Origin of the sequence: Planococcus lenghuensis (genome assembly GCF_001999905.1) — a bacterium.
GTDB lineage: Bacteria > Bacillota > Bacilli > Bacillales_A > Planococcaceae > Indiicoccus > Indiicoccus lenghuensis.
On record NZ_CP019640.1, the window covers coordinates 1,150,949 to 1,207,857 of the forward strand.

At 48.0% G+C, this 56,909-nt stretch carries 63 protein-coding genes, 1 pseudogene and 2 riboswitches (2 of these 66 running past the window's edge); of the genes and pseudogenes, 46 read left to right on the plus strand and 18 right to left on the minus strand.

All coding sequences use genetic code 11. From position 1 onward, the window contains the following. From B0X71_RS05900 to B0X71_RS06015, 26 genes are all read left to right on the plus strand, one after another. Positions 1-904, plus strand: partial view of a 3-hydroxyacyl-CoA dehydrogenase/enoyl-CoA hydratase family protein gene (locus B0X71_RS05900; RefSeq protein ID WP_077588560.1) — the 3' end only. The gene continues 1,481 nt to the left of window position 1, outside the view; 904 of the gene's 2,385 nt are visible here — the last part of the coding sequence; the start codon falls outside the window, past its left edge; its stop codon occupies positions 902-904. Between the two features lie 25 nt (positions 905-929). Further along, positions 930-2,105, plus strand: coding sequence for an acetyl-CoA C-acetyltransferase (locus tag B0X71_RS05905; protein WP_077588561.1), 1,176 nt, complete (start codon positions 930-932; stop codon positions 2,103-2,105). 29 nt (positions 2,106-2,134) lie between these two features. Beyond that, complete coding sequence (locus B0X71_RS05910) at positions 2,135-3,922, plus strand: acyl-CoA dehydrogenase FadE (protein WP_077588562.1); 1,788 nt, start codon at positions 2,135-2,137, stop codon at positions 3,920-3,922. A 75-nt stretch (positions 3,923-3,997) separates the two neighbouring features. Beyond that, positions 3,998-4,351 (plus strand): arsenate reductase family protein, encoded by a 354-nt coding sequence (locus B0X71_RS05915; protein ID WP_077588563.1) that lies wholly within the window; start codon positions 3,998-4,000, stop codon positions 4,349-4,351. A gap of 66 nt (positions 4,352-4,417) precedes the next feature. Beyond that, a complete protein-coding gene (gcvH, locus tag B0X71_RS05920) occupies positions 4,418-4,798 on the plus strand; it encodes a glycine cleavage system protein GcvH (protein ID WP_077588564.1) in 381 nt (126 codons plus the stop codon). A 152-nt stretch (positions 4,799-4,950) separates the two neighbouring features. Further along, on the plus strand, positions 4,951-5,277 hold the full coding sequence (locus tag B0X71_RS05925; RefSeq protein ID WP_077588565.1) for a ribonuclease M5: 327 nt from the start codon (positions 4,951-4,953) through the stop codon (positions 5,275-5,277). 16 nt (positions 5,278-5,293) lie between these two features. After that, on the plus strand, positions 5,294-5,605 hold the full coding sequence (locus B0X71_RS05930) for a thioredoxin family protein (protein WP_077588566.1): 312 nt from the start codon (positions 5,294-5,296) through the stop codon (positions 5,603-5,605). A gap of 55 nt (positions 5,606-5,660) precedes the next feature. After that, positions 5,661-5,765: riboswitch (SAM riboswitch) on the plus strand. A gap of 90 nt (positions 5,766-5,855) precedes the next feature. Beyond that, complete coding sequence (locus B0X71_RS05935; RefSeq protein ID WP_077588567.1) at positions 5,856-6,881, plus strand: methionine ABC transporter ATP-binding protein; 1,026 nt, start codon at positions 5,856-5,858, stop codon at positions 6,879-6,881. Further along, positions 6,874-7,542: a methionine ABC transporter permease gene (locus tag B0X71_RS05940; RefSeq protein WP_156889800.1), complete on the plus strand. Its 669-nt coding sequence runs from the start codon at positions 6,874-6,876 to the stop codon at positions 7,540-7,542. Before B0X71_RS05935 ends, B0X71_RS05940 begins: the two co-directional genes overlap by 8 nt. A 62-nt stretch (positions 7,543-7,604) precedes the next feature. Next, positions 7,605-8,414 carry a MetQ/NlpA family ABC transporter substrate-binding protein gene (locus tag B0X71_RS05945; RefSeq protein WP_077588568.1) on the plus strand — a complete coding sequence of 270 codons (810 nt, stop codon included), beginning with the start codon at positions 7,605-7,607 and terminating at the stop codon, positions 8,412-8,414. A 169-nt stretch (positions 8,415-8,583) separates the two neighbouring features. Next, positions 8,584-9,189 carry a hypothetical protein gene (locus B0X71_RS05950; protein ID WP_077588569.1) on the plus strand — a complete coding sequence of 202 codons (606 nt, stop codon included), beginning with the start codon at positions 8,584-8,586 and terminating at the stop codon, positions 9,187-9,189. A 246-nt stretch (positions 9,190-9,435) separates the two neighbouring features. Then, positions 9,436-9,564 carry a YuzK family famiily protein gene (locus tag B0X71_RS21545; RefSeq protein ID WP_269750102.1) on the plus strand — a complete coding sequence of 43 codons (129 nt, stop codon included), beginning with the start codon at positions 9,436-9,438 and terminating at the stop codon, positions 9,562-9,564. Positions 9,565-9,824: 260 nt separating this feature from the next. Beyond that, entirely contained in the window at positions 9,825-10,607 is a 783-nt protein-coding gene (gene sufC, locus B0X71_RS05955; protein ID WP_332309475.1) for a Fe-S cluster assembly ATPase SufC, read from the plus strand. Between the two features lie 20 nt (positions 10,608-10,627). Then, positions 10,628-11,932 carry a Fe-S cluster assembly protein SufD gene (sufD, locus tag B0X71_RS05960; RefSeq protein WP_077590912.1) on the plus strand — a complete coding sequence of 435 codons (1,305 nt, stop codon included), beginning with the start codon at positions 10,628-10,630 and terminating at the stop codon, positions 11,930-11,932. Next, complete coding sequence (locus B0X71_RS05965; protein WP_077588571.1) at positions 11,932-13,161, plus strand: cysteine desulfurase; 1,230 nt, start codon at positions 11,932-11,934, stop codon at positions 13,159-13,161. The genes sufD and B0X71_RS05965 overlap by 1 nt, the downstream gene beginning before the upstream one ends. Further along, positions 13,151-13,582 carry a Fe-S cluster assembly sulfur transfer protein SufU gene (gene sufU, locus B0X71_RS05970; protein WP_077588572.1) on the plus strand — a complete coding sequence of 144 codons (432 nt, stop codon included), beginning with the start codon at positions 13,151-13,153 and terminating at the stop codon, positions 13,580-13,582. Before B0X71_RS05965 ends, sufU begins: the two co-directional genes overlap by 11 nt. Before the next feature lie 21 nt (positions 13,583-13,603). Next, positions 13,604-15,001, plus strand: coding sequence for a Fe-S cluster assembly protein SufB (gene sufB, locus B0X71_RS05975; protein WP_077588573.1), 1,398 nt, complete (start codon positions 13,604-13,606; stop codon positions 14,999-15,001). Positions 15,002-15,151: 150 nt separating this feature from the next. Continuing rightward, positions 15,152-16,015 (plus strand): DUF72 domain-containing protein, encoded by an 864-nt coding sequence (locus tag B0X71_RS05980; RefSeq protein WP_077588574.1) that lies wholly within the window; start codon positions 15,152-15,154, stop codon positions 16,013-16,015. After that, positions 16,015-16,818 (plus strand): sulfite exporter TauE/SafE family protein, encoded by an 804-nt coding sequence (locus B0X71_RS05985; protein WP_077588575.1) that lies wholly within the window; start codon positions 16,015-16,017, stop codon positions 16,816-16,818. The genes B0X71_RS05980 and B0X71_RS05985 overlap by 1 nt, the downstream gene beginning before the upstream one ends. Further along, positions 16,815-18,158 carry a bifunctional metallophosphatase/5'-nucleotidase gene (locus tag B0X71_RS05990; protein WP_408634118.1) on the plus strand — a complete coding sequence of 448 codons (1,344 nt, stop codon included), beginning with the start codon at positions 16,815-16,817 and terminating at the stop codon, positions 18,156-18,158. The genes B0X71_RS05985 and B0X71_RS05990 overlap by 4 nt, the downstream gene beginning before the upstream one ends. A 54-nt stretch (positions 18,159-18,212) precedes the next feature. Further along, positions 18,213-18,401: riboswitch (Lysine riboswitch) on the plus strand. Positions 18,402-18,507: 106 nt separating this feature from the next. Beyond that, positions 18,508-20,088, plus strand: coding sequence for a Na+/H+ antiporter NhaC family protein (locus tag B0X71_RS05995; RefSeq protein WP_077588576.1), 1,581 nt, complete (start codon positions 18,508-18,510; stop codon positions 20,086-20,088). Between the two features lie 205 nt (positions 20,089-20,293). Then, positions 20,294-21,811, plus strand: a complete 1,518-nt coding sequence (locus B0X71_RS06000; RefSeq protein ID WP_077588577.1) for a sodium-dependent transporter — start codon at positions 20,294-20,296, stop codon at positions 21,809-21,811. 15 nt (positions 21,812-21,826) lie between these two features. Further along, positions 21,827-21,931, plus strand: coding sequence for a methionine/alanine import family NSS transporter small subunit (locus B0X71_RS20835; RefSeq protein ID WP_156889801.1), 105 nt, complete (start codon positions 21,827-21,829; stop codon positions 21,929-21,931). 136 nt (positions 21,932-22,067) lie between these two features. Then, positions 22,068-22,385 (plus strand): YutD family protein, encoded by a 318-nt coding sequence (locus tag B0X71_RS06005; protein ID WP_077588578.1) that lies wholly within the window; start codon positions 22,068-22,070, stop codon positions 22,383-22,385. Positions 22,386-22,483: 98 nt separating this feature from the next. Further along, entirely contained in the window at positions 22,484-22,933 is a 450-nt protein-coding gene (locus B0X71_RS06010) for a DUF86 domain-containing protein (RefSeq protein ID WP_077588579.1), read from the plus strand. Further along, positions 22,930-23,694, plus strand: coding sequence for a TIGR01457 family HAD-type hydrolase (locus B0X71_RS06015; protein ID WP_077588580.1), 765 nt, complete (start codon positions 22,930-22,932; stop codon positions 23,692-23,694). The genes B0X71_RS06010 and B0X71_RS06015 overlap by 4 nt, the downstream gene beginning before the upstream one ends. 94 nt (positions 23,695-23,788) lie before the next feature. On the opposite strand, the gene B0X71_RS06020 is transcribed toward B0X71_RS06015, so the two are convergent. Next, positions 23,789-24,025, minus strand: a complete 237-nt coding sequence (locus tag B0X71_RS06020) for a YuzB family protein (protein WP_077588581.1) — start codon at positions 24,023-24,025, stop codon at positions 23,789-23,791. A gap of 160 nt (positions 24,026-24,185) precedes the next feature. Between B0X71_RS06020 and B0X71_RS06025 the strand changes: the two genes are divergently transcribed. The 5 genes from B0X71_RS06025 (at position 24,186) to B0X71_RS06045 (ending at position 28,893) form a co-directional block, all read left to right on the plus strand. Further along, positions 24,186-25,253 (plus strand): NAD(P)/FAD-dependent oxidoreductase, encoded by a 1,068-nt coding sequence (locus B0X71_RS06025; protein WP_077588582.1) that lies wholly within the window; start codon positions 24,186-24,188, stop codon positions 25,251-25,253. A 733-nt stretch (positions 25,254-25,986) separates the two neighbouring features. Then, positions 25,987-26,109: a hypothetical protein gene (locus tag B0X71_RS21550; protein ID WP_269750083.1), complete on the plus strand. Its 123-nt coding sequence runs from the start codon at positions 25,987-25,989 to the stop codon at positions 26,107-26,109. An 83-nt stretch (positions 26,110-26,192) separates the two neighbouring features. Next, positions 26,193-26,705 carry a DUF6431 domain-containing protein gene (locus tag B0X71_RS06035; protein WP_077588584.1) on the plus strand — a complete coding sequence of 171 codons (513 nt, stop codon included), beginning with the start codon at positions 26,193-26,195 and terminating at the stop codon, positions 26,703-26,705. A gap of 39 nt (positions 26,706-26,744) precedes the next feature. Continuing rightward, complete coding sequence (locus tag B0X71_RS06040) at positions 26,745-28,100, plus strand: DDE-type integrase/transposase/recombinase (protein WP_156889802.1); 1,356 nt, start codon at positions 26,745-26,747, stop codon at positions 28,098-28,100. Next, entirely contained in the window at positions 28,093-28,893 is an 801-nt protein-coding gene (locus B0X71_RS06045; RefSeq protein ID WP_077588586.1) for an ExeA family protein, read from the plus strand. The genes B0X71_RS06040 and B0X71_RS06045 overlap by 8 nt, the downstream gene beginning before the upstream one ends. A 363-nt stretch (positions 28,894-29,256) precedes the next feature. On the opposite strand, the pseudogene B0X71_RS06050 reads toward B0X71_RS06045, so the two are convergent. Continuing rightward, positions 29,257-30,550, minus strand: a pseudogene (locus B0X71_RS06050) (transposase). A gap of 188 nt (positions 30,551-30,738) precedes the next feature. Continuing rightward, positions 30,739-31,449 (minus strand): excalibur calcium-binding domain-containing protein, encoded by a 711-nt coding sequence (locus B0X71_RS06055; protein WP_232336799.1) that lies wholly within the window; start codon positions 31,447-31,449, stop codon positions 30,739-30,741. Positions 31,450-32,137: 688 nt separating this feature from the next. On the opposite strand from B0X71_RS06055, the gene B0X71_RS20845 reads away from it, so the two are divergent. Both B0X71_RS20845 and B0X71_RS06065 read left to right on the plus strand, forming a co-directional pair. After that, positions 32,138-32,275 (plus strand): hypothetical protein, encoded by a 138-nt coding sequence (locus B0X71_RS20845; RefSeq protein ID WP_156889803.1) that lies wholly within the window; start codon positions 32,138-32,140, stop codon positions 32,273-32,275. A gap of 263 nt (positions 32,276-32,538) precedes the next feature. Then, entirely contained in the window at positions 32,539-33,087 is a 549-nt protein-coding gene (locus tag B0X71_RS06065) for a hypothetical protein (RefSeq protein ID WP_077590915.1), read from the plus strand. Positions 33,088-33,178: 91 nt separating this feature from the next. Here B0X71_RS06065 and B0X71_RS06070 read toward each other — a convergent pair whose 3' ends face one another. After that, positions 33,179-33,511, minus strand: coding sequence for a YuzD family protein (locus B0X71_RS06070; protein WP_077588588.1), 333 nt, complete (start codon positions 33,509-33,511; stop codon positions 33,179-33,181). An 83-nt stretch (positions 33,512-33,594) separates the two neighbouring features. On the opposite strand from B0X71_RS06070, the gene B0X71_RS06075 reads away from it, so the two are divergent. The 6 genes from B0X71_RS06075 (at position 33,595) to B0X71_RS06095 (ending at position 37,244) form a co-directional block, all read left to right on the plus strand. Continuing rightward, positions 33,595-33,831, plus strand: coding sequence for a NifU family protein (locus B0X71_RS06075; protein ID WP_077588589.1), 237 nt, complete (start codon positions 33,595-33,597; stop codon positions 33,829-33,831). A gap of 184 nt (positions 33,832-34,015) precedes the next feature. Then, positions 34,016-34,378 (plus strand): HesB/IscA family protein, encoded by a 363-nt coding sequence (locus tag B0X71_RS06080; protein WP_077588590.1) that lies wholly within the window; start codon positions 34,016-34,018, stop codon positions 34,376-34,378. Between the two features lie 187 nt (positions 34,379-34,565). Further along, positions 34,566-35,780 (plus strand): NAD(P)/FAD-dependent oxidoreductase, encoded by a 1,215-nt coding sequence (locus tag B0X71_RS06085; protein WP_077590916.1) that lies wholly within the window; start codon positions 34,566-34,568, stop codon positions 35,778-35,780. Between the two features lie 57 nt (positions 35,781-35,837). Then, positions 35,838-36,338: an NUDIX domain-containing protein gene (locus B0X71_RS06090; RefSeq protein WP_077588591.1), complete on the plus strand. Its 501-nt coding sequence runs from the start codon at positions 35,838-35,840 to the stop codon at positions 36,336-36,338. A gap of 137 nt (positions 36,339-36,475) precedes the next feature. Continuing rightward, entirely contained in the window at positions 36,476-36,604 is a 129-nt protein-coding gene (locus tag B0X71_RS21210) for a YuiA family protein (RefSeq protein WP_198038696.1), read from the plus strand. 310 nt (positions 36,605-36,914) lie between these two features. Continuing rightward, on the plus strand, positions 36,915-37,244 hold the full coding sequence (locus B0X71_RS06095; RefSeq protein ID WP_077588592.1) for a YuiB family protein: 330 nt from the start codon (positions 36,915-36,917) through the stop codon (positions 37,242-37,244). 51 nt (positions 37,245-37,295) lie between these two features. On the opposite strand, the gene B0X71_RS06100 is transcribed toward B0X71_RS06095, so the two are convergent. Then, the gene (locus tag B0X71_RS06100) at positions 37,296-37,769 is read right to left on the minus strand and encodes a divergent PAP2 family protein (protein ID WP_077588593.1); all 474 of its coding nucleotides are present in this window, start codon (positions 37,767-37,769) and stop codon (positions 37,296-37,298) included. Between the two features lie 157 nt (positions 37,770-37,926). Here B0X71_RS06100 and B0X71_RS06105 point away from each other — a divergent pair, with 157 nt between their 5' ends. Continuing rightward, positions 37,927-39,420 (plus strand): leucyl aminopeptidase, encoded by a 1,494-nt coding sequence (locus B0X71_RS06105; RefSeq protein WP_077588594.1) that lies wholly within the window; start codon positions 37,927-37,929, stop codon positions 39,418-39,420. Between the two features lie 63 nt (positions 39,421-39,483). Here B0X71_RS06105 and mnhG read toward each other — a convergent pair whose 3' ends face one another. The 8 genes from mnhG to B0X71_RS06145 all read right to left on the minus strand — a co-directional run bounded on the left by mnhG (position 39,484) and on the right by B0X71_RS06145 (position 46,697). Beyond that, on the minus strand, positions 39,484-39,849 hold the full coding sequence (mnhG, locus tag B0X71_RS06110) for a monovalent cation/H(+) antiporter subunit G (protein ID WP_077588595.1): 366 nt from the start codon (positions 39,847-39,849) through the stop codon (positions 39,484-39,486). Continuing rightward, positions 39,827-40,108, minus strand: coding sequence for a Na(+)/H(+) antiporter subunit F1 (locus B0X71_RS06115; protein WP_077588596.1), 282 nt, complete (start codon positions 40,106-40,108; stop codon positions 39,827-39,829). The genes mnhG and B0X71_RS06115 overlap by 23 nt, the downstream gene beginning before the upstream one ends. Beyond that, positions 40,105-40,584 (minus strand): Na+/H+ antiporter subunit E, encoded by a 480-nt coding sequence (locus B0X71_RS06120; RefSeq protein WP_077588597.1) that lies wholly within the window; start codon positions 40,582-40,584, stop codon positions 40,105-40,107. The genes B0X71_RS06115 and B0X71_RS06120 overlap by 4 nt, the downstream gene beginning before the upstream one ends. A 6-nt stretch (positions 40,585-40,590) precedes the next feature. Beyond that, entirely contained in the window at positions 40,591-42,072 is a 1,482-nt protein-coding gene (locus B0X71_RS06125; protein ID WP_077588598.1) for a Na+/H+ antiporter subunit D, read from the minus strand. Next, positions 42,065-42,412: a Na(+)/H(+) antiporter subunit C gene (locus B0X71_RS06130; protein ID WP_077588599.1), complete on the minus strand. Its 348-nt coding sequence runs from the start codon at positions 42,410-42,412 to the stop codon at positions 42,065-42,067. The genes B0X71_RS06125 and B0X71_RS06130 overlap by 8 nt, the downstream gene beginning before the upstream one ends. Then, on the minus strand, positions 42,412-42,834 hold the full coding sequence (locus B0X71_RS06135; RefSeq protein ID WP_077588600.1) for a Na(+)/H(+) antiporter subunit B: 423 nt from the start codon (positions 42,832-42,834) through the stop codon (positions 42,412-42,414). Before B0X71_RS06135 ends, B0X71_RS06130 begins: the two co-directional genes overlap by 1 nt. Further along, positions 42,824-45,238: a Na+/H+ antiporter subunit A gene (locus B0X71_RS06140; protein ID WP_077588601.1), complete on the minus strand. Its 2,415-nt coding sequence runs from the start codon at positions 45,236-45,238 to the stop codon at positions 42,824-42,826. The genes B0X71_RS06135 and B0X71_RS06140 overlap by 11 nt, the downstream gene beginning before the upstream one ends. 226 nt (positions 45,239-45,464) lie before the next feature. Then, complete coding sequence (locus tag B0X71_RS06145) at positions 45,465-46,697, minus strand: MFS transporter (protein WP_077588602.1); 1,233 nt, start codon at positions 46,695-46,697, stop codon at positions 45,465-45,467. A 152-nt stretch (positions 46,698-46,849) separates the two neighbouring features. Between B0X71_RS06145 and B0X71_RS06150 the strand changes: the two genes are divergently transcribed. Together B0X71_RS06150 and B0X71_RS06155 are read left to right on the plus strand one after the other, a co-directional pair. Next, positions 46,850-47,449, plus strand: coding sequence for a peptidylprolyl isomerase (locus B0X71_RS06150; protein ID WP_408634119.1), 600 nt, complete (start codon positions 46,850-46,852; stop codon positions 47,447-47,449). A gap of 18 nt (positions 47,450-47,467) precedes the next feature. Further along, positions 47,468-47,677, plus strand: coding sequence for a hypothetical protein (locus B0X71_RS06155; protein WP_077588604.1), 210 nt, complete (start codon positions 47,468-47,470; stop codon positions 47,675-47,677). 14 nt (positions 47,678-47,691) lie between these two features. On the opposite strand, the gene B0X71_RS06160 is transcribed toward B0X71_RS06155, so the two are convergent. Beyond that, entirely contained in the window at positions 47,692-48,864 is a 1,173-nt protein-coding gene (locus B0X71_RS06160; RefSeq protein ID WP_077588605.1) for a MalY/PatB family protein, read from the minus strand. A 73-nt stretch (positions 48,865-48,937) separates the two neighbouring features. Between B0X71_RS06160 and B0X71_RS06165 the strand changes: the two genes are divergently transcribed. Next, entirely contained in the window at positions 48,938-49,198 is a 261-nt protein-coding gene (locus B0X71_RS06165) for a DUF1871 family protein (protein ID WP_077588606.1), read from the plus strand. Between the two features lie 40 nt (positions 49,199-49,238). Here the strand turns inward: B0X71_RS06165 and B0X71_RS06170 are convergent, their stop codons facing one another. Both B0X71_RS06170 and B0X71_RS06175 read right to left on the minus strand, forming a co-directional pair. After that, positions 49,239-49,883 carry a hypothetical protein gene (locus B0X71_RS06170; RefSeq protein WP_077588607.1) on the minus strand — a complete coding sequence of 215 codons (645 nt, stop codon included), beginning with the start codon at positions 49,881-49,883 and terminating at the stop codon, positions 49,239-49,241. Position 49,884: 1 nt separating this feature from the next. Beyond that, positions 49,885-50,712: an ABC transporter ATP-binding protein gene (locus B0X71_RS06175; protein WP_077588608.1), complete on the minus strand. Its 828-nt coding sequence runs from the start codon at positions 50,710-50,712 to the stop codon at positions 49,885-49,887. A 192-nt stretch (positions 50,713-50,904) separates the two neighbouring features. Here B0X71_RS06175 and B0X71_RS06180 point away from each other — a divergent pair, with 192 nt between their 5' ends. Together B0X71_RS06180 and B0X71_RS06185 are read left to right on the plus strand one after the other, a co-directional pair. Beyond that, the gene (locus B0X71_RS06180; RefSeq protein ID WP_232336800.1) at positions 50,905-51,912 is read left to right on the plus strand and encodes an ABC transporter substrate-binding protein; all 1,008 of its coding nucleotides are present in this window, start codon (positions 50,905-50,907) and stop codon (positions 51,910-51,912) included. Beyond that, positions 51,912-53,870, plus strand: a complete 1,959-nt coding sequence (locus B0X71_RS06185; protein ID WP_232336801.1) for an iron ABC transporter permease — start codon at positions 51,912-51,914, stop codon at positions 53,868-53,870. Before B0X71_RS06180 ends, B0X71_RS06185 begins: the two co-directional genes overlap by 1 nt. 186 nt (positions 53,871-54,056) lie before the next feature. Here the strand turns inward: B0X71_RS06185 and B0X71_RS06190 are convergent, their stop codons facing one another. Continuing rightward, positions 54,057-54,293, minus strand: a complete 237-nt coding sequence (locus B0X71_RS06190) for a helix-turn-helix domain-containing protein (protein WP_077588610.1) — start codon at positions 54,291-54,293, stop codon at positions 54,057-54,059. 100 nt (positions 54,294-54,393) lie between these two features. Further along, a complete protein-coding gene (locus B0X71_RS06195) occupies positions 54,394-55,734 on the minus strand; it encodes a sodium-dependent transporter (RefSeq protein ID WP_077588611.1) in 1,341 nt (446 codons plus the stop codon). 188 nt (positions 55,735-55,922) lie between these two features. On the opposite strand from B0X71_RS06195, the gene B0X71_RS06200 reads away from it, so the two are divergent. After that, positions 55,923-56,909: the beginning of an RNA polymerase sigma factor gene (locus B0X71_RS06200; RefSeq protein ID WP_077588612.1), read on the plus strand. 1,623 nt of this gene lie beyond the right edge of the window; only the first 987 of its 2,610 coding nucleotides appear in the window; the start codon lies at positions 55,923-55,925; the stop codon falls past the right edge of the window.

The window sequence follows — 56,909 nt, forward strand, 5'->3', positions numbered from 1 at the left end:
GTTCCATTCCCAGTCGAATGCCATTGGACCGGATATTGTTCAGATGATCAATTTCGCTGTGGAAGAAGTCGAAAAGAATTATAAAGGGCTTGTCATTGGTAACCAAGGAAAGAACTTCTGCGTCGGCGCCAATCTCGGCATGATTCTGATGGAAGCGCAAGACGATAATATTTTTGAGCTGGACTATACGGTCCGCGCATTTCAGAATGCCATGCTCAAGATTAAATACAGCGAGAAGCCGGTTGTCGCAGCACCATTCGGCATGACCCTTGGAGGCGGTGCGGAAGTCTGTCTGCCGGCCGCACACATCCAGGCATCAATGGAGACATATATGGGACTTGTTGAAGCGGGCGTCGGACTGATCCCCGGCGGTGGCGGCAACAAAGAACTGTACGCTAAGCATTTAAAAGGATTGCCGAATAATGTTGCATTGGATTATACAAATATCGCAGCCAATGTGTTTGAAATGATTGCCACGGCAAAGGTTTCCACTTCAGCCGAAGAAGCGCGGGAAAATAATTTCCTGAATTTTACGGATGGAATCAGCGCCAACAGCGATCATTTGATCTATGATGCCAAACAGGCGGCACTTGGTCTGTTCGAAGGCGGTTACAAGCCGCCGGCCCGGGAAAAGATCCCGGTGGCCGGAGAACCGGGCTATGCAGCCATGCTGCTCGGTGCACAAGGCATGCTGGAATCGAAGTACATCAGTGAATATGATTTGAAAATCGCAAAAAAGCTTGCTTATGTTCTGGCAGGCGGCAAATTGCCATATGGCACTGAAGTGGATGAGCAGTACTTGTTGGATCTGGAACGGGAAGCATTTTTAAGTCTTGTTGCCGAACCGAAATCCCAGCAGCGCATGCAGCATATGCTGCTGAAGGGCAAACCGCTGCGCAATTGATCGAGAAACTGAAGGAGGAACTATCATGCGAGAAGCAGTAATTGTGGCCGGCGCACGGACGCCGGTCGGAAAAGCGAAAAAAGGTTCCCTGGCTACGGTACGTCCGGATGATTTTGGGGCATTGACAGTCCGGGAGACATTAAAGAGAGCAGGGGGCTATGACGGGCCAATCGATGATCTGATCATTGGTTGTGCCATGCCGGAAGCGGAACAAGGGATGAATATCGCACGCCCGATTGGTGCGTTGGCAGGTCTTCCGGACACCGTGCCGGCGGTGACAGTCAACCGCTTCTGTTCATCCGGTCTCCAGACGATTGCTTATGCGGCAGAACGCATTATGATCGGCTCTGCACAGGCGGTTCTTGCCGGCGGCGTTGAATCGATGAGTATGGTGCCGATGATGGGAAATGTTATCCGGCCGAATTCGAAGCTGGCAGAAGATGCCCCTCAATATTATATGAGCATGGGGCATACGGCTGAGCAAGTGGCTTCAAAATATGATGTCAGCCGGGCGGATATGGATGCCTTTGCTGCTCAGTCTCATGATCGGGCAGGTTCAGCGATCAAAGGCGGAAGGTTTGACCCTTCCATCGTGCCAGTTGAAGTGACGAAGCGGTACATTGATGAAAATAACCGATTGCAGGAGAAGACCTTCATATTTAAGACGGATGAAGGCGTGCGGCCGGGAACGACCGCTGAAACCCTTGGTGGATTGCGTGCGGCATTCTCTGCCCGCGGCAGTGTCACAGCTGGCAACTCCTCTCAAACGTCAGATGGAGCAGGCACGGTTCTTGTCATGGATCGGGAGAAAGCGGAAGCACTCGGACTGAAACCGATTGCGAAATTCCGTTCTTTTGCAACAGGCGGTGTACCGCCGGAAGTGATGGGGATCGGCCCGATTGTGGCTGTGCCGAAAGCACTCGAAATTGCGGGTCTTTCGATAGAGGACATCGATCTTTGGGAATTGAATGAGGCTTTTGCTTCCCAGTCATTGGCGGTTATCCGGAAACTCGGGCTTGATATGGATAAAGTGAATGTGAATGGCGGCGCCATTGCGCTCGGCCATCCGCTCGGCGCAACCGGAACGATTTTGACACTTCGTCTCATGGATGAACTTAAACGGCAGGGCAAGCAATTTGGCGTTGTAACGATGTGTATCGGCGGCGGTATGGGTGCTGCTGGCGTATTCGAAATGCTATAAGCAAAATATACGATATGGAGTGATCAATAATGGCAGAAACAGCAAACAAAGGTGTTATTAAAGGCGGAAGCTTTTTGATTGATGACGTGGATGTATCCCGCGTCTTCACACCGGAAGATTTTACGGAAGAGCATAAAATGATTGCTAAGACGACAGAGGATTTCGTGGCAAAACAAGTGATGCCGGTTCACGAAAAACTGGAGAACCATGAATTTGAATACTCGGTAAAACTGCTGAAGCAGGCAGGCGAGCTCGGTCTTCTTGGCGCTGATGTGCCGGAGCAGTACGACGGCCTTGGTCTGGATAAAGTGGCTTCCGCACTCATCGCTGAAAAAATGTCTGTCGCTGGCGGATTTTCCATCTCGCATGGCGCGCATGTGGGCATCGGCTCACTGCCGATCGTTCTCTTCGGGAACGACAGCCAAAAAGAAAAGTATTTGCCGAAGCTTGCGACAGGTGAACTCCTTGCTGCTTATGCATTGACAGAGCCAAGCTCAGGATCTGATGCATTGGGTGCCAAGACCACAGCAAAGCTGAATGAGGCGGGCACTCACTACGTGCTGAACGGTGAGAAACAGTGGATTACGAATGCGGGATTCGCAGATGTTTTTATTGTTTATGCAAAAATTGATGGTGACAAATTTTCAGCATTCATCGTTGAACGCAAATTCCCGGGTGTATCAGTCGGGCCGGAAGAAAAGAAAATGGGCATCAAATCATCTTCAACGCGCACTTTGATCCTGGAAGACGCGGAAGTGCCGGTTGAGAACTTGCTCGGCGAAGCTGGACGCGGCCACGTCATCGCGTTCAATATCCTGAACATCGGGCGCTACAAGCTCGGCGTGGGTACCATCGGTGGTTCGAAACGCGCCATGGAAGTGACGATTCCGTATACGAACCAGCGTCAGCAGTTCAAGACACCGATCTCGTCATTCAACCTGACACGTGAAAAGCTGGCGACGATGGCAGCCCGTCTGTACGCCGTTGAAAGCTCCGTCTATCGGACGGTCGGCTTATTTGAAGACCGGATGAGCCAGTTCAGTGATGAAGAGCAAGGAAACGGCAGTCTTGTCGCTGAATCGATTGCCGAATACGCAATCGAATGCTCCCTGAATAAGTTCTTCGGCACAGAAGTGCTGGATTATATCGTCGATGAAGGAGTCCAGCTTCATGGCGGTTACGGATTCATGCAGGAGTACGAAATTGAACGCGCCTACCGGGATTCCCGCATCAACCGGATTTTTGAAGGGACGAACGAAATCAACCGTCTGCTGGTGCCGGGCACATTGCTCCGCAAAGCCATGAAAGGCGAATTGCCGCTTCTGCAGGAAGCTGAAAAACTGCAGGGTGAACTGCTGACGATGATGCCGGAAGAAATCGGCGTTGAGGCGCTTGAACAGGAAAAGTACCTATTGAAAAATGCGAAGAAAATCGCCTTGCTGGCTGCCGGACTGGCTGCACAGCGCTACGGTACGAAACTGGAAAGCGAACAGGAAGTACTTGTGAACATTGCTGACATCGTCTCGAATGTCTATGCAATCGAATCGGTTGTGAAACGGACTGAAAAAGCGATTCAGAATACCGGCATTGAAAAAGCTCAGCAGAAATTGCTGTACACGCAAATTTTCACACAGGAAGCATTCGATGCCATTGAAAAAGATGCGAAAGAAACATTGATTGCAGCTGCTGATGGTGACAACCTGCGCATGATGCTGTCGGCTCTCCGCAAGCTGACACGCTCTACCCCGTATAATGTCATTGCAAAAAAGCGGGAAGCGGCTGTTAAATTGATCGAGGCAGAAAAATATATCGTTTAAGTTTCAAAGAAAACGCAGCCAGTGTGCTGCGTTTTTCTCCTTTCTGCTACACTATTAAAGAAAGGAGTGAGCAAGATGGTGACATTTTATTCGTATCCGAAATGCAGCACATGCCGCAAAGCAAAAAAATGGCTGGACAATCATGAAGTGGCCTATGAAGAGATACATATTGTGGATTCGCCGCCTTCTAAAGAAGAGATCCGGGCCTTCTATCAAAAGAGCGGTCTGGATTTGAAGAAGTTTTTTAACACCAGCGGCATGAAGTACCGGGAGCTTGGTCTGAAAGATCGGTTGAAAGACATGGGTGAGGAAGAGCAGCTGGAGTTGCTGGCATCGGACGGCAAGCTGATAAAACGGCCGTTAGTCGTTAGCGGAGATCAGGTGACTGCAGGATTTAAGGAAGAGACATTCAGCCAGGCTTGGAAATGAAAGTTGTATTTCCAGTAGGGATATGGCAAACTGAAGCTGTAAGAGTACATAGCTGGAGGTGTTTGGATGAGCGTACCAACAGAACTTCGTTATTCAAAAGAACATGAATGGGTGAAAGCTGAAAACGGGACTGCCCGGATTGGCATCACACAGTTTGCACAGGAAGAATTGGGAGATATCGTATTTGTTGAGCTTCCTCAAGTGGGCGATGAATTGACTAAAAACGAACCATTCGGCAGCGTCGAATCGGTAAAAACAGTTTCTGAGCTGTATGCACCTGTAAGCGGCAAAGTCGTTGAAGTGAACAGCGGGCTGGAAGACAGTCCTGAACAGGTCAACGAATCGCCATATGAGCAGGCGTGGATGGTTGTGGTGGAACTTTCAGATGAAACGGAACTGGAAGAGCTGATGGATTCAGATGCTTACAATGAAATGATTGCAGGATAATAAAAAAGCGCTGATTTCAGCGCTTTTTTCCGTTCCCAGAAAGAACTGGAGGCAAACAAGTTTCTTTACTTCGATATCAAGGTATTGTATAACATAAGATGCTGCCTGAGTAATGAGCCATTTGAATGTCGTTCATGTAGGAAGTGGAGAAAATGGATAAAGTGATCATTGTCGAAGGACGCTCGGACAAGACGAGAATCGAGCCGCTCATCGCTGAACCGGTGACGATTCTCTGCACGAACGGCACTGTAAGCGCAGTCCGGCTTGAGGAATTACTTGCTCCTTATGAGGGATTGGATCTGATTGTGCTCGTGGATGCGGACAAGTCTGGGGAATCACTTAGAAAACTGTTCAAAAAGGTGTTCCCGGAAGCGCGTCATGCCTATATCGACCGGTCTTACAAAGAAGTGGCGGCAACACCGGTCCGGATTCTTCTGGACGTGCTGATTGGTGCTAATGTCCGAGTGAATACGCTTTAAACTGAAGGTGAAGCAGATGGAAGAATGGACCCACCAGGAGTGGATGAAAACAAAAAATAAAAGCAGATATACTGCGTTTTATTTATATACACCAATGTGCGGAACTTGTCAGGTGGCTTCCCGGATGCTGCATATAGTCAAGGAAATGCTGCCGTCTCTGACACTCGGTAAAGCAAACCTGAACTACGTCCAGGAAGTAGCGGAGTTGTATCAAGTGGAAAGTGTTCCTTGTCTGCTGCTGACTAAAGACGGCAAATTGCAGGAAAAGGTCTATGCGTTTCAATCCGTACCTTTTCTTTATGAAAAACTAAAAACGTTTGACAGATAGTTCCCTGCCTGATATATTGGTGTTCTGACTGAGACAATTTACAATTTCATATCGTTTCTTATCAAGAGAGGTGGAGGGATGTGCCCGATGAAGCCCGGCAACCGTCATGCAAATGAAATGGTGCCAATTCACACAAAACGAAAGTTTTGGGAGATGAGAGAACGGGTACTTATATTAAATTAAAGTTGCCCTTCTGCTCATAACAACGAGCAGGAGGGCTTTTATTATGGTAAACAGGAGTGTCTTGCAAATGATTGAGTTGAAGAACCTGACGAAGCGGTTTCAGACGGATAAAGGCGTTCTCACCGCTGTGGATGATGTCAGTCTGTCCATTTCAAAAGGAGAGATATTCGGCATCATCGGATATAGCGGCGCCGGAAAAAGCACGTTGATCCGGCTGCTCAATGGGCTTGAAAAACCCACTGCCGGTTCGGTGGATATCCAGAATAGAAAGATTTCAGCAATCCGGGGAGTTGAATTGCGGAAAGCGCGCCAGAAAGTCAGCATGATTTTTCAGCACTTTAACTTGCTGTGGTCACGCACTGTTAAAGAGAATATTGAGTTCCCCCTTGAAATCGCAGGTGTATCCAAGACTGAGCGCAATGCCCGGGCATTGGAATTGATAGAACTGGTGGGCCTGACCGGCCGGGAGAATGCCTATCCGTCCCAGCTTTCTGGCGGTCAGAAGCAGCGTGTGGGCATTGCCCGCGCGCTCGCAAATGATCCGGAGGTATTGCTGTGTGATGAAGCGACTTCTGCCCTGGATCCACAGACAACCGACTCCATCCTCGATCTGCTTGTAAGCATTAATGAACGGTTGGGCCTGACCATTGTGCTGATCACCCATGAAATGCACGTAATCCGGAAGATCTGTCACCGGGTGGCGGTCATGGAAGCCGGTAAAGTGGTTGAACTTGGAGATGTGCTGAGTATTTTTCAAATGCCGCGTGAACAGATCACCAAGCGATTTGTCGCGCAAGTGACGGAAGCGGAAGATGCAAGTGAAACCATCCGCCATCTTCGGGAAATTTATCCGGCCGGCGAACTGGTCAAGCTCGGATTCATCGGCGATCAGACAGAACAGCCGGTTCTGACAGAACTGATCCGGAAGTTTCCTATTGAAGTCAACATCGTGCAGGGGAATATTTCCCGTACGCAACGCGGAGCTTACGGAACGCTTATGTTGCAGCTGAAGGGTTCTGAAGAGGAGATCCGGGCAGCGATTGCGTTTCTGGAAGACCGGAACGTCCGGACGGAGGTGATGACGGGTGTTTGAAACATTTTTACCAAACGTGGATTGGGCAGATATGTGGGAAGCAACGGTTGAAACACTCTACATGACGGCCATGGCCACATTTTTCACATTTGTGTTCGGTTTACTGCTGGGTATTCTGCTGTTCCTGACAAGCCCACACCAAGTATGGGCTAATAATATTGTGAACTGGTTGACAGGCGCGTTCGTCAATATCTTCCGGTCGATTCCATTCATTATCCTGATTATTCTGCTGATTCCGTTTACGCAGATTCTTATTGGAACGATTCGCGGACCTAATGCAGCTTTGCCTGCATTAATCATTGGTGCTGCGCCATTCTATGCCCGAATGGTACTGATTGCTCTCCGGGAAATCGACAGAGGAGTGATCGAGGCCTCCCGGTCGATGGGTGCGACAACGGGGACCATTATCCGGAAAGTGCTGCTTCCGGAATCGATGCCGGCTCTCGTATCCGGAATTACTGTAACGGCCATTGCGTTGGTCGGGTATACAGCAATGGCTGGCGTCATCGGTGCCGGCGGCCTTGGAACTTTGGCCTTTCTCGATGGATTCCAACGAAGCCGGGAAGATGTTACGTTGACAGCTACCGTGCTGATTCTGATTATTGTATTTATCATCCAGTATATCGGGGATTTTACTGCGTCCCGCTTAGACAAACGCTAGTTTCGGATTTGATCCGTTATTATAGACTATAAAAGAAAAAACAAAAGGAGAGTTACTAACTTATGAAGAAATTTGTAGCAGGAACTGTATTGAGCGGACTGGCATTGGCCGGCTGCGGAGCAACCGGAGCAGATGAAGAGACGGAAGTGCTGACAGTAGGCGCGTCAAACGTCCCACATGCGCTCATCCTTGAAGAAGCGGCACCGCTTCTGGAAGAACAGGGCATTGACTTGGAAATTGAAACGTATCAGGATTACATTTTGCCAAACCAGGATCTCGATTCCGGTGAAATAGATGCAAACTATTTTCAGCATGTTCCATATCTGGAATCACAGATAGAAGACTTCGGATATGAATTCGCCAACGCTGGCGGCATCCATATCGAGCCGATCGGCGTCTACTCACAGGAATATGATTCACTTGATGAGTTGCCTGATGGGGCGACAATCCTGATGAGCAATTCAGTTGCCGATCATGGCCGCATTTTAGCAATGCTGGAAGCGCAAGGCTTGATTACATTGGCGGAAGACGTTGAAAAAACGGAAGCTGAAGTAAGTGATATCGTGGAAAATCCGAAGAATCTGGTCTTTGATGCTGATTATGAAGCGGCACTTCTCGTGCAATTATATGAGGCCGGCGAAGGTGATGCTGTTCTCATCAACTCTAATTATGCGATCGATGCGGGATTGAACCCGATGGAAGATGCCATTGCACTTGAAGATTCCGATTCGCCTTATGCAAATATCATTGCCACACAAGCTGGAGACGAGAATAGCGAAAATATCCAGGCACTTGTGGACGTGCTGAAATCTGATGAGATTCAGGACTTCATTATCGAAGAATGGGGCGGCGCTGTCGTGCCGGTTGAATAATTGTAAAACAGAAACGGGGCTGCCCCGAAAGGTCATGAATTGAGACTTTTCGGGCGGCCTTTTTTGATTAAATTGTTAATTCTTTCAATTTTGTGAATGCTGTACTGTTGGATTTTCCTGTGATAATATGGATATGATGTAACAATATCGTACGAAGGGGGGATTTTGCATGAAAAAACTATTAGCAGTAGGCGTCGCAGCTTCATTAGTACTTGGTGCATGTGCTGAAGAAGAACCGACGGAAGAACTAACGGAAGAAGAAGTGGAAGAAACGACTGATCAGGTGGTCGAAGAAGAGACCGCTGAAGAAGAAGTCGTGGAAGAAGAAGCGACGGAAGAGGAAGTTGTAGAGGAAGAGGCAGCTGGAGAAGATGTAGCTCCTGAACTCGTCACTTTCTATCTAAATGTATCCCAGACAATCAATGCTGCTGATGCAGACTTGAATGCATTTGAAGCAGCCGCTGCCGATCCGGAAGTGCCGGCTGAAGAAGTGGAAGCTCTAAGAGAAGCGGCGATCGCTTCAGCTGACGCTGCAGCTGCAGCAGTGGAGGGTATTGAAATCCCTGAGACGCTTTCTGCAGAACAGGCAGAACTTGAGGAAGCTTTAACAGCTGTCCAAGAAGCATACGTTATGAAGTCCGAAGCTCTGACAGCAGGAGAAACAACATTTGAAGAAGCAAACGCTCGCTTTACTGAAGCGGATGAAATCTTCAATAGCGTTCTTGAAGAATACGGTCTTGCAGCATCCAGCCTTTTAAATGAAGTAAGCGGCTGATCACAGGAAGCCTGACTTTTGTCAGGCTTTTTTTAATTGTGCTTAGCAGCAATGCTGGCAGCAAGTTAGGTAAAAAGGTTTAAATTGCCGTAGACATGTGTAATCGGCAAAAAATAAGGGTATACTTATAAATGAAAGATTCACATTATTTAACCAGATTGAAAGGGATGATTCATTATTAGTTCTTCACAGTTTGAACGCACTGAGAAGATGGAACAGGCATTCAGAAGCAAGCACGGATTTGGGATGGATGAGTATCAGAAAAATCCTGAACTGATCATTGAAGTTGAAAAAAAGCGGGAGCAGGATTATGCCCAAGAACAGCGAATCGTCTCTAATTTAGAACGACAAGTTCACCGTGATGATATCGGATAAACATTTATAAGGAGTCAGTGCCTACAGGCACTGACTCCTTATTGGCATTCATTCTCAATTGGTTAAAATGAATGAAAAGTAAATCTTCTTTTTCAAAACAGGGAAAGTTAAATAAAACAGCGGGAAATCTTTACTTTTGCAAGAATTTCCGCTGTTTTTCTATTTGTCTCAAAGATTTGCTACTGACGGGTATTTCAGTTAAAATTAGAATGATACTAATTTAGAATGGTTTTTCCGTTCAACATACAATTAATGGAGGTATAAATATGTCAACTTTGGTTATCAAGGACCTGCACGTTGAGATTGAAGGCAAAGAGATTTTGAAAGGTGTAAACCTTACGATAAATACAGATGAAATTCATGCAATTATGGGTCCGAACGGGACAGGGAAATCCACACTCGCTTCAGCGGTCATGGGGCATCCGAAGTATGAAGTCACTTCGGGCTCTGTAACAATCGACGGTGAAGATGTACTTGAAATGGAAGTTGACGAGCGGGCGCAGGCTGGCCTTTTCCTTGCAATGCAATATCCGAGTGAAATCACAGGCGTAACCAATGCGGATTTCCTTCGCTCTGCCATCAACTCACGCAGAGAAGAAGGCGATGAAATTCCGCTTATGAAGTTCATCCGTGAACTGGATAATAAAATGGACATGCTTGAGATGGACCAGGAAATGGCACAGCGTTACCTCAACGAAGGATTCTCCGGCGGTGAAAAAAAACGCAACGAAATTCTTCAGCTCATGATGATTCAGCCGAAGTTTGCCATTCTTGATGAAATTGACTCCGGTCTCGATATCGATGCGCTGAAAGTCGTCTCCAAAGGCATAAATGAAATGCGCAGTGAGAATTTCGGCTGCCTGATCATTACGCATTACCAGCGTCTCCTGAATTACATCACACCGGATCACGTGCATGTCATGATGCAGGGACGCGTCGTGAAATCAGGCGGTCCCGAACTCGCGCATAAGCTCGAAAGTGAAGGGTACGACTGGATCAAAGAAGAACTTGGAATCGAAGACGAAACAGTAGGCCAAGCATAGTCGGAGGGGAGAGACGAATGGTGACGGTTGATACGAATGTAAATATGACCGAGCAGGAAGTACGTTCTTTCTCGGCTTCAAATAATGAACCGGAATGGTTCACGGAATTGCGTGCAGCGGCCTTCAGAAACTCGGAGCAGCTGCCGCTTCCAAAACCGGATAAAACAAAGATTGCCAATTGGAATTTTACAGACTTCCCGGTCCATAATACGGAAAGTGCGAAATTCAGCACATTGGAAGAACTGCCGGAAGAAGTTAAAGCGCTCGTTGGAACAGACCAGGAAAATGTCTATATCCAGCGGAATAACACACCTGCTTACACAGGGCTGTCCGAAGATCTGAAATCACAAGGAGTTGTGCTGACAGATATTTTCACGGCTGTCCGAGAGCATGGCGACTTGGTGCGCAAGTATTTTATGACAGAGGGCGTAAAACCCGATGAGCATAAATTGACTGCGTTACATGCAGCGTTGCTGAATGGCGGCGTGTTCCTGTACGTGCCAAAGAATGTTGTCGTCGAAGAACCGGTTCAAGTGATCTTTGTGCATGACGATGTGGATGCATCGCTGTTCAATCATGTGCTGATTGTTGCGGATACGAGCAGTCAGGTGACTTATGTGGAAAATTATATTTCCACTATTCCTCAGGCGAACGGTCTCGCGAACATCGTATCGGAAGTCATTGCAGAAGACAATGCGAAAATCACATACGGTGCTGTGGAGGTTCTGGCAGAAGGTTTCACATCTTACGTCAATCGCCGCGGGCTTGCGAAGCGTGATTCAAGCATCGAATGGGCGCTTGGGCTGATGAGTGACAGCAACACCATCTCTGAAAACACGACACTTCTAAAAGGTGATAATTCAGTTGGAGACACGAAGACAGTTGTTGTCGGGCGTGGTACACAAAAGCAGAATTTCACTACACAAGTCATCCACTGGGGCAAAAATTCCGATGGTCAGATTCTGAAACATGGTGTCATGAAGGATTCTTCATCTTCCATTTTCAACGGAATCGGTAAAATCGAGCATGGTGCGACAAAAGCAAATGCTGAACAGGAATCCCGTGTTTTGATGCTGAGCGAACGGGCACGAGGAGATGCGAATCCGATCCTTCTCATCGATGAAGATGATGTGACGGCCGGACACGCAGCTTCAGTCGGACGTGTGGATCCGCTCCAGCTTTACTATCTTATGAGCCGCGGGATCTCAAAGCAGGAAGCAGAACGCCTCGTCATCCATGGTTTCTTGGCGCCGGTCGTGAATGCAATGCCGATCGACAGCGTTAAAAGGCAGCTGACGGAGGTCATTGAAAGGAAAGTCCGCTAATGATTAACCCAGAAATCAAACGTTATTTTCCGATCCTGAACCAGGAGATCAATGGCCATCCGCTTGTGTACTTGGACAGTGCGGCTACATCTCAGAAACCGGTCCAAGTCATTGAAGCGCTGAAAAACTATTACGAATTGGACAACTCGAACGTACACCGGGGCGTTCATACGCTCGGCAACCGGGCAACTGAAAGCTACGAGGGTGCCCGCGAGAAAGTCCGCAAGTTCATCAACGCAGCATCGACACAGGAAATTGTATTTACACGCGGAACGACAACAACACTCAATACAATTGCTGCCAGCTACGGACGTGCTAACGTACAAGAAGGTGATGAAATCATCATTACGTATGTGGAGCACCATTCAAACATCATTCCATGGCAGCAATTGGCGAAAGAACGCGGTGCCGTATTAAAATATATTGACCTTGAAGAAGATGGCACGATCTCGCTTGAGCGAGTTCGGTCAGCTGTCACAGGTAATACGAAGATCGTTTCGATGATGTACGTTTCAAACGTGCTGGGCACAATGAATCCGATCAAAGAAGTAACAAAGATCGCCCATGAAAATGGTGCGGTGATGGTCGTCGACGGTGCCCAGGCGGCTCCGCACATGAAAGTGGACGTACAAGATCTGGATTGCGATTTCTTCGCTTTCTCGGGACATAAAATGTGCGGACCGACCGGTATCGGTGTCTTGTACGGCAAGAAAGATTTACTGAATGCCATGGAACCGATTGAATTTGGCGGAGAAATGATTGATTTTGTGGGGTTGTATGACTCCACATGGAAAGAACTGCCGTGGAAGTTTGAAGGTGGAACACCAATCATTGCCGGCGCTGTCGGCCTTGGCGCTGCCATCGACTTTTTGAACGAAATCGGTCTCGATGAAATCGAAAAGCATGAACATGAATTGGCAGCTTATGCAATGGAACGGCTCAGTGAAATTGACGGACTCTCGATATATGGTCCTGCTGATCCCGGCAAACGGGCCGGCATTGTGACATTCAACATTAATGATGTGCATCCGCACGATGTAGCTACTGTTCTGGATATGAATGGAATCGCAGTCCGGGCCGGCCACCATTGTGCTCAACCGCTCATGAAATGGCTCGAAGTTACTGCAACAGCACGCGCAAGTTTTTACATGTATAATGATAAGTCGGACATCGACCGGCTGACAGAAGGCTTGCGTACAGCAAAGGAGTATTTCAGCGATGTCTTTTAAGAATCTGGATCAGCTGTATCGCAGTGTTATCATGGATCATTATAAAACCCCGCGCAATAAAGGGGTCATCAATGATGGGGGCATCTCGATTGAGATGAATAATCCCACATGCGGTGACCGCATTCAGCTCTCCATGCAAGTGGAGGATGGTGTGGTGAAAGAAGCGAAGTTTGACGGAGAAGGCTGTTCGATCTCCATGGCTTCCGCTTCCATGATGACACAAGCAGTCAAAGGCAAAGAAGTAGACGAAGCCCTCAAATTATCCGAAATTTTTTCGGATATGATGCTAGGCAAAGAGTACGATGATTCAATCGATCTCGGTGACATCGAGGCGCTGTCCGGCGTATCGCAATTCCCAGCCCGTATCAAATGTGCAACGCTGGCTTGGAAAGCAATGGAACAAGGCGTCGAGAAGTCTTAATAATAGAATGGGGGAACGATCATGGCGAAGAAAATGCCGGAAATCGGTGATTACAAATACGGTTTCCATGATAAAGATGTTTCAATTTTCCGTTCAGCCCGTGGACTGACGAAAGAAATCGTTGAAGAAATTTCCCGGATGAAATCAGAACCGGAATGGATGCTCAATTCCCGCCTGAAAGCACTGGAATTGTTTTATTCCATGCCGATGCCGCAATGGGGCGGAGATCTTGGCGGTCTGAATTTTGATGAAATCACATATTACGTGAAACCATCGGAACAGACTGAGACTTCATGGGATGAAGTGCCGGAAGAAATCAAGCGGACATTTGATAAACTGGGCATTCCGGAAGCCGAACAGAAGTACTTGGCTGGTGTGTCTGCGCAATATGAATCAGAAGTGGTTTATCACAATATGAAAGCGGACCTTGAGGATATGGGTATTGTCTTCAAGGATACGGATACAGCACTTCGCGAGAATGAAGACTTGTTCAAGCAGTATTGGGGAACAGTTATCCCGGCTGCTGATAATAAATTTGCTGCACTCAATACAGCTGTCTGGTCGGGTGGATCGTTCATCTATGTACCGCCGGGTGTGAAAGTGGATACGCCGCTGCAGGCTTATTTCCGCATCAACTCGGAGAATATGGGGCAGTTCGAGCGTACGCTCATTATTGTTGACGAAGGCGCTAGTGTTCATTACGTCGAAGGTTGTACAGCACCTGTATATACAACAAACTCGCTTCATAGTGCGGTTGTTGAAATAATCATTAAGAAAGACGCCTACTGCCGTTACACAACAATTCAGAACTGGGCGAACAACGTCTATAACCTCGTGACAAAGCGTGCGACATGCGATGCCAACGCTACGATGGAATGGATTGACGGCAATATCGGATCCAAGCTGACGATGAAATATCCGGCTGTTTTCCTGAAAGGGGAAGGTGCACGCGGTATGACATTGTCCATCGCGATTGCCGGTAAAGGCCAGCACCAGGATGCTGGAGCTAAAATGGTCCACCTGGCACCGAACACGTCGTCAACGATCGTTTCGAAGTCCATTTCGAAACAGGGTGGTAAAGTTTCGTATCGGGGGATTGTGCATTTCGGCCGCAAAGCGGACGGAGCGCGTTCAAACATCGAATGTGATACATTGATCATGGACAATCAGTCGACTTCCGACACGATTCCATACAATGAAATCCTGAACGATAACGTATCGCTGGAGCATGAAGCGAAAGTTTCCAAAGTCTCTGAAGAACAGCTCTTCTATCTGATGAGCCGCGGTATTTCTGAGCAGGAAGCGACAGAAATGATCGTCATGGGCTTCATCGAGCCGTTCACAAAAGAACTGCCAATGGAATATGCAGTTGAAATGAACCGTCTCATCAAGTTCGAGATGGAAGGATCCATCGGTTAATTGAAGGACCGACCCGGCCGAGTGCCGGGTTTTTTTTGTGCCAAAAAGGGGGAAATACTACCAATGGGACACAGCGGAAGAGACGTTCACGGAATCTGCCGAAGTTCCAATACTTTATGATAAAATGAATCTGACACAGGAGGCGGAAAAATGCTCTATACAGGACTTACCGGATGGGGAGACCATCCGATCGTATATGATCCGGAATCCAAAAAGACGGACAAATTAAAGGATTACAGTACTCATTTTCCGATTGTGGAGCTGGACTCTTCGTTTTATGCCGTCCAGCCTGAACGGAATATCCGCAAGTGGATTTCAGAGACTCCGGATAATTTTCAATTTGTTGTAAAAGCGTACCAGGGAATGACGGGCCATCAGCGCGGGAAAATTCCTTTTGATTCGCGCGAGGAGATGTTCGAGGCATTCCGTTTATCCATGGGTCCCTTGAAAGAAGAAGGGAAACTTGGCATGATTCTGATGCAGTATCCGCCGTGGTTTGATTGCAAAAAGGAAAATGTGGCGGAAATCCGGGATGCGGCAGAAAAGCTCCAAGGCTTTGATGTGGCCGTCGAATTTCGCAACCAGACATGGTATTCGCCGGAATTCAGGGAAAAAACGATTGCTTTTCTGAAAGAGAACCGGCTGATCCATTCGGTATGTGATGAACCGCAGGCGGGAGAAGGATCGATTCCGTTTGTGCCAGTCAGTACACGAGAGGATAAGGTCCTTGTCCGGCTGCATGGCCGGAATACAGCCGGTTGGAAAAATACAGGTGGCGATGGTGATAAATGGCGCAAAATCCGGTATCTCTATGATTACTCGGAAGAAGAGCTCAAATGGCTGAGCCGCAAAGTGAAGCAGCTTGAAGAAGAAACAAAATCAGTTTACCTGATCTTTAACAATAATTCGGCCGGCAATGCAGCGCCGAATGCCAAACAATTTCAGCAGCTGCATGGCTTGGAGCCGAATGGATTGGCCCCTAAACAGCTGGGATTGTTCGAAGGGGACGATTGATGGAATATGCTCTGTTAGCCGGCATCGGCATGCTGTCGGGCATTATCGGGGCGCTGATTGGCCTGGGCGGCGGCGTTATTATAGTTCCCGCCCTTTTGGCGCTGTTTCCGGAACTTTCCCCGCAGAAGGTGGTCGGGCTATCTGTCATTACCATGATTTTTACCGGCTTATCTTCTGTTCTTTCCTATATTAAGGTTAAGACCGTCGACTACCGGAGCGGATTCATCTTTTTTGCAGGCAGTGCACCTGGAACAGTCGTTGGCGCATTCATCAATAAAAATATCGATCTGCCTTCATTCAACCTGTATTTTGGTCTGTTGCTTGTTTTATTGTCGGCCCTGTTGCTGCTTAGAGGCCGGTTAAAACCTGTCCGCTGGTTCATGGCGCATGGGACCGAGCGGACATTTACCGATAAGCAGGACCAGACTCATACATATGGCTATCCGATCTGGTTTGCGCTGCTGTTGACGTTTGCTATCGGCTGTGCGTCCGGTTTATTCGGAATCGGCGGGGGATCCATTCTTGTCCCGGCCATGATTTTGCTGTTTCTGTTTCCGCCGCATGTCGCTGTCGGTACTTCCATGCTGATGGTATTCTTATCAGCGGTCATAAATTCGGTCACCCACATCTCACTAGGCAATGTCACGTGGCTGTATGCAGCCGCTTTAGTGCCGGGCGCTTATATCGGTGCAAAAATCGGTGCTGCTTTGAATCAGCGGCTGAATTCCGATGCGCTTGTTAATGTCCTGCGATTTGTCTTGCTGATTTTCGGTGTCCGATCTATCTTCAAAGGAATTTGGTGATTGTCTTGAATGAAACGATACACATTTATCATACGAATGATCTCCACAGTCATTTTGAACATTGGCCGCGTATTCATGCTTTTCTTCAGGAACGTAAACGCTGGCACGAGAAAGAGGGGGAAGTATGTCTTCTGCTGGATATTGGAGACCATATTGACCGCTCTCATCCCTATACAGAAGCAACAGCCGGCCTGGGAAACGTTGAAATGCTGAACGACTCTCATTACGATGCTGTCACAATCGGGAATAACGAAGGCATTACACTGTCCAAAAAAGAACTGAATCTTCTTTACACACAAGCGGATTTTGACGTGATTGTCGGGAATCTGTTCCATCCTGATGGAGAGCGGCCAAACTGGGCAAAACAGCATCATATTCTGACGACAGCAGGCGGCACGAGGATCGGATTGATTGGCGCCACTGCAGAATTCACGCCATTCTACGAACGGCTCGGCTGGAAAGTGACACCTGGAAGAGAAGCACTCATTGAAGCGGCAGCAGCTATCAGAGCAGAGGCGGATATCATTATTTGCTTATCTCATCTTGGCATCAGGGAAGATGAAATTCTGGCAGCTGAAAGTAATGACATTGATATTATTCTTGGCGCACACACACATCATGTTTTTCATGAAGGAAAGCAGATCGATGCAGTCCTGCTCGGGGCAGCGGGAAAGTTTGGTGCATATATCGGCCATGTGACAATTGAAGGCGAACATAGCAGCCGGGCGCGGCTTGTTGAAACGGCATCCTTACCGGAAGCGGAGCCGGAGTTCAATCACCGATTGCTTTCCTACGGGAAAGACATGCTGAGTGATCCGGTTTTTTCCAATCGGCGTCTGTTAAAGGCGGAATGGTTCAAGGACTCGGAAATGGCGGATGAGTTCGCTGAAGCGCTTCTATTGTTTTCCGGTGCTGATTGTGCCATGTTCAATGCCGGAATCTTCATGAAAGACTTAAAAGAAGGGATTGTGACCCGATTTGATTTCCATCAATTACTGCCACATCCGATCAATCCATGTCTGATTGAATTGTCGGGTGCGGAGCTGCGGGAAATCTATCTCGAATCATTAAACAGCGAGTGGCCGGAGATTCAACTGAAAGGCCTCGGTTTCCGGGGAACGGTGATGGGCAAGATGATTCACCGGGAATTGCAGATGAACGGCCATACGCTTGAAGTGCAAGGGAATGCGGTTCAACCGGATCACACATACCGATTGATCACGCTTGATATGTTCACGTTCGGTCATTTCTTTCCATCGCTGAAGCGGGCGCAGAAGACGTATTTTATGCCGGAGTTTCTGCGGGACGTATTTGCACTGTATTTTCAAAAGCGATTCTAACGAAAAGACTTGATTAATCGGAGAGCACCTGATAACATATTGAAGAATTGAATAGTGATGGGTAGAGGCTGCAACATTCATCAGTACCGCATGCGAGGATGACAACAATGACCATGTGGGAAAGGGAGGTTTGCCGAAGCTGATCGTCCGGAGTCACCGGAGGTCGGGCTGGGGCCATTCTGAATAAGAATGGCACTGTCATTTGTGCGGGAAGATGCGCATGAATGGAGAGCTACAGACCGGTGCTGGACTATGCCCCGGTGACGGAAAAGCCGACTGCCTCTCTACAGGATGCAGCCGGCTTTTTGCGTTTCTGTTTATCTGTCACAACAACAGGAGGAATTATTACATGGAGAACACAATCTTTTCAATCCTGCCGCCAATATTGGCAATCGCAATGGTACTGCTTACACGGCGCGTGCTGTTGTCGCTTGGCGTCGGGATTCTCGCAGCTGCACTGATTCTTGGTTCGTTTGCACCCGGGGCTTCAGCAGAAGCTCTCTGGAGCTCGTTTGCTGTAACGTTCTGGGATGGCGGATTCAATGCCTATAATGTCTATATCATTTTATTTTTACTGCTGCTCGGGATTATCACTGCATTTGTCAGTCTGTCAGGCGGCAGCCGGACATTTGCAGACTGGGCAGCTGCACGGGTTAAATCACGCCGCGGCGCTAAACTGCTGACCGTGTTTCTAGGCATCTTAATTTTCATCGATGATTATTTCAATGCACTGGCAGTTGGCCAGGTTTCCCGGCCGATCACAGACCGCTACAAGATCTCCAGAGCAAAGCTTGCTTACTATATCGACTCAACAGCAGCACCGGTCTGTGTGGTCTCTCCGGTCTCCAGTTGGGGAGCGGTTATCATTGGAATGGTTGGCACGATTCTGGCCGGCCAGACATTGCTGGATTATACTGCGCTTGAAGCGTTCCTATGGATGGCGCCGATGAACTTTTATGTTATTGCAGCTCTGGCTATTGTATTCTTTACTGCGTTTTCCGATACTGATCTCGGCGAAATGAAGAAACATGAAGAACGGGCGCTGACTTCAGGGGAACTTTATGATCCTGCCAAACCTATTCCAGGTGAACTGAAGGAAGAATTTCCGGAGCATGGCCACGGGAAAGTGCGCGATCTCGTACTGCCGATTGTACTGCTGATTGCCGGTACTGTGGCTGCGATGCTGTGGACCGGTTATCAGAACGGCGGTCAGGTGCTGGATGTTTGGGTCATGTTTGAAAATACGGATGTACCGGCTTCACTCCTCGCCGGCGGACTTGCGGGAGCATTGACTGCAATCGGGCTCTATGCCCTGCAGATCGGCCGTAACAGCGAAGCTAAACCTGTCTGGATCGGAAAAGGCATCTGGGCAGGGATCAAGTCCATGTGGACAGCTGTGGCGATACTGATCCTGGCATGGTCGCTTGTGTATCTGATCAGTGGCCTGCAAACCGGTGAATACTTGGCGAATATCGTGACGGCATCCAACCTTCCGGTCGGTCTGCTTCCGGTAATTCTGTTCCTGCTCGCAGGTGGAATGGCCTTTGCCACTGGAACTTCCTGGGGGTCATTCGGCATTCTGCTTCCGGTTGCCGGTACAATCATGATTGAAGCGCAAGTGCCGGAACTGCTGCTACCTGCCTTATCTGCAGTGTTGGCAGGCGCTGTATTCGGCGATCATTGCTCACCGATCTCTGATACGACTATCCTGTCATCTACCGGTGCTGGCAGTAACCACATCGACCATGTGGTGACGCAATTGCCGTATGCATTGACTGCGGCGGGAATTGCGGCGGTTGGCTATTTGCTGATTGGTCTGACCGGTTCCCTGACACTGGCACTTGGCACAGTTGTAATCTTGCTTGCCGGATTGTTTTTCTTCTGGTCGAAGCGGGACAACCACGTAACGCTGAAAAGTCAGTTAAGCTAAAAAAGTACTCCCTATATCAAACGGTTAATACGTTTGGTGTAGGGATTTTTATTATTGCAGTCATAGCTTTAAAATCTGGGAAAATGACCTTTACTTTAAACAGAAGCATCGTTATACTGATTTTAGATTAGTTAAATAATCTGAATTTAAACAAACTTCCTATTTTTTCTCAATTGGAAATAGGAAAATTGAAGGAGGAAAATTTATGGAACGTTCACAATGGGGAACGAGAGCCGGTTTTATATTGGCTGCGGTCGGTTCTGCAGTCGGTCTCGGTAACATATGGCGTTTCCCTTACGTGGCCTATGAAAATGGTGGGGGCGCATTCTTTATTCCTTATTTGTTTGCCTTGCTGACTGCAGGGATTCCCATTCTCATCATGGAATTCACGATAGGCCATCGGTACCGCGGATCAGCTCCGCTGTCATTTTTCAGGATGAAAGGCAAGGCGGCAGAATGGCTTGGCTGGTGGCAGATATTTGTTTCATTTGTTATTTCTACATATTACGCTGTCATCATAGCCTGGGCGATGCGCTACACCTTCTTCTCATTTGACCAGGCATGGGGTACGGATACAGAAACATTCCTGTTTGCGGATTTCCTGCAGCTGGACGTAGCTCCGGGAGAGACAGGCGGCATCGTTTGGGGGATATTTGTCCCGCTTGCAATCGTCTGGATCATATCACTTGGCATCCTGCTTGCAGGTGTCAAAAAAGGGATTGAGCTCGCGAACCGGTTCTTCATTCCGACACTCGTAATCCTATTCATGATCATTGTTATTCGGGCTGTCACGTTACCAGGCTCTGAACTTGGTTTGACTGCATTCTTTCAACCGGATTTCGACCGCATCTGGGATCCGACGGTATGGGTCGCAGCATATGGGCATATCTTCTTTAGCTTATCCATCGCATTTGCGATCATGATCACATATTCAAGTTATCTCCCGAAGAAATCGGATATCACGAATAACGCGTTCATCACCGGGTTTGCAAACTCCGGGTTCGAACTTTTGGCCGGTATCGGTGTTTTCGCTGCACTCGGTTTCATGGCAGCACAGAGCAATGTTGCAGTAGAAGAAGTAGCGACAGCCGGCGTTGGTCTTGCGTTCGTCGTGTTCCCGCAAATCATTAATGAACTTCCGGGACTGAATGGTATCTTTGGCGCTGTCTTCTTCTTCTCGTTGACGCTTGCCGGATTATCATCATTGATTTCGATTACCGAGACATATGTTGCAGGTTTCTCTGAAAAATTTGGTCTGTCGCGCAAAGTCGCTGTCTTAGTCGGCGGTGGAGCTGCAGCCCTGATCTCTATTCTCTTTGCGACGCAGGGCGGTCTATTTTTCCTGGATGTCGCCGATTATTTCATAAATCAATTCGGTGTTGCATTAATTGGACTGGTGGAAGTAGTTTTGGTCATCTGGATTTTCCGCAAGGCAACCGACCTGCAGGCTCATGCGAATTTGACATCGGATATCCGTCTCGGCGGCTGGTGGAAAATCTGTCTCGGTGTCATCACACCGCTAGTCCTCGGATATATGATGTTCGGATTGCTGACACAGAACTTGTTTCAGGAGTTTGATACGGAGACGGGCAACTACGAAGGATACACGAACACGTTCATCCTTTTCGGAGGGGCGGCAGTTGCAGTCGGTGCCCTCGTACTGGGAATTCTGTTCTCGATCGGCAAATGGCATCGTGACCATGTAGAATATGAAGAACAGTAAAAGGAGGTTTCACATATGACTGGAAGCGCAATTGTCATGATGGTAATCGGGATCGTCCTTTTATGGGGCGGTCTTGCAGCCAGCATCTGGAACGCAGTATCAAAATCGAAGCAGCGATAATGTGCAGAGCGTCTCTCAAAACGAGAGGCGCTTTTTTATGGACAGGCAGGCAGTTGTCGAGCGGACAGCTTTGTGATAAATTGACATCAGGCTGTATTAGCGAACTGACAGTGCAGCAAATGGATGGTGAAGCGAAATGATCGTGCTGAATGACTGGGAATATGAAGTTATAGAAGATTACCGGGAAGGGTTTGAGGAAGAGGCCCTGAAAGCCCGGTACAGTGAAATCCTGGAGAAGTATGATTATATCCTGGGGGACTGGGGATACGGTCAATTGCGTTTGAAAGGATTTTTTGAGGATAACAGTCCAAAGTCGGCATATGATACGAAAATCAGCACACTTCAGGACTATTTATATGAATACTGTAATTTCGGCTGTTCATACTTCGTTCTCAAAAAGACGGAAAAAGTGAAAGAGGAACAAGTGCCGGAAAACCCTGTAGCGGAAGAGTAAAACTGTTATGGGGTTTTTGTCCGTGTCACTTTTACACCGTATAATAGGATAGTTGGGCTGATTTAGTCGCAGGATGAGGAAGGCTGGAGGAATAACCTATGTATTTTGTGGATCGCAGTAAAATTACAGCTACGCTGGCGTATATGGACCGGCTGCTGACAACATTTGAACAGAAAACTGAATGGCGGGGACTCTTGGATGAGTTAGCGCTTGAACGGCTTACGCTTAACGTTATTGAGAGTATAATCGATGTCGGAAATTCCATGATTGATGGATTTATCATGCGGGACCCGGGAAGTTATGAAGATATCCTGGATATTTTGCTGGACGAGAAAGTGATCAGTGACCCCATGCATCAGCCATTGCTGCAGGTTATTTCACTGCGGAAAATGCTTGTGCGGGAGTTTGCGGCTGCAAATCATGCTGAACTTATAGAAGTGCTGGTGGGGTCGATGAACTCACTGAAAGAATTCCGACCTCGCGTACAGGCCTATTTGACGGATGAGCTCGGGCCGGTTTCCGCCTTTTCGCCGGAGGAAGCAGAATGAAGCAGTATCGGGCCTATTGTCTGGATTTGGATGGAACAGTCTATCGCGGAAGGGAAGCTGTGGAAGGGGCAGTAGAGTTCATTTCCCGACTGCAGCAGGAAGGGTATGAGCCATTTTACGTGACCAATAATGCTTCGAAGACACAACAGCAGCTGGCAGAACGGCTCACAGGATTCGGCATCCGGGCTGAACCGGAACGAATTATGTCATCTGCGATTGTGGCAGCTAAGTATATCCGGCGTCATCTGCCCGGTAGACGTGTGTATATGATTGGCAGTGACGGGCTGAGTGATGCACTGAAGCAAGAAGGAATTGAACGGGTGGATCGGGATGCGGATGTGGTTCTAATGGGAATGGACCCGGAAGTGAACTTCGATAAACTCGCAGCTGCGTGCCTGGAAGTCAGAAAAGGGGCGGTGTTTATTTCGACCAATCAGGATCTGGCTTATCCTTCAGAGCAGGGAATGTTGCCGGGAAACGGAGCATTCACAACGTTGGTCGCAGCATCAACCGGTATCCAGCCACTGTACATCGGGAAACCGGAAAGCCATATGCTGGAGGCGATTTCAACAGAATGGAGCTTCCGGAAAGATGAAATCGTCATGATCGGTGATAATTACGAGACCGATATACTGGCCGGTATCCAATTTGGTGCTGACACGGTGCATGTCAACACAGGAGTGACACCGACGGCGGAAGTTCTTAAGAAGGAACGGCCACCGACGCACACAATCGAGAACCTCCATTCCTGGAAGTTTTAGAGATAGCTGTATCGGACAAAACAAAGGCACTCTCAGACAGAAACTGTCCGAAAGTGCCTTTTATAACGGTATGCCGATAATGTGATGCAACAGCTTAAAAAAGTGGGTTTTCTTCTATAAATTCATATACTTTTTTGATCAGTTCCTCAGGTGATTCCGCTTCCACGATTTCACCATTGACTAGAGCATACAGCGACATGGCGCATTGCGTACAGTAGCTTTGGCAGCCATATTCAAGCACGTCCAGGTCGGTATCCTTTTCAAGCTCTTCGAACGCCTGCTGGGATCCGTTTGCCAAGTTACTCATACAAAATTCAACAATTGGATTCATTGAATCACCTCATTCCATCGACATGCTACCTCTTATTAGAGCGACCGTCAACTATTTGATTCGGGAGAAATATTGTGAAACTCCTCACAATCCGATATACTCTATATGGAAAACAATAATCATTCCGGAACTAACAGCATGGATTAAGAGGAGAATTTTCATGAAAAAATTAGTATTGCTGGGTGGCGGCTATGGCAATATGCGCGTTCTGCTGCGTTTGCTCCCAAATAACCTCCCCTCGGATGTCGAAATTACGCTTGTGGATCGGACGCCGTTCCACAGCATGAAAACAGAATTCTACGCGCTGGCTGCAGGCACTGCTTCTGACAACGAAGTACGGGTTCCGTTTCCTGAACACGAGCGCCTGAAAATTGTGAACGGTGAAATTGATGCGATCAAACCGGCGGAAGGGGTAGTCGTCATGGCAGACGGCAATCAGATCACTTATGATGACTTGGTGATCGGATTAGGCTGTGAAGATAAATACCACGGCGTACCGGGTGCTTCCGAGTATACACACAGCATCCAGACGATCGGTAATTCCCGGCGCACATACCAGGCACTACTCAACCTCCCGGCAGGCGCGGTCGTCGGGGTCGTCGGCGCAGGCTTGAGCGGCATTGAGCTTGCGAGTGAACTCCGGGAGAGCCGACCGGATCTGGCTATCAAATTGTTTGATCGCAGCCCACGGATCCTGCGGGACTTCCCGGAACGGATGAGTAATTTTGTGCAGAAATGGTTTGAAAGCAACAAAGTTGAAGTGGTTGCCAACTCCAATATCACAAAAGTGGAACCTGAATTGCTCTATAATCATGAAGACACCATTCCGGTCGATGCCGTGGTTTGGACAGCGGGCATCCAGCCGGTCGGCCCCGTCCGGAATATGAAAGCTGAGTCGGATAACATCGGACGCCTTGTTGTGAACCAGTATCATCAGCTTCCGGATCACACATCCGTCTATGTTGTCGGTGACTGTGCGGCCCTGCCATTTGCGCCTTCTGCTCAGCTGGCGGAAGAACAGGCAGAACAGATCGTAAAAGTGCTCCGGCTGAAATGGGCCAATGAACCGCTTCCTGACACGATGCCTGAGATTAAACTGCAGGGATTCATCGGTTCCCTCGGGAAAAAACAGGGCTTCGCTTATCTGGCTGACCGGACCGTCACAGGACGTGTCGCCCGCCTGTTGAAATCAGGCGTCCTATGGATGTACAAATGGCATAATGGGTGAAAAGTGCTGGAAACGTTGGTGTATCAACGTTTCCGGCTCTTTTTTGTCTCAAAAGAGAGAACTTGTGCAGTTCTCGCACACAATACCTTCATTTTTTAAATACCGCATCAAACAGATGGTCATGTTTATGCTGAGCTGCTTCGGTATTTCCTGCTTCATCCGCTTCGTGATGTGCGTGTAGATATTGCGGGTGGTCTGTGAATCAGCATGACGCGGATATACTGTTCTAATCGTTTTGGGGCAAATTCAGATTCCATACTGGAAGTCTTCTTCAGCAGCTAGACGACCCCTCATTTGGTAATCCAGCTGCTGAAGAATAAAAGTCGGAATGCAGGCATGCAACGTAAAGTTATCTGCTTTCGCTTTCTGGTACACTTGCCTGGTCATTGGCCTGATAAGCTGATTGCCGGCATGCAAGAGCACAATGACAGAATTCGTGCGTAAATTCCTATCGTTGCTGAGTCTCCGTGCGCTGGCTGTCGAGTGCAATGACCTTGCCAATCAGCATGGCAGGATAGAACATGGTTGCGATAGCCAATCCAAGGCGGTCGGCATTAAAGTCAGGATTCAGGCTATGGGGATAATCAATGCCGATGGTCTGGTAAAGTGATCCAATGTATTCTTCTAGGTTGTTGTTTGTATAGGTTGTGCTGTCCATTCATTTAGAATAAACGTTCCGATAAATTATACAGAAAAACCCACTTTAAGAAAGTGGGTTAATAGTAGATTGTTAATGCTATTTCATAATGTCCAAAAGTTGATGGTATTGTTTGTCCAGGAATTGACGGATATAATGTCCTTAACGATCCTGAAGAAAGGAAAAGACGCCTCCCTTGGTGTCGGCTATTACCAGTAGCTCGACGGGAGACGTCTCTTGACATGATATGATAATCGTCTCTCATTATAACATAGAAGAATGCACCTCGAAAGGCGTTTTTTATTAGGTGTGCAGAAAAGGTTCCTTGTCCCTGTTGCAGTCATACAGCGTACAAGGTCATTGGCTCCAGAGAACGGAAAGTAAGAGAAGACAGCGGTGAATCCCGTACATTCATCATTAGACGGTTGCGCTGCAGGGGATGTGAAAAGATCCATCATGAATTACCGGATGTGATTGTGCCCTATAAACGATACGGTGCGGATGTCATCGAGGAGGCGACCCGCCCCACTGGCCACCTGACGGTGGCAGCTGATGAATCGACCCTTTATCGTTGGCGGTATTGGTTCTTTGATCTGATCGATTACTGGCTCTTTATCCTTCAATCTCTCTTCATCCAGTTCCGGGAAAATGAGACCTCAGCGATCGACCTGTCCAGTCGGAAGCTGCCTGCGCATGAGCGAATTGGACAATGGTTTGGTGCAGAAGGCGGATGGCTGGCAAAGATTGTCCGCCCGGTTGCCAACCATCATTTTTGGATACATACCCGTTCTGCCTTTTTGTCCAACAGTCCGTGAATTACACTTCAACTATCCGAACAAGAAGGAGTGTTGAAAGTGGCAAGGACAAAAGCGGAAGAACTCGCAACCCATCGGTTTCAGATGATTGCGCCTCTATTGAATGAAAAGTTGGATGCCCAGGAACTGCAAAAGCTCCGCCGGCAAATCTGTGAGCGGCACGGCCTCTCCGAACGCACCATCCGACGCTACGTCGCGCAGTTCAAGAAGGAAGGCTTTGAAGGGCTGAAGCAGAAACCATACCGTTCGGTTCCCCGGGAGCTTCAAGATCACGTGGTGGAGCAGGCAATCCTCCTGAGACGAGAGGTTCCGAGCCGGAGCATCGCCTCGATTATCCAGATTCTTGAGTGGGACGGTGTCGTCGCAAAAGGCGAATTGAAGCGCAGCACGTTACAGGAACGCCTGTCAAAACAAGGGTATAGCGCCCGTCAGATGAAAATGTATCATGAGACATCGGGCGCCGTGCGGCGATTTCAGAAACGCCGTCGGAATGCCCTCTGGCATTCGGATATCAAATACGGACCCTACCTGCCGATCGGGCCAAACGGGACGAAGAAACAGGTCTACATGGTGGCGTTCCTGGATGATGCGACCCGCTTCCCGCTCCATGTGGCATTCTATCCGATGTTGGATGCGCGCTGCGTGGAAGATGCATTTCGTGAATCCATCCGGAAGCATGGGGTACCGGAGAGCGTCTACTTCGACAACGGCAAGCAATATCGCACCAAATGGATGGCGCGAACCTGTTCCAAGCTCGGCACACGGCTTTTATATGCCCGCCCCTATTCACCAGAATCGACCGGCAAGGTCGAGCGGTTCAATCGAACCTTTGACGAGTTCCTGCAGGAAGTGCGACTCGAAGAACCGAAGACCGTCGATGAACTGAACGGCTGGTTGGATGTCTGGGTGAAAGAGCGCTACGCCCACAAACCACACAGCGCACTGGACGGCAAGACGCCATTTGAAGCGTTTCGCAACGAATCGACCCAGCTCCGTTCGGTCTCAGCCGAAGAGCTGGCCCATGCCTTCCTGCATGCGGAGACGCGGAAAGTCGATAAATCGGGCTGCATCAGTTTCCAGGACCGCAAATATGAAGTCGGTCTCAACTTTGTCGGCTGCAAGGTGGAAATTACGTTTGATCCGCAGGACACCCGCGAACTGACCGTCGACTATCCAGGTTATGATAGCTGGAAAGCGCGGGAAATGGTCATCACCGAGAAGACTGGGAAGCGACCAGCGCTACCGGAAAAGATGACGAAAGAACCTGCCGGTTCATCTCGCCTCCTGCAAGGGGCCAAAAAAGTGAACGCGGACCGCAAGGCAGCTGCCGTGACACCGAGTGTGCCGGCCGTGAGCTTCCGTCACATCGGAAAAGGGGGTGCGGAACATGTTTGAATCGTTCTTTGAGATGCGTGCCACGCCGTTCTCCCGGGACATCCCGACCGCCGAATTGTACGAATCGAATCAGCTGGAAGAAATCCTTGGCCGGCTGAACTATGCCGCAGAACGGCAGCTCTTCGCGGTCATGACCGGTGAATGCGGACTCGGAAAGACCACCGCCATCCGCCGGTTTACGGATCAACTGGATCCTTCGCGCTTTAAGCTGCTTTATCTGTCAGACTCAAAGTTGACGCCCCGGCATTTCTATAAGGGGCTGTTGGAACAATTGGGACTCGAGTCCAAGTTTTATCGGGGCGATGCCAAGCGGCAACTGCATCGCGAAATCGAACTGATGAAAGGCATCCATAAGCTGACGCCCGTCTGTGTGGTGGATGAAGCCCACTTACTCGACCGGGAGATGTTGGAAGAGGTGCGGTTCCTCCTGAACTTCCGCATGGATGCCCAGAGTCCGATGGCGCTGATCATGGTCGGGCAGAACGAACTGTGGGAGCGCCTTCAGCTCCAATCCTTCGCAGCTATCCGCCAGCGGATTGATATCCAATTCCGGCTGCATCATCTTGACCGGGCGGAGACCGAACAGTACATGAACAAACATCTTTCCTTCTCAGGTGTCGGACGGGATATCTTCAGCGAATCCGCGATTGATGAGGTGTTCAGCTATTCGAGTGGTGCGTCGCGCCTCATCAACAAGCTGGCAACGCATTGCCTGTTGTTTGCGGCGCAGAATGGAAATCGCATCATCGACGACCGGATGGTGAAGAAAGTGATCGAGGGAGAACTGGCCTAGTTCCCCCTCGTTTTTCTCTATTTTTCCGGACAAAGAAACCGTCAGGTTGGGGACAAAAAGAACCGTCAATTTCCAGACAAAATCAGACGTCAATAACAGTAGATATTTGAGCTAATTTCATAAATCGCCTGTTTAAAAAAGTGCAAACTGCTTTTCTGATCATTTTTCCTCTAAAAAAATAGATTTATGAATTCACCAAAAAGTTGGGCGGACGGGAACCCGCTCGCTTTCCGCGGACTGACCAGCAAGCCTCACCGCCCGTTCCGTGCGGCGGGATCTTGCCAGCCAGTTGTTCCGCAGGAGTCTCGCAAGTTCCCGTTACTTCTAGACAAAAAAGAAACAGCTTCTATCGTCGGATAAGAATCAGGCAGCGGCTTTACTCACTTCATTAACTGATTTCAGCCGATCGGCTGCCATCCGGCAGGCATTGTAGACGAGTATAACCAATTGAAAATGAATTTTTGCTTTTTTGCCGGTGCGATGCCGCACATTGTTCAAGTCGAAGGATTGTTTCAGATAGGCGTTGACCCGCTCGACGGCTCCCCGCGTCTTGTAAGCGATAGCCCATTTCACGGAACCTCTGGCCGGCATGGTATACTTCCGAAGGTCGATCGACCTTTTGATTTTATAGACTTTCTGGCAAAGGGAATCCTGCCGCAAGGGACAAGTGGCGCATTCATGTGGCCGGGTGTATTTCAGGGTCTCATATTTAGCATCGAAACTGTCATACCGATACGCATGTTCCCGGACACAAGTGGGCGCAAAGTGCTCATTGAATCCAAGCACTTCCCCCTCTTGACGTGGGTTATAGGCGATGACAGCGTGAAGTTCCATCCGGCGCAGCTGCTCATATTTCTATCTGTTTCAGAAGTGGAATCGCAGCTTTTCCGTCATTGAGGCTGCCGGAACTCATGAGCCCACTGATAATGTATTGGCTTTCGGTACTGACGGCGAGGTGCGCCTTCTGTCCAAACCAGAACGTGTTCTTGCCGTCGCTGTTTTTCTTAATGCCCCATTTGGGGGCAATCGGCATCTCGCGCACCAATGTGTCGGCCGATTCATCCAGCAGATGGATCATCTCTTTTTCGTAAAGAGTCTTGGCTTCTTCCTGTGCTTTCTGTTCGGCAAGCCAGGCATCTCGTTCACTCTTGGACTTGCGTCCAGGTTTCTTCGGGGCAGGCTTCTCTTTTTTGGTTGAAGCGATCGCTTTGTCACGCGCTTCAAAATGAGTCGCATCAATCGCCAGCGATTCTTCCGTAATGAAGCCTTCCTGGATGGCTTGTGCGACCAGGACATCCTGGATGGCCGCCAATGCATCCGTCTCGCTGATCGCTGCGATCATCCGGGAATAGGAAGATTCAGATGGCACGTCATCAGATAACAGAAATCCACAGTCGAACCGGAAGAACGGGTCTTGCCCCAGGCGTTTAACCAACAGTTTAATCGTCGGAATTCGCTCCACCACACGAGCGATCAACGAATAGATCATGGCGCCGTAATTCAGTTCCCGAGGAGCCCCTCGATGGGTCTTTTTATCAAAGATGCGAAGAAGCGGACCCAGTTCCAATGTCGAAAAAATGGTATTGAACCGGTGGGTAGGTGCCATTTCGAATAATTCCTGCATGTCAAACAGGTTATCTTGTCTTATAATAGGCATAGAGCGCTTTCCCTCCTGTTTTGGTGTGTTGTGGTGACGTCCATTATACAGGATTTGGGGAGGTGCTCCTTTTTTCACTTCTTACCGCCTTAGAGCCGCGAGGCTTCGTAATTATGAAATTGATTCATTTACTTTGATTTTTTCAAAGATAATACTCTGATATCGTTAAATAGATCTGTATACCAGTATTATTCACAAGCAACACCATCTCCGTCACGGTCCAGATGTTCGCCGAAACCTGGATCGCCGGCATAAATCGGATCAGCACCAGCCTCGCGAACTTCGGTACAGTTATCATAAGAGATACTTGGAGTCGGTTCGGGCTCTGGCTCGACTGGCTCTTCAACTACTTCGGGTTCTTCTTCAATCGGTTCTTCCACAACCTCTGGTTCCTCAACTGCCCCCGGTTCTTCGGTCACTTTATCTTCATCAACTTCTGGTTCCTCCACCGTCTGCGCAGCTTTGTTTTCCAAGAAACGATCATAGTCATCTTGGGTAACTTCACAAGGAAGTCCATCTTCATCAACGTCAAGATCATGTGGGTCATTGTCAGCTGCATAGTCATTTTCATTCCAGAACGCTATAAGGTCTTCAGAAGTCGCAAAATAACCACAGTCCCTATCAGAGTCAGTAGTAACGGTCGGATTCGGTTCTTCTTCGACTGGTTCTTCCATAACTTCCTCTTCTGGTTCAAACGCTTCTTCTATAGAATCCTCTTCCTCTATAGCAACCGTTTCAATTTCTTCTTCAGGTTCTTCTTCAGTTGTAAAAGCACCACAAGCGCTAAAAATCAAAAGAATAAGGAAGATAATACCGAGACAACCTATACAGCCAAAACAACCGTTTTTCTTATCACTGCCATTTTTATCTTTTTCGTTTCCCTTATCGTTTTTATTCAAATTCCTTCTCCTCCTGACTCTTCATCTAGCTTTCGCTGTCCATCCTCAAAATTCGACTTTACATTTCGAATCAGTTTAATCAATCCATAAATACTATCCGGCTGATCCTTAAACGATAAATCCTCATGCTGCATCGCCCACTCGATTACAAGCCGTTGGTCGGGAGTGAGTGTTTCCAGGTCAATCTGTTGCCCATTGATAGAGCGGGTGTTGGATAAAGCTTGTTAACGGCCTAAGAGTTCATCGATAGAACATTCCAAGGCTACAGAAAAGGCTTTTACATCATCAAAATCCGGAGTGGTGTAGGAGCGTTCCTAATTGGAGACAACTTGAGAAGAAACATTAACTTTATTTGCTAATTGTTTTTGTGTTAATCTGGCCTGTTTTCTATGTTTCTTAACCCTATCTCCTGTGTGCACTATTCACACTCCCTTCTACTAATAATATACCAATAATTTACGGAATTGGATACGAAAGTAACGGTAACTGATAATTCGTTAGAAAATAAGTAGGCACTAACAAATTAGGTTAATATAGTTGCTGTAATGAATAACGTTATTTTAGGATCGGAGAGAATGATACACAAGAATTTAAAGAAGATTCGTAAGGGGAAAGGTGAAACGCAGTTACAATTAGCAAAGAAACTGAAGATTAGCGGTAACTGTCAATTTAATTCTAGCGATTACATATGGCTTATAATGGTATGGAAAATGGCAAAGCAAAAAATGATAAAAAGCAATTGGGCGTTATTGCTATGGCTTTGGAAGTAAATGTGGAAGGTTATTGGAGACAAAATAACGGAATTCGTTATAAAAGAGATGGATAAAAATCAAAATTGGAGAGGAGATGAGTCGGGTAGAGAAAGCAACACATTTACTTTCAAAGATATGCATAGTTGAAATACAACGGACATTTAGGGTGCCGTCGTAGAGAGGCTCACGGTTAAATGAGGTGTAAATGAGGAATTAACAGCCTAAAAAAGGGGCTTGCTACAGTAGGCCCTTTTTTCATGACTGGAATGCAGGAATTCTCCCTCTTTTGCAGAAGAGTGTTTGCAGAAGAGTGGTAGTGGAAAGGGGAGAGAAAGCTTTGTTAGAAAAGATAGAAGACATTAAACAGGCTTTGGAAAACCGGAACTATTTATCTGCACTTGCGCTAGCCCTGACAATACCTGACATCTGTGGGAAAGTTGAATACCCAGAATTTAAATATAAATATTCAACGTGGTTTAATGAGCGAGTAAGCCAGTATTATGCAGATGATACAGGGTGGACAGGAGATGATCTTAAAGCAGTTAATCCCTTCTTCACAGGGGAAATGTGCTGGCACTTGCGATGCGCATTCCTCCATGCAGGAAATACTGATGTAGATCCATGGGGAGAAAAAGAAGACGATGACTTTGTCTATACCTATAAATTAGGACTATCATTAGGTGGTGTCGATTCCTTTGGTTCATCATGGACCGACGCATTATCAATGGATACTAAGGGGACAAAAACCAAATCTGTAAGAATAGACGTAGAAAAACTATGTCAATCTATTTGTGCAGCTGCGGAAAAAAGTGTTGAAGACAAAGGGGCATCAGCCTTTCAAGACCATACGATTAATATCTTAGATATTAACAATCCTCATAATTAAAGGTAAACCAGTAAAATCAAAGAGTGTGAAAGAAAGTTTAAATACTATCTCTTGCAAATGGCATAATGGATGAAAAAAACCAGCAATGAGCTCACTGCTGGTTTACTGGTATAAATCCGTGTTTCTCCAATTCCCGGGAGATGGGCTTCAGCTGGATATAGCCTTCGCCGGCGACTTCGCCTTCAATCAGGACAAGCGGATAAAAGAATTCGTCGTCCAGGATCTGCCGGATGATTTCCTGCTTCCGGTCATCCGCCTGCGGTTTCTCAATATCGATATAGTCAATTGAAAATTGCTGTTCAGGGTATTTTCGGGTGATGGCTGCCTGCAGCCACTCGAATGTATCGGCAGAAGAAGGCGCGTTCACGCAGCTGGCGCAGACGGTTTCTGCTCCGTACACTTCAATTAAAAGTTCTTTCGGCATTTTTTTGCATCTCCTTTGATTTACAGAATGGATTTTTCTGCTTAATCACATTATAATGATTATAAGGAAAGGAGTCGATAAGGATGACTGAAGCTGTAATGGAAGATCAAGTACAGGAAGTTCTAGATAAATTGCGTCCATTTCTTTTGCGGGATGGTGGGGATTGTGAACTCGTTGACGTGGAGGATGGAATTGTAAGACTCCGGCTCCTCGGTGCATGCGGCAGCTGCCCGAGCTCAACAATTACATTGAAAGCCGGCATTGAACGGGCTCTTCTTGAAGAAGTGCCGGGCGTTGTGGAAGTAGAACAAGTATTTTAATGACAGGAGCCTTCGTGGCTCTTTTTTTCAATTGGTTCTGTTAAAGAACAATGTTGATCTTTTTCGCTGTAAAAGAATATGGAGCTTTTTTGCGGAATATTAACAGATATATTCATCATAAGATGACGTTCTTGATAAAGGTGCAACAGAATTGGTATCATAACCCATAAGAGGAGTGATAATTGTGACACAAATTGTGGAAATCACTGAAGCAGCTTCTTACCGGGTAAAGGAAATGATGCGACATAATGAAGAAGAAGGCGCATTCCTCCGGGTTGCTGTAAAAGGCGGCGGCTGCAGCGGACTGACATATGGCATGGGATTTGAGAAAGCACAAGGCGAGACAGACGACCTGTACGAACAGCATGGTCTGCAAATTGTAATAGCTAAAGATGATGCCGGCATTCTGAACGGGACGGTCATCGATTACAAACAATCGCTGATGGGCGGCGGATTCACGATTGAAAACCCGAACGCCATCGCATCATGCGGCTGCGGAACAAGCTTCCGTACAGCCACCAAAAAAGGCTCACCTGAAAACTGCTGATTCCGAGACCGGCTGCGCGCCGGTCTTTTCGCTGTTTTCTGCTTGCATGATGGTTCAACATTTTATTGAAATCAGGCAGTAAAAAGGCTAATATAGAAGATGGGAAATTCGTCGAAAAACATGACGAAACAGATCGGAAAACGTATTTTCCATTGTTAAAAACAATTTAAAGGTGGTTGCGCTTGTGTTGAAAAGACCGTCAGTCTTAATACTGGGAGCGGGATACGGTGGATTGAAAACCGCTATCGAGCTTCAGAAAGAATTCGGAACAGATGAAGCGGATATTACGCTAATCAATAAAAATGACTATCATTACGAGACGACGTGGCTCCATGAAGCTGCAGCAGGCACGCTTCTGCCTGAAGAAGTCCGTTATGACATCAAAGATGTGATTGACAGCGTGAAAGTGAAGTTTGTTAAAGCCACAGTCGAAGGAATCGACGTAGATGGTAAACGGGTGACTACAGACGCGGGCGACTTCTCTTATGATTATCTGGTGGTTGCACTCGGTTTTGAAGGCGAGACGTTTGGCATTCCGGGTCTTGACAAATATGCGCTTTCCATCGCTAATGTACGGGCTGCCACATATATCCGTGAACATATTGATTATCAGTTCGCATTGTGGACAACAGAAGAAGTGAAGGATGATAGCCGTCTGACAATCGTTGTCGGCGGAGCTGGATTTACAGGTATCGAGTACTTGGGTGAACTGGCAAACCGGATTCCGGAACTGTGCAAGGAATTTGATATTCCGCGGGAAAAAGTCCGGATTCTTTGTGTGGAAGCTGCGCCGATGGTACTTCCTGGTTTCGACGAAGCCTTGGTGAAGTATGCGGTCGGTCAGCTTGAAGCAAGAGGTATTGAGTTCTCCATCGGTACGCCGGTAGTTGAAGCGACACCTGAAGGCGTCATGATTAAAAAAGGTGAAGATACTACGGAATTCATCAAAGCCGGTACTGTTGTCTGGGCAGCGGGAATTCGTGGCAACCGACTGATCGAAGAAACATCGATTGAAAGCAACCGTGCACGCGTAAAAGTGGAGAAAGATCTCCGGGCACCTGGATATCCGGATGTCTTTATTGTCGGAGACTGTGCACTGATGATCAATGAAGAGATCAATCGTCCTTACCCGCCAACAGCTCAAATCGCGCTTCAGCAGGCAGAACAGGCTGCGAAAAACATTGCTGCGCTTTCAAGAGGAGACGAAACACATGCATTCCATCCGGATCTGAAGGGAACCGTATGCTCTCTTGGCGAGCATGATGCAATCGGTGTTGCGTTCGACCGGAAAGTGACAGGGAAAAAAGCGGCATTTCTTAAGAAAATGATTGATAACCGCGCCTTACTGATGATCGGCGGATTTGGCCTGGTCATGAAAAAAGGAAAATTGAACGTATTTTGATCAGTGAACCGGTCCCCGCTTGCGGGGGCTTTTTTGTATGAGGAGGAGCAGAGCGATATGGCAGACAGCAAGAGAGGAAATGTATGGCTTGGTGTAGCCGGCTTAGTGATGAACCGGACGGGAGACTGGTTGGTCGTCAAAAAACGCTACAGTGGATTGAAAGGGAAATGGTCACTGCCTGCGGGGTTTGTTCAGCCCGGGGAAACAATTGATGAAGCGGGCGTTAGAGAAGTGAAGGAAGAGACAGGCATTTTTACCGAACCGTTTGGAATGATTGGTTTCCGCTCTGGTGTAATTAAGGGAGAAGTAAGTGATAATATGGCGATCTTTCTTCTTAAGGTGGCAGATGAGACGCAAATGCTCAATCCGCAGCTGATGGAAGTATACGAAGCAAAGTGGATGGCACCGGAACAACTGCTGCGGGAACAGGAAGTCTCGGTAATGCTGAAAGAAATGGCTGGATATGTACTTGAAGATGGATTTGAAGTGATTGATGGCGTTGATCCCGGTGCGGTATTCGGATATTCTTCCTATAAATTATTTTTCAAAACAGTATGAATAATACCGAAAAAGCGAGATAAGAAGAGTTAAACCATAATGTATTCGGTTACATGTCAAACTTTATCAGTTGCAGCAAGCCAGTATGCATGCTATATTATCAGAATATTATAAACTAAAAGACGGGAGAGATGAACATGACATTTAAAAAGAAAGCCAACCCGCATGAATGTCCTTACTGCGCTGGCCAAGGATACTTCCAATTAAGACTCGGTGGCTCTGAAACGTGTACCTGCTGTTCGGGATCGGGAAAAAACAGTAAGTGATATGGAAATGGTTACCGACTGGCCGGATATTAAAAGCATCCTATTAAGACAAAAAGAAACTCACAGCTTTCCTGCAGATTGACTGGTGAAACGCCATATCCGTCCCCCTGGGTATGACATTTCGGACAGTGGTCGCATTGCCGGAAAGATGTGGGTTTCTTGTGTTTTATCCTTTGCAGCTCTCTTTACATGTGCTCCTGATAGTGGTGTCCTGTCATTCATGACGAAGTTGTGAACAAACGGTCGCTGCGTTGAAAGACCGCTGATTATCAGGTAAACTGATGAAGGAACTGACGGGGGTTGAAATTGAATGGATGGCTCGCTGACAATCGTACAGCTGATTATCTCGATGCTGCTGTTTTTCGTAATGTTTTTCGGTATTGGTTTTCTATTGAATATGCTGCTGCGTGTGACGTGGTTCATGGCAATTGTTTATCCGATTGTTGTGCTCTTGATCATTGATGAAGTCGGCTTTTTTGATTACTTCGCTGATCCTGGCAATTCGTTTGCGCTTCTTGGCGATAAGACTGCCTCGCTTGCGGGAGCAGATGTCGCAATTTTATCTGCCGGTCTCGGTGGGGCTGTAACTGCGGGTATTGTCATGCGGATATTGCGGAAAATGGGATATCGGATGTTTTAGATTCATAATAAAAAGGCCGGAGCGGAAAGGAATCTTTCCGCTCCGGCTTTTTTATTTAATCCAATAAAAGGTGACTGAGAGAAAAATGCCTGTCAATGCACCTATGAAGACTTCACTCGGTTTATGGCCAAGCAAAGTTTTTAATTCTACGATTTTTTCCTCTTCTTTTTTCTGGGCCCATGTTCGGCTCTCTTCCAGGAAAAAATGGAGATCGGCGCGCAGTTGATTAATGATTGCCGCCTGCTGCCCTGCCTGAAAACGGACACCGGTGGCATCGAACATAACGATTACTGCGAAAATAGCTGCGATTGCAAAAAACGTGGATTCAGTTCCATGTTCATAAGCTACAGCAGTAGTAAGAGCGGTTACTGCAGCGGAGTGGGAACTCGGCATGCCGCCGGTCGATGTGATCAATGACCAGTCCCATTGGCGGGTGACCATAAAATAAATCGGCACTTTGACGAATTGTGCGAACAGAATCGCAAAAAACGCCAGCCATAACGGTGAATTAGAAAAGATCTCCATTTGGAATCAACCCTCACATTCCCTTCAAGTACGGACAGTATATCATATTCTTTCGCTGTACTTCACACCTCCGTAAGGCGTTTCGGGAATCGAACTACCGGTTTTCAACACTAAATGATACACTTATTAACGTAAATTAACGCAGGAGGGTGACAATATGAATATTGAAGTACTGACAGACCAGCAGGATTGCCAAGCGGATGTTTTAATTGTCGGCTTAAGCCGGCAGGCAGCAGAGACAACAGGCTGGGGAAACATTGAAAAACGATTTGAGGGCCGGTTGAACGGGTGGATTGAAAATGGTCTGTCCGATGAAGTGAAAGCGCTGACGGAATACCCGGCACTGACAGGTGAAATTTCACGCGTACTGTTTATCGGTCTTGGAGAGCGGAAAGAATTGACGGAAGATACACTGCGCACGGCGTTCGGCCTGGCCGGCCAACATTTAAAAAAGAAAAAAGCAGTACGTGCTGCCATACATATCGATTCCTTCACCTCGGAAACGATTACAGCGGACAATGTTGCCTATTTGGCTACGGAAGGCATTCGCATGGGCAGTTACCAGTACAGCGGGCTGAAAACGAACGCGGAAGAAGGAGTATTTCCTGAAGAAGCTGTTCTGCTTACGTCAGCTGACGCTGAAGAAACGGCGGCAGCTGCGCTGATCGGCAGTGTGTTCGCTGATGCTGTGAACGAAGCCCGCACACTCGTGAATATGCCAGCAAACGTGCTGACGGCCGTCCGGATGGCTGCTTACGCAGAAGAACTGGCGGATGAATACGGTTTTGAAACGGAAATTTTAGGGAAGCAGGAAATGGAAGAACGCGGAATGGGTGCGATTCTGGCAGTAAATCAAGGATCGGTGGAAGAGCCGCGTCTGATTGTCTTAAAGTACAAAGCGACGGAAGACTTCAGTGATCCGTTGGCGCTTGTCGGAAAAGGCATAACATTTGATACGGGTGGCTATTCACTGAAGCCCAAAGACGGCATTGTAGGGATGAAAGGGGACATGGGCGGAGCTGCGGCTGTGCTCGGCGCTATGCGGATTATTGGGGAGTTGAAGCCCAAGAAGAACGTCATGGCTGTTATTGCTTCGACGGATAACATGGTCTCCGGCAATGCATTTAAACCGGATGATGTCATTACCTCGTTGAGCGGAAAAACCATTGAAATTTTGAACACGGATGCAGAAGGCCGCCTTGTATTGGCAGATGCCGTAACATATGCCAAGCAATTGGGGGCAAGCCGCATCGTCAATGTTGCGACACTGACAGGCGGTGTCATCGTGGCATTGGGAATGGATAAAACGGGAGCTTTAACGAATGATGAAGCATTTTTCGAAACGTTTCTGGAAGCGGCGGTGGAAACAGACGAATTTGTTTGGCGCCTTCCGCTCACGGAAAATGATAGAAAACGTCTCCGGAAAAGCGATGTAGCCGATTTGAACAATTCACCCGGCCGGGACGGGCACATGATTTTCGGCGGGGGATTTGTCGGTGAATTTGTGGGAGATACGCCATGGATCCATCTGGATATCGCCGGTACATCCAACGCAGCTTCTGCCCACGACCTAGGCCCAAAAGGCGGGACAGGAGTCATGGTCCGGACACTTGCAATGCTTGTTGAACAGCTGGCAGAAACAGAGGAATAGGAAAAGCGCCATAAACAAAGAGAGACTGACCGGGATTGTTGACGAATCCGGTCAGTCTCTCTTTTATTGTTTCCGTTTTTTTTCGGCAATTACTTGCTTTAGTGCATCATGCTCTGTCAAATCTGTTGGCTGCACACCAGAAATATAGGCAGAACGGCCGATTAAATGACCGGAAAGCGGAGAAGTGACAAAGAGAAAGATGATGGCAAGAATCAATCTGGAATTCATATGGCCTTCAGCCAGCCAAAAATAAATGAACGTTCCGGCCAGTATGCCAAGGACACCCAGTGTCGCACTTTTAGAAGAGGCGTGTGAACGCGTATAAACGTCCGGAAGCCGGATGAGCCCCAGAGCCGTAACCAGGCTGAATATCACCCCTAAACTGATGAATATAATCGTGAGCCCATTAACGATCGCTGTTTCGGTCAAAAACCTCACCTCTTTCCAAAAACTTCGCGAAGGCTGCCGTACCGATAAATGCGAGAATGCTCATTAACAAAATGACTTCCAGAAAAAATTCCGTTTCAAAAATCAGGGATAGCAGTGCGACGATTGACACCAGGGAAATTCCGATGGCATCAAGCGCGACGACCCGGTCCGGAACGCTGGGACCCTTGATGAGCCGGATAAGCAGGCCAATGACTGAGAGACTCACAAGGATAAGGGAAATCCAGAAAAAGAGTATCATGTACGGCTCACCTCCAGTATCGCTTTTTCAAAGGTATCCTGAATGCTTTTTACTGCATCGTCGATGTCATCTGCATCGATCGCATGGATATAAAGCTTTTTTTGATCATCTGAAACAGCAAGGACGAGTGTACCGGGTGTCAGTGTGATCAACAGAGACAGCAATGTGATTTCCCAGTCATACTTTAAGACAGTGTCATATTCAAAAATGGCAGGCCGGATATTCATCCGGGGCTTGAGAATCAGCAGAAATACCTGGACACTTGACAGGAACAATTCTTTCATGAATAGGAAAAATAAGGATATAACTGCCCATATCCGGAACAGGTACAGCCGCTCATTAAAGAACCGGCGCATCAGAATCAGCAGAAACAAGCCGAGCAGGTAGCCGATAATGAATGTGGCTGACGTGAATGAAACACTCATGAACATCCACACCAGAGCCAGGAAAAAGTTTAATAATATTTGAAATGCCATCGTCATCTACTCCTTTAAAACCGCATCTATATAGATGGATGGATTTAATAGAACTTCTCCGGCACCCGAAACAAAAGGCATAAACAATTCTGCGCCGACGCCAAGTACAATCGCCAGTACGACCATGCCTGCAGCCGGAACGAACAGCCGCCGGTAGACAGAAGGTTTAACCTGAATGGTTTCAACAGGTTCTCCCCAAAACGCATACAGAAAGATTCGGATTACACTCATCAGCACAAGCAGACTCGTAACCAGAATGAAAATGCTGCCCCAGAAATGGGGACCTTCAAAGCCGCCTTGGACAATCAGCAGTTTCCCTGGAAATCCGCTCAATGGCGGTATGCCGGCAAGCGCGAATGCTGCAATCAGGTAAAACCAGCCGAGTGCCGGCCGGGTTTTCATCAACCCGCCCATTTTCCGAAGGTCGGAAGTCCCGAAGAGAACGGCGACAATTCCAACAAGGAAAAACAGGGCGGCTTTTATAACCATATCGTGAACAAGGTAGAAGACCGCGCCTTCCACACCTGCTTCATTCAATTGGGAAGCGCCGAAGAGAATCACTCCGACGGCAATGATGATGTTATACACAATAATTTTCTTTACATCGAAATAAGCAAGTGCACCGATACATCCTGCAACCACTGTCAATATCGACAGAATAGCAAGCAATTCATGCGTAAAGTCAACGTTCATCGTGAAAAACAAGGTGTATGTCCGGATAATGGAGTAGACACCGACTTTAGTCAGCAGAGCTCCGAATAAGGCAAGCACAGGAATAGGCGGTGCATGGTAAGAACCGGGCAGCCAGAAATAGAGCGGAAAAATCGCTCCTTTAAAGCCGAAGACGACAAGGAACAGAACGGCAATCACCGTCATGATTCCCACTGCTTCGATTTCTGGCACCTTGACTGCTAAATCGGCCATGCTGAGTGTCCCTGTCACTGAGTACAGGTATGCCACTGCTGAGACGAATAGAGCTGATGAAATAATATTCACTAAAATATACTTGATTGATTCACGAAGCTGTGCTTTTTCTCCGCCCAGCACAATCAGCATATAGGAAGCCATCAGCAACACTTCGATGAAAACAAATAAATTGAAGATGTCACCAGTTGTAAATGCGCCGTTGACACCGGTCAGCAGAAACAGGACTGCCGGGTAATAATAGAACTTCTCCCGTTCTGTCCGGATACTTTCAAAACTGTAAAGCACAGCGAAAAGTGTAACGACAGAAGCGGTTGTCACAAGCAGCACCGAAAACAAATCAGATACAAGCGTGATTCCGAATGGTGCCGGCCAGCTGCCGAGCGTCACCGCCTGCACACCGTTTGTGTAGACATCAACGAGCAGGAAAATGGCTGCTCCAACCGTAAACACAAGCCCTGCTAATGTAACCAGCCGCTGCGCACGAATGTTTTTCGGGAAGAAAATCAGGATGATTGCAAAGATGAGCGGAATCAGAATCGGGAACAGAGGCATATTAATCATAGTCTTCAGTTCCTCTCATCAGATTCACATTGTCTGTCCCCAATTCCTGGTAGGCTCTGTAAGCCAGAACAAGGAAAAAGGATGTGACAGCAAATGAAATAACAATCGCTGTCAGAATCAGAGCTTGCGGGAGCGGATCTGCATACTCTGCTTCCGTCACCCCGTATGCCACGACCGGCGGTTTTGTGCCGCCGAACCCGCCCATTGTCAGCAGGAGCAAATGCGCCCCGTGACTGAGCACGGCTGTTCCGATAATGATCCGGAGCAGACTCTTGGACAGCATCAGGTAAACAGCTGCCATGAACAGAAAGCCGACGAGGACCGACATGACTATTTCCATTACGCATCCTCTCCAATCGTTCGAATAATAATCATCGTTACGCCTACCACAACCAGATAGACGCCAAGGTCAAATAATGTGGCGCTGTGGAGAGAAGTTTCTCCAAGGAGCGGCAATTGCACGTAATCATGTGCATGTGTGAAAAACGGAACATTAAATACAATGGAAGCTGCCGCTGTTCCGATTGCGAGCAGCAGGCCGACACCCACCATTTTCACGTAATCGACCGGCAGGATCCGGTTGACCGTCTCGATATCGTAAGCGAGCATCAGGAGCACGATGGCGCCCGCTGTCAGCAGCCCGCCGACGAATCCGCCGCCGGGTGTGTAATGGCCGGCAAAGAAAATATAAATGGCGAAAAGGAGAATGATGAAGGTAACCGCCTTAGTGGCTGTCTGAATGATGACATCATTACTTCTCATGCGGATTCTCCTTTCGGGTGAGGCGGAGCCGGATCATCGAAATAATAGCGATTGCGGCAATACCCAACACTGTAATTTCAAATAAGGTATCAAAGCCCCGGTAGTCAACGAGAATAACGTTAACGATATTCCCGCCCGCAGCTTCTGAATAAACAGTTTCCTTATAGTACTCGGAAATGGATTCAATCGATTTCTGTGAATGGGCACTGAATGCAACCAGCGCCATTGTAACGCCGACACCAGCCGCAATCAGGGCATTGCCGATCCGGAACGGCATCCGTTCTTCATGCCGGCTGAGCTGCGGCAAGTGATAGAATGCCAGCAGGAACAGGGCAACGGAAATTGTCTCAATTACGAGCTGAGTCAACGCAAGGTCTGGTGCACGGAAAATAACAAAGAACAACGCCACCGTATAGCCGACTGCGCCCAGCGCAATAATAGCTGTCAATCGGGATTTTGCCATCAGAATCGTGATGGTTCCCGCTACAAGAACAAGACCGATGATCACTTCATATGCCCGAATAGGTGATGTGCCGGTAAAGTCCAGTGCGAATGCATCTGTTATCGCAAGTGTACCGAGTGTAATCAGTACAAGGAATCCGAACATATAAACAAGATACGAACGGATGAACCCGGTCATGTAAAGACGCGACAGGCGGTTCATGCCGGCGTCACTGAAGTAAATCATGGCATCATAAAGGCCATTCAGTGAATAGGTGTCTGAAAATACATTGTATATCTTCTGCCATTTGTGAAGCTGCCAGTACATCAGTCCGCCAACGAGATAGACACCAAGTGTCATATAGAGCTCTGTGCTGTACCAGCCATGCCAGGCAGCCACATGGATATCCACTTGTTCCGGTGATTCATACAGGAACGGCTGAATCGCGATGACTGCCGGTTTGATGAACCATTCAGCCAGCAGGTTCGGGATAAAGAACAAGATGACGACAAGTGCAGCCAGGACCGCTGGAGAAATCAGCATGCCGATCGGCGCTTCATTAGCCCGCTTTGGCAGCAGATCCGGTTTGTAATCACCTGCAAACGTGTTGAACACAAAGTAAAAACTGTAAATGAAAGTGAACACACTGCCGATCCAGGCGATCACCGGAAACAGAATGCCCCATGTATCAAAAGAAAAGACATCGAATTCTGTCAGTGACAGCATAGCCGAAAAGAACATTTCCTTACTGAGAAAACCGTTAAATGGAGGGAGCCCGGCCATCGACAGAGAGCCAATAACCGCCAGTGTGAAACTGATCGGCATGACACTCATAAGTCCGCCAAGTTTCCGGATATCCCGGGTGCCGGTCTCATGGTCGATAATCCCTGTAACCATAAATAAGCTCCCTTTGAACGTTGCATGGTTGATCAAGTGGAAAATGGCTGCAAATGATGCATACTTAAAAACCGTGCCGGCAGCATCTTCCACATGAAAAGCGACGGCTGCCACACCAAGCAGCGACATGATCAGGCCCAGCTGGGAAACGGTTGAAAAGGCGAGAATCCCTTTCAGATCGCGTTGCCTCAAAGCGAAAAACGAAGCCCACGTCATTGTCAGCAACCCGATTCCTGTGACGAGCCACACCCAGACGGAAGAGACCGCAAAAATCGGCGTGAACCGGGCCACCAGATAAAGGCCCGCTTTTACCATCGTAGCTGAATGCAGATACGCACTGACCGGCGTCGGTGCTTCCATTGCATCCGGCAGCCAGATATAGAATGGGAACTGGGCAGATTTCGTAAAGGCACCCAGTAAAATCAGGATGAGTGACCAAAGGAAAAAGTCATGTACTGCAAGTTCCGGCGCCAGCACGATCAATTCCCGGATTGAATATGTACCACCCATTACATAAAGGAGAATGAATCCTCCCAGCATCATCAGTCCACCGAACACGGTGATCAGCATGGACTTCATCGCGCCAAAGCGGGAGCGGTCCCGCGTATACCAATAACCGATCAGTAAAAATGACGAAATGGACGTCAGTTCCCAGAAAAAGTACAGGGAAATCAGATGATCCGACTGCACAACCCCGAGCATCGCACTCATGAACATCAGCAGATAAACATAGAAGTTATGCAGCTGCTCCCGGTTCTTATCGAGGTAGAAAATTGAATACAGCACCACAAGTGCGCCGATTCCGGTGATCAGCAGGGAAAAGAGCAAGCTCAATCCGTCCAGATAAGAACTGATGGCGATATCGAGGGAAGGGATCCAGCTGAATGATGAAATAACTGTTTCTCCATGCATTGAGGCCGGTATGAATGAGGCGTAGTAAATGGCGAGAATAACTGGCGCAGCAAGGACGAACCAACCAGTATGAAGCTGTGGTAATTTTTTAAACAGCAAAGGGACAAACAATGCAAAGATAAGCGGTAAAAAAATAAAGTACACAGGTGTCAAAAAAAGAATCCTCCTTCCCAAATTCATATACGAGTATCACAAGAAGTATAACGTAAAAAAAACCGATTTGCATGACAAAACCGCTGATGAAGTGAATGGGTTGTGCTCTTTGACAGAAAATCTTCAAAGTTATGGGAGAATATGCCACGGTTCTCGGACAGAAGGCGGACAGGCAGAAAATAAACCCTCGTCCAGCGTTACCTGTACGAGGGTTGAACAGTTGGCTTCATTCCTTCAGCAATTCCTGTTCCAGTAAAATATCCTCAAAGTCCTGCTCCGGCTGCCGGCGTGTATACCATAGGAACACGAACGCAATCAGGAACAGCGAACCAGTCACAAGGAAGACAGAAGAAATTCCGATAAAACCGCTGATGAATCCGCCGAAAATTGGGCCGATAATGTTTCCGAGGAAGCGGAAGCTGGTGTTATACCCCATGACTTCGCCTTGGATCTCAATCGGTGCTTCCCGGCGCATGAGCGCAGTAGTAGCCGGAATCATGCCGCCGACTGCCGTTCCATAAAGGAATCGCAGGATAATCAGCTGCCACAGATCCGTGACAAAAGCCTGCGGAATGATGAAGCAGCACGCCAGAATCAACAGAAGGCCGAGCACTTTTTCATATCCAACTGAATCACCGATCCGTCCCCACCTTCGGGCAAACAGCAAATTTCCGACACCGGTTGCGCTGAATGTCAGTCCCGCCAGGAAGGCAACTTCATCAGCAGCCGATAACTCTGCGACATAAAGAGACAGGAGTGGCTGAATCGAAAAATTGCCGATTTGAATCAGTGAACTGATAATCATGACATTGATCATCAGCCGGTGATGTAATATGCCCTGGATGACTGTGCCCCGTGCATAAACGTGGGCATCTTTCTTCTTTTCCTTTTTCTTTTCTTTTACGCCGATGAGGACGAGCAGGGAAGCAGTGCCGATCGCAAGTGCTGTGAATATGAACGTGTACTGAAAGCCGACCGAATCAGCAAGCAGACCGCCAAAGACCGGCCCGAACAGCGTTCCTGTCACACTGCCCATCTGTAAGGTTCCCAATGTCTTGCCGGCTGTATCCCGGGAAGTTTGGGAGGAGATGAATGCAAGAGAAGTCGGGATAAAGCCGGTCACAATCCCCATGAAGAGCCGGAGAAGGAATAATTCATAGACAGTGTCAGTAAAGCCCATCAGAAAAATACTGAGGGCAATACCCGCCCCCGTAATAACAAGGATCGGTTTATAGCCATATTTGTCAGCGATTCGTCCCCAAATAGGGGACATGACCAGTGCGGCAACAAAAGTTACACCAAAAACAAGACCGGCCCAGCGCTGGACAAATTCACCAGAATAAGTGCCGAATGTTTCAATGTATAAAGAAAGAAAAGGCATGATCATGGTCGCGCTTCCGGCGACAAGGAAATTAGAGATCCACATAATGATAAAATTTCGCTGCTGATAATTATCCATAACAAAGCTCCGTTTCAAAACCTTTTAATACTTAAAGTATATATTAGTTCGATACTCGAAAAAAGTACAAGGGGCCAAAACTGAAATTATCTGCAGGATATGATAGACTGATTCAGGATGAAACAGTACAACAGCAATTGATAAAAGGAGAGATGACAATGGCATACCCTCAACTTTCAAATGAAGTCGGGCAGAATGAAGCCCTTGTAACAATGAATACAACAAAAGGACCGATCAAAATCAAATTGTTCCCTGAACAGGCGCCGAAGACGGTCAATAATTTTCTGACGCATGCAGAAAACGGCTATTATGATGGGATTATTTTTCATCGTGTAATTCCTGATTTCATGATTCAGGGCGGCGATCCGACCGGCACTGGCATGGGCGGAGAAAGCATCTACGGTTCAACGTTTGAAGATGAGTTCTCGCGGGAGCTTTTCAACTTTAACGGCGCACTTTCGATGGCTAACGCTGGTCCTGGAACCAATGGCAGCCAGTTCTTCATTGTACAGAGCAGCGATCTGGGCCCGGGTATGGACAGACAAATGCAGCAGGCTGGTTATCCGGCGGAAGTCGTATCAGCTTATAAAGAGCGTGGAGGCACACCTCACCTTGACCACCGCCATACTGTGTTCGGACAGGTGATCGAAGGACAGGATACTGTAGATGCAATTGCCAATGTAAAAACAAACGCACAGGATAAACCGGCAGAAGACATCAAGATCGAATCCATCGAGATTCACCAAAAATAAGTACAGGAAGTGTAGTGAATGGATTTTACAATCCTTATGCCTTTTCTTTATTTTCCGGAAGATAAGTCAGAGTATATTCCGGCAGCGATTGAATTCATCGCTGTCATGGTGATTGCCGCATTCGTATTCCGGTGGGTTATTAAAAAGTCCAAGCGGGATGAACAGAAGACGAAAGAACTGGAAGAACGGATTCTAAGAGAACGAAAAAATCAGCAGCCGCGTAAATAGCGGCTGCTGATTTTTCATTTTGTAAACGCTGTGATCACGCGCTGGATTCCGTCCTCTAGCACGGGGCGTGGACAGGCGACGTTCATCCGCAGGAAACCTTCGCCGCCAGGCCCGTATTTTGTTCCAGGTTCCAGCGCTACTTTCCCTTTTGTCAGCAAAAGTTCCATGACCTCTTTTTCTGTCAGGCCCAGTTCCCTGTAATCAATCCACAGCAAATAAGTTGCCTCGGGCTTTTGAATGCGCAGACCGGGAATTTGGCTGGTCAGCTCACGGATTGCTATATCCATGTTGTCAGATACAATTGCCAGCAGTTCTTCGAGCCATGGAGCACCATGGTCGTATGCAGCCTGCATTGCCGTTGTGCCGAGTGCACTGATGAATATGTGGCCGTGTGCAGCCGCATAGTCTTCCAGTTTTTTGCGTTTGTCCGGATCCGGTACAAGCATAGCTGAAGCTTGCAGTGAAGCCAGATTGAACGTCTTCGTCGGAGCCACACACGTAATGATTCGGAACAGCTCATCACCAGCAACTGAAGCAGCAGGAACATGCCGGTTTGAGTCAAGTACCAGATCGGAATGGATTTCATCAGATAATATGAGTACATCGTGCTTAGCACATAGATGAATGATTCGCTCCAATTCTTCCCGACTCCAGACGATACCGCCGGGGTTATGTGGATTGCAGAGCAGGAAAATGGCTGTTCCTTGCAGGGCTTCATCCAATTTGTCAAAATCCAATGTGTAGCGGCCGTCTGTATCAGTCAGTTCGCAGTACACTACTTCCCGTTTCAGTTTTTCGGGCAGACTGAAGAATGGCGGATATACAGGTGGTGTGACAAGAATCCGGTCTCCGACAGATGAAAAGGTATCAATCACTTCCGCCATGGCTGGAATGACCCCATGCCGAAATAGGATCCACGTGCTTTCCGTTTCCCAGCCGTGCCGGTCGCGAAGCCAATTGTGAACGGAGGCACGGGTTTTTTCCCCTTCGAAGGTATAGCCGAAAATCGGATGATCCAGCCGCTCCTTCAATGCCGCAGTCACCGCAGGCGGAGCCGGAAAATCCATGTCAGCCACCCACATGGGTAGGATACCGGAAGCATCCTTAATGCCATAGACAGTTTCCATGAGATCCCACTTGACTGAGCTGGTGTTCCGGCGGTCATACAATTCCTCAAACGTCTCCAATCAGATCCCTCTTTTCTTTTTTTGATTCTGTGCTATTATAACGTTTAATGACAAAAAGTTGTAAGGTGAGAAGATGGATACAGTTGAAATGAACAGAAGAGCAGGGGAATTGCTGAGGCAATGGGATCCTTTCCGTATCGGGGAAGAGCAGTACGGCATTGAAGTAGAGGACGTACTCGCGGCACTTCAGCGAATGGACCATCCGACAGACCTGGCGAAGATCATCCAGCGTGCTTACGAGTTCTCCTTCAAACAATGGATTCCGATTGAGAGATGCATCGATGTATCTTATAAACTCCTCGCCATCAAATTCGAAGCAAAATGTATCATTTGAAACGGAAAAAGCGGACCCAACGCTTATAGGGTCCGCTTTCTTATTTTGCCAATGGGCAGTAAGGGCATTTATCGGTATCAGGAAGTTCCTTATACAGACAACAAGTCAGCCGTTTATAATCCTGTTGCGATTCCGCTAACGTTTTTCCGTTTAAAAACTGGCGGAAGTGGGATTTTTTCATGTCCGGCTTCCAGAAGTCGTCATCCAGCAGCTGCTGGACATCCGCCTGCGCCTGTTCGGTATCAGTCATCCCGTACATCCAAATGACATATCCCCAAATATTTTCCCATAAAATTAATTTGGAGACATGACCAGCTTTCCGGACACTTTCCACAACCGGTGCAGCCTGCTGCTTCAGAACCAAGGCAAGGTCTTCTTCTTTCCGCTTACGGATAAAGCGGGAATCAGCACTGAACGCAATGCCGTGAGCCGTTTGTTTTAACCGGACAGCACCCGGCGGACCGTCCCAAATCTGTCCATGGGCCAGCAAATAAAGTTGACCGGCAATAAAAAGGCCGAAGCGCCGCATGAAGACGGACGACGCTACGGCAGAGGTTGGAGCTCCGGTTGTGTGTTTAAGATCATCGATCAATTCCTGGGAGCGGGAGCCGATAGCTTCAGCAAGGGACATAAAGCCATCCGGCTCCTCAGTCAGGAATAATTGAAACCGGTCTAATCCTTCCATATCAGGTGCCACTCATGGCATCGCGGATTTCAGGTACAATGCAGCGTCCGCGACCGAATGGAATGCAATGTGGCGTTCCGAACAGCGGATCTTTTGCCACTTGGCATTCCATGCCGAAAACATCCCGAACCAGCTCACAGCTGATGACCCGTTCAGGCGTGCCTTGACCAAATACTTCACCATCTTTAATCGCAATGATGTTATGCGCATACCGGGATGCCAGGTTCAAGTCATGAAGAACCATGACAATTGTACGGCCCTGCGTTTCATTCAATTCAAACAGCAGATCAAGGATTTCAATCTGATGGGTCATATCCAAATAAGTCGTCGGTTCATCGAGCAGGATGATTTCTGTATCCTGAGCGAGCGTCATCGCAATCCAAGCCCGCTGACGCTGGCCGCCGGAAAGCTCATCCACTGCGCGGTCGCGGAATTCGTCCACCCGGGTCGCTTTCATGGCTGCTTCAACTTTTTCTGTATCTTCTTCGGTCCAGCGCTTGAGCCATGTCTGATGCGGATACCGTCCTTGTTTAACAAGGTCATGCACTGTGAGCCCTTCCGGAGAGACCGGCGACTGCGGCAGGATTCCCATCTTTTTTGCCACTTCACGGGATGACATTTTATGAACTTCTTTTCCTTCCAGCACGACGGATCCTTCCTGCGGCTTCAAAAGCCGGGCGATGGACCGGAGCAGGGTGGATTTCCCGCAGCCATTGCTGCCGACAAAGACTGATATCTCTCCGCGGGGAATAGATAAATTCAAGTTTTCAAACAATAACCGGTCATCATAACCGATTGTCAGATGGTCAGTGTGGACTGCGTTAGTCATTACACGATTCCTCCATATATGTCAAAATTGACTGAGTGGATATAAGTTAATGATGCAATCATAACATAAATTTAAGGTAAGTGAGAATCATTTTCAACTTATTTGTGAAAAACCTTTACAAACCGTCAGGAACTTCGTACAATTAAAAAGCATTGAGAATGGTTATCAAATGGAAGCTGGAGGGGAAATAAATTGATTAAGAAATTCAAGCTAATGCCTGCGATGGCGTTGATGTTGGCACTGGGAGCCTGCGGAGCAGAAGAAGCAGCCGAGCCTGAAGCAGAAGAAGCCGCAGAGATTGAAGTAGCAGAAGAAGGCGGCGAGCCGATTGTAATTGAAGGCTCAAACGGTGAAGTGGTGCTAGAAGAACCGGCCGAAACAGTAGTGGTGCTGGAATGGACATACGCTGAGAACTTACTGGCACTCGGAGTTCAGCCGGCAGGCATGGCTGATATCGAACAGTATGGCGAATATGTGAACATTGAACCGCAGCTGGCTGATTCAGTTGTTGACGTCGGTGGCCGGTCCGAGCCGAGCTTGGAAGCGATTGCCGAAATTGATCCGGATCTCATCATCGGTGTGGATTTCCGTCATGAAGCGATGCTCGATCAGCTGGAAGATATCGCGCCGACTGTTCTCTTTAATCCGTATCCGGAAGAAGAAGCAAATATTGACTTGTACGAAGAAATGATTACAACATTCAATGAAATGGCAGAAGCGGTCGGAAAAGAGGAACAGGCTGAAGAAGTGCTGGCTGAATTGGATGCCACTTATGAAGAAGCGGCAGAAACGATTGAGGCGGCAGACCTTGCAACGGATGACTTTATTCTGACGCTCGCCTATACAGGGCCGCAGGCACCTGAAATCCGGGTGTTCACCCCACATTCCATGGCTTCCATGATTCTGGAGAAAATCGGGTTGAATAACGTACATGAACCTGATCAGTTTGAAGTATTCGGTTCCAGCACATTTAATGTGGAAGGCTTAACCCAGTATGAAGATGTCAATTATCTTTATACAGTTCCAGATGAAGACAATATATATGAAAACCAGCTGGCTGATAATCCAGTCTGGGAAAACCTCAGCTTTGTTCAGGAAGATCGACTGTTCGATCTTGGAGCAGACACATGGCTTTACGGCGGTCCGTTGTCTGCAATGACATTGGTTGATCAAGTAGTTGAGACTTTGGTGACTGAATGATGGTAAAAGGGAAAACGAAGTCCTTTGTCTCGCTGACAGGGGGCTTTTTCCTGCTTGTTGTATTATCGGTCTTCCATCTGACGCAGGGGCAGGCGGATTATACAGCAGCTGAATTGCTGCGCAACGTGTGGACGGAAGGGCAAGTGCAGGACATTGTAGTGTCGCTGCGACTGCCGCGTCTGGCTGTGGGTATATTGGCCGGAGGTGCCCTCGCTGCAGCCGGTGCTGCGCTGCAGACCCTTACGAATAACCCTCTTGCTGCGCCAAGCACGCTCGGCATCAATGCGGGCGCTTTCTTTTTTGTAGTGTTATCTGCAATTTTCTTTCCCGGCTTGCTGGGAACTTTTCCGTTCTTGACAGCACTTGTCGGTGCTGCGATATCCGCAACGCTTGTTGTGCTGCTGTCCGGCAGGCAGATGGATCCGGTGCGCGTTGCGCTGACCGGAATGATCGTTTCCTTGTTGTTTGCTTCGTTGACAGGTGCTTTTCAGCTGCTGTTTGAAAATGAAACGAACGGACTCTTTTTGTGGGGAGCCGGCACATTAGTCCAACTGAATTGGAATGGCGTGTTATTTGCAGCGCCAATTATCACAATTGCATACATAGCGATCCTGCTGCTTGCGAAGCCGATGGACATTTTCGCCCTTGGAGAAGATGTGGCTTCCTCTCTCGGGCAGAATGTCCGTGGAGTCAAGCTGGCAACGTGGGGTGCTGCGATTGTGCTGGCAGCCGCTACGGTCAGCGTCGTAGGGCCGATCGGATTTATCGGCTTAATGGCACCGCATATCGTCCGGATGATGGGCATCAGAGGGCATCTTCAGATTTTCATTCACTCCTTTCTGTGGGGAAGTGTGACACTGATCGGCGCTGATGTTTTTGGACGCCTCATCCAGCCCGGTCAGGAAGTGCCGGCTGGTGCCATGACGGCGTTGATTGGCGGCCCATGGCTTTTATACCTTGCCTGGAGAACGGCTCGTTCAATGAAGCGCGGTGACCGGCAAATGGGCGGAACGCTGAAACCTGTCCGTATTACCGTGCTTGTGCCGGCGCTGCTCGTCATGCTGGCTGCAGCTATCACTATTGCATTCAGCTTCAATGGCTCGGAATGGACATTGGATTGGACAGGATCGGCTGTGTGGAGTTTCCGGGTGCCGCGCGTGCTGACCGCATTTATCGTCGGCGTGATGCTTGCGATTACCGGGGTCATCTTACAGGGAGTGCTCCGGAATCCGCTGGCGGATGCCAGTGTGCTTGGCGTTACTTCAATGGGCGGTGCGGGTGCGATGCTGCTGCTCGTGCTGTTTCCCGCTGTCCCGGTTGCATTCTTGCCGCTCGGGGCGGCGGTTGGAGCTGCTTTAGCGCTCGGAATTATCCTGATCACTGCCTGGAAGAATAATTTCCAGCCGATGCTTGTGGCATTGATGGGGATTGCCATCTCCGCGTTCGGTTCTGCTGCCACGCAGGTTTTTATTGTAAAAGCGGAATTGGCTGTGGCATCTGCGCTCGTTTGGCTGTCAGGCAGCACCTATGCGAAAAGCTGGGAAGATGTGCAATTCGCTTTGCTGCTTTTTGCCTTATTCATCATTCCGGCCGTTTATGTCACACGGAGCCTGGATACCCTGACATTCGGTGATGAAGTTGCATCAGGCCTCGGGCTGAATGTCCGTCGCGCGCGGGTGGGTGCGCTTATTATCGGTGTTGCGATCAGTACAGCTGCCGTGTCGCTTGTGGGAACCATCGGCTTTATCGGTCTCGTAGCTCCCCATATCGCCCGCCGGCTCATCGGCTTCCGACACTTGCCGCTGATGGCCGTATCCGGATTACTGGGCGGTCTGCTGCTGGTTCTGGCTGATTTCATCGGCCGGACGGTCATCGCGCCGCAGGATATTCCGAGTGGACTCATCGTGGCATTGATCGGAACTCCGTATTTACTGTACTTGCTCCGGAAAATAAAGTAACACAAAAAGACATGCCCTTCCCGGCATGTCTTTTTTGAGTTTAATAAACATTAATATTGATTTTTTCACCGCGGAAACATAGAGCGAACAGCGGAAAGTGGAGCTGTTTTGCGGAAGGCCAAAATAGATAGTTAACATAGCCAATAAAAAAGGAAAAGCAGATTGCTGCTTTTCCTAAGGTTGAAATTAAACAGATTCGGTTTTAGGCTTTTCTTCCATTTCTACGCCATCTAATAGATTAAAGACTGGAATTTCAAGTGCATTCGAAAGTTTCAGCAGGGTCTGTGCAGAAGGCACATCCTGACCGGATTCATAAGCTTGGAGGCGGGCAACGCCTACTCGGGACTTCAATGACAAATCTTCCAGTGACATATTCCGCTCTTTTCTGGCCAATTGGAGCTGTGTGTGCAGGTTGTCTTTCATCGTTTTGCCCTCCTTTATTTAATTTTTGTACTACTTTGTTAATTTCAGTATAGCATATTTTTAGAAAATTTGGGTTGAAAGTGTGTCAGATATCTGAAAATTACTGCACCAGCACTGCTGCAATTCCTTGAATAAAGACAGTGGCAATTGCAATTGGGGCAGCATAGCGGATCAGGATGTTCCAGAGATTGACCCACACAGAAGCGCCATCCAGTTCTTCTTCTTTCTGTTGCGTGGTCATAATATAACCGGCAAACAGCGAGATGAAAAATGCGCCGAGCGGCAGTCCAATCCGGCTTGTCAGGATATCAGCAAAATCAAAGAACGTAAAGCCGAATGCATAAGGTTCAGAAAGCACACCGAATGACAAAGCACTTGGAATGCCTACCAGGAAAATCAGCGATCCATAAATCCAAGCCACCCGCTGTCGCTGGGCATATCTGTCTTTTACACCAATCGAAACGACAATCTCCAGCATGGAAATCGATGAAGTGAGCGTTGCAAACAGCAGAAGGATGAAAAACAGAATGATCAGCACCTGTCCGAAGAACAGCTGATCAAATATGGCCGGCAGAATGATGAACACAAGGCCCGGTCCGGCATCAGGTGTATATCCAAGTGCGAAAACTGCAGGGAAAATAATCAGACCGGCCATGATCGACACGCCGATATTTAGGGCGGCCACACTGATGGCAGATCGGCCTAAGCTCTCGGACTTTGATAAGTACGAGGCATACGTGATCATCCCGGAGACGCCAACACTCAGCGAGAAAAATGCCTGTCCGAGCGCAACAAGAGCCGTTTCAAATGTTAAGAAGGACCAATCCGGCACAAACATGAACCGGACACCTTCCAATGCGCCATCCAATGTCAGTGACCGGACCATCAGAATCAGCAGAAAAATCAGGAGTGCAGGCATCATGAATTTACTTGCCCGTTCAATTCCGTCTTTTATGCCGCCCTGGACAATCCAGATTGTCAGAAGCATGAACGCCGCCTGTGCGATCAGTACTTCCCATGGATTGGCAATGACGGAGGTGAACAGATTACCGTATGCATCATCACCAAGTCCGGACAATTGAAACAGCAGCGAGCGGAAGAGGTAAGAAAGAATCCATCCGCCGACGACACTGTAAAATGATAGAATGATAAACGAAAAGAAAAAGCCGGACCAGCCGATCAGAAACCAAGGGTGGCCGGGCGCCAGTTTTTTAAAACTGGTTACTGCATCCGCCTGTCCGCGGCGACCGATTACGAATTCGGCAAGTAAAACGGGAAGTCCGATTGCCAGTGTGCTGATGATAAACAGAAGGATAAAAACACTTCCTCCGTGTGTGCCTGTTTCATAAGGGAATTTCCAAATCGCCCCGAGGCCGATTGCACTGCCGGCAGCAGCAAGGATAAAACCGATTTTGGAAGTCCATTGTTCGCGTTGTTGCATATGATTCACTCCTCAAGCCAGTTAGATTTCCTCATTCTACAGGATGGAGATCGAAAAAAGTAGCTTTTTTTGAGGTTAAAGATAAATCTGCTATATAATTAAGGAACAATCTGAAATGTTTGATAAAAGAACGTATTGAATAATGGGAGTGAAAGAAATACAGAGAATTCCGAGGGAGGCGGACAGAAATGCACAGAGAAGAATTATTGAAAAAAGCCGCTGCCCGGAATAAGGAAGCTTTTCAGTCGTGGGAATCAGAGGAGAGATTGCGCATCGCCCGCTTCGGCTATCAGAACGGTCTGTCACCGGAAAGGGCCGTCCGTTTTGCCGACATCGTTTTTGAACGGCTCTGGCAGCAGATAGACGGAAACCAGGCAGAAGACCTATTGGATTTGCTGTTTACAGAAGCCGCTGCCCAAATCCACATTGAACAGATCCGATTAACAACAGAAAATGAACAATTGGCTTTTGAAGAAGATCGGGAATTACACAGGAACGTTGTTAATCTTGAAGAAGAAGCCCGGCTGCCTCTTATCTTCATTTATTTTCATTCTTTGTCAGAAGAGCAGACGGCAAAAGTGCTGGATATTTCTCTTCCGGCTGTTCGATTGCAGATCGATGAAAGTATGCAGCACTTGACAGCAGCATTGGGGCTTACAAAAGATCTTGCTGAAAAACGGCTGAAATTGCTTAACCTTTCCTATAACCGGTTGCCGTTTTCTTTTGCGGAACTTCAGGAAGGGCCGTCCGAAGAAGAACCGGAGATGCATCAGGAGTCACCGGCACCGGCGCCTGCGATCAGCAGAAAGTCAACTATTGCCACAGCTGCTGCCGGGGTGCTGATGGCTGCAGTGATCGGTCTGTCGTTTCTGTATAGTGAGCCGGCAGAAGAAGAAAAGACGGCAGCCGAATCAGAAGATGTGCTAAGCGCTGACAGAGTGGAGGCTTGGCGGGCAGAGTACGAAGATACCCGTCTGGAAGCGGCACAGACGCTTGGCATGGATGTGGAAGACTTCAACCAATTCAATTTCGTGCGTGAAGCTGATGAAGCGCTGGAAGAAAAATTGGGGGAAGATATGCTGGAATCGATGGCTGACTCGCCTGAGAAAGCTGAGCGGGTTTACTTGGAAGTGCTCCGCCAGCTGCAATTGCCCGGGGACATGATCGATTCTGTC

Coding starts and splice junctions, on each gene's coding strand:
- B0X71_RS20845 (WP_156889803.1), top strand. CDS start 32,138: ATGGCTTATAATGGTATGGAAAATGGCAAAGCAAAAAATGATAAAAAG.
- B0X71_RS20835 (WP_156889801.1), top strand. CDS start 21,827: ATGACTGGAAGCGCAATTGTCATGATGGTAATCGGGATCGTCCTTTTA.
- B0X71_RS06075 (WP_077588589.1), top strand. CDS start 33,595: ATGACTGAAGCTGTAATGGAAGATCAAGTACAGGAAGTTCTAGATAAA.
- B0X71_RS05945 (WP_077588568.1), top strand. CDS start 7,605: ATGAAGAAATTTGTAGCAGGAACTGTATTGAGCGGACTGGCATTGGCC.
- B0X71_RS06090 (WP_077588591.1), top strand. CDS start 35,838: ATGGCAGACAGCAAGAGAGGAAATGTATGGCTTGGTGTAGCCGGCTTA.
- B0X71_RS06000 (WP_077588577.1), top strand. CDS start 20,294: ATGGAACGTTCACAATGGGGAACGAGAGCCGGTTTTATATTGGCTGCG.
- B0X71_RS06165 (WP_077588606.1), top strand. CDS start 48,938: ATGGATACAGTTGAAATGAACAGAAGAGCAGGGGAATTGCTGAGGCAA.
- B0X71_RS05980 (WP_077588574.1), top strand. CDS start 15,152: ATGCTCTATACAGGACTTACCGGATGGGGAGACCATCCGATCGTATAT.
- B0X71_RS06150 (WP_408634119.1), top strand. CDS start 46,850: ATGACAATGGCATACCCTCAACTTTCAAATGAAGTCGGGCAGAATGAA.
- B0X71_RS06015 (WP_077588580.1), top strand. CDS start 22,930: ATGAAGCAGTATCGGGCCTATTGTCTGGATTTGGATGGAACAGTCTAT.
- B0X71_RS21545 (WP_269750102.1), top strand. CDS start 9,436: ATGGATGAGTATCAGAAAAATCCTGAACTGATCATTGAAGTTGAAAAA.
- B0X71_RS05910 (WP_077588562.1), top strand. CDS start 2,135: ATGGCAGAAACAGCAAACAAAGGTGTTATTAAAGGCGGAAGCTTTTTG.
- sufU (WP_077588572.1), top strand. CDS start 13,151: ATGTCTTTTAAGAATCTGGATCAGCTGTATCGCAGTGTTATCATGGAT.
- B0X71_RS06025 (WP_077588582.1), top strand. CDS start 24,186: ATGAAAAAATTAGTATTGCTGGGTGGCGGCTATGGCAATATGCGCGTT.
- B0X71_RS06120 (WP_077588597.1), bottom strand. CDS start 40,584: ATGGCATTTCAAATATTATTAAACTTTTTCCTGGCTCTGGTGTGGATG.
- B0X71_RS05995 (WP_077588576.1), top strand. CDS start 18,508: ATGGAGAACACAATCTTTTCAATCCTGCCGCCAATATTGGCAATCGCA.
- B0X71_RS06070 (WP_077588588.1), bottom strand. CDS start 33,511: ATGCCGAAAGAACTTTTAATTGAAGTGTACGGAGCAGAAACCGTCTGC.
- B0X71_RS06190 (WP_077588610.1), bottom strand. CDS start 54,293: ATGAAAGACAACCTGCACACACAGCTCCAATTGGCCAGAAAAGAGCGG.
- B0X71_RS06045 (WP_077588586.1), top strand. CDS start 28,093: ATGTTTGAATCGTTCTTTGAGATGCGTGCCACGCCGTTCTCCCGGGAC.
- B0X71_RS06100 (WP_077588593.1), bottom strand. CDS start 37,769: ATGGAGATCTTTTCTAATTCACCGTTATGGCTGGCGTTTTTTGCGATT.
- B0X71_RS06135 (WP_077588600.1), bottom strand. CDS start 42,834: ATGAGAAGTAATGATGTCATCATTCAGACAGCCACTAAGGCGGTTACC.
- B0X71_RS06145 (WP_077588602.1), bottom strand. CDS start 46,697: ATGGATAATTATCAGCAGCGAAATTTTATCATTATGTGGATCTCTAAT.
- B0X71_RS05950 (WP_077588569.1), top strand. CDS start 8,584: ATGAAAAAACTATTAGCAGTAGGCGTCGCAGCTTCATTAGTACTTGGT.
- B0X71_RS05925 (WP_077588565.1), top strand. CDS start 4,951: ATGGATAAAGTGATCATTGTCGAAGGACGCTCGGACAAGACGAGAATC.
- B0X71_RS05935 (WP_077588567.1), top strand. CDS start 5,856: ATGATTGAGTTGAAGAACCTGACGAAGCGGTTTCAGACGGATAAAGGC.
- B0X71_RS05930 (WP_077588566.1), top strand. CDS start 5,294: ATGGAAGAATGGACCCACCAGGAGTGGATGAAAACAAAAAATAAAAGC.
- B0X71_RS06005 (WP_077588578.1), top strand. CDS start 22,068: ATGATCGTGCTGAATGACTGGGAATATGAAGTTATAGAAGATTACCGG.
- sufB (WP_077588573.1), top strand. CDS start 13,604: ATGGCGAAGAAAATGCCGGAAATCGGTGATTACAAATACGGTTTCCAT.
- B0X71_RS06125 (WP_077588598.1), bottom strand. CDS start 42,072: ATGATTAATATGCCTCTGTTCCCGATTCTGATTCCGCTCATCTTTGCA.
- B0X71_RS06105 (WP_077588594.1), top strand. CDS start 37,927: ATGAATATTGAAGTACTGACAGACCAGCAGGATTGCCAAGCGGATGTT.
- B0X71_RS06020 (WP_077588581.1), bottom strand. CDS start 24,025: ATGAATCCAATTGTTGAATTTTGTATGAGTAACTTGGCAAACGGATCC.
- B0X71_RS21550 (WP_269750083.1), top strand. CDS start 25,987: ATGCTATTTCATAATGTCCAAAAGTTGATGGTATTGTTTGTCCAGGAA.
- B0X71_RS06170 (WP_077588607.1), bottom strand. CDS start 49,883: ATGGAAGGATTAGACCGGTTTCAATTATTCCTGACTGAGGAGCCGGAT.
- B0X71_RS21210 (WP_198038696.1), top strand. CDS start 36,476: ATGACATTTAAAAAGAAAGCCAACCCGCATGAATGTCCTTACTGCGCT.
- B0X71_RS06115 (WP_077588596.1), bottom strand. CDS start 40,108: ATGATACTCTTTTTCTGGATTTCCCTTATCCTTGTGAGTCTCTCAGTC.
- B0X71_RS05915 (WP_077588563.1), top strand. CDS start 3,998: ATGGTGACATTTTATTCGTATCCGAAATGCAGCACATGCCGCAAAGCA.
- B0X71_RS06175 (WP_077588608.1), bottom strand. CDS start 50,712: ATGACTAACGCAGTCCACACTGACCATCTGACAATCGGTTATGATGAC.
- B0X71_RS05905 (WP_077588561.1), top strand. CDS start 930: ATGCGAGAAGCAGTAATTGTGGCCGGCGCACGGACGCCGGTCGGAAAA.
- B0X71_RS05985 (WP_077588575.1), top strand. CDS start 16,015: ATGGAATATGCTCTGTTAGCCGGCATCGGCATGCTGTCGGGCATTATC.
- B0X71_RS06185 (WP_232336801.1), top strand. CDS start 51,912: ATGGTAAAAGGGAAAACGAAGTCCTTTGTCTCGCTGACAGGGGGCTTT.
- B0X71_RS06130 (WP_077588599.1), bottom strand. CDS start 42,412: ATGGAAATAGTCATGTCGGTCCTCGTCGGCTTTCTGTTCATGGCAGCT.
- B0X71_RS06195 (WP_077588611.1), bottom strand. CDS start 55,734: ATGCAACAACGCGAACAATGGACTTCCAAAATCGGTTTTATCCTTGCT.
- B0X71_RS06095 (WP_077588592.1), top strand. CDS start 36,915: ATGGATGGCTCGCTGACAATCGTACAGCTGATTATCTCGATGCTGCTG.
- gcvH (WP_077588564.1), top strand. CDS start 4,418: ATGAGCGTACCAACAGAACTTCGTTATTCAAAAGAACATGAATGGGTG.
- B0X71_RS06010 (WP_077588579.1), top strand. CDS start 22,484: ATGTATTTTGTGGATCGCAGTAAAATTACAGCTACGCTGGCGTATATG.
- B0X71_RS06155 (WP_077588604.1), top strand. CDS start 47,468: ATGGATTTTACAATCCTTATGCCTTTTCTTTATTTTCCGGAAGATAAG.
- B0X71_RS05965 (WP_077588571.1), top strand. CDS start 11,932: ATGATTAACCCAGAAATCAAACGTTATTTTCCGATCCTGAACCAGGAG.